Source organism: Rathayibacter sp. AY1D9 (genome assembly GCF_002932395.1).
Taxonomy (GTDB): Bacteria; Actinomycetota; Actinomycetes; order Actinomycetales; family Microbacteriaceae; genus Rathayibacter.
Genome location: NZ_PSVQ01000019.1, coordinates 1 through 55467, shown reverse-complemented (window position 1 = coordinate 55467; position 55467 = coordinate 1). Strand labels below are relative to the sequence as shown.

The following is a 55467-nucleotide window of genomic DNA, read 5'->3' as shown; positions in this document are numbered from 1 at the left end:
CCGCGACGTCGTCAGCCCCGAGCGCCGCCTCGTACGCCAGAACCGCGTCCACCACCCCGTCCGGCAGGTCACCCTCGAGCGTCGTCACCCGCGGGTCAGTCATCGAAGTCGGCCGTCCGGACGCGGGCGTGCACGCCCTTCACCAGGTCGACGACCTGCGAGATGTCGAAGTCGGTCGCCGCGCTGAGGTAGGCGTAGGCGTGAGCCGGGTCCATCCCGTAGCGGGCCGCCAGCAGCGCGATGGCCGCGCGGACGCACTTCTGCACGGCGACGTCCAGGTCCTCGTCCATCCCGGTGGGCACGAGGAACTCGCCGGTCTCCCCCATCGGCCCGAGCAGCTCCCCGAACGCCGCGATCGCCTCGGCACGCGGGACGACCTCCAGGCGCACCCGGACGCGCAGGCTCGCCTCCATCGCCGTCAGCGCCACCTCGCCGTCGCCCTGCGCGAAGTGGGGATCGCCGACGTACGCGAGCGCGCCCGGGACCTGCACGGGAAGGTAGAGGCTGGTTCCGGCGGTCAGCAGTGCGATGTCGATGTTGCCCCCGTGCGCACCGGGCGGCACGGAGTGCGGGCGCTCCTCCCCTGCGACGGCGACGCCCATGATCCCGAGGAACGGCCGGAGCAGGAACCGGGCGGCCCGCTCCCCTCCCGGCACCAGCGGGATGACGCCGCGGAGACCGCCCTGCGCGTCCTCGTCGACGCGCGCGAAGACGCTGAACGGCCCCTCCTGCAGCGGGTACTCGCCCGGCAGCGCCCCGCGGCCGTGCCGGTTCGAGACGACTCCGTACGGCACGCGCGGCTCGGCCTCGAGGAGGGTCATCCGGAGCAGGTCCCCCGGCAGCGCTCCGTGGACGGCGATCGGCCCCGTGACCACGTGCGGCCCGTCCGTCTCGCCGTCGCGGAACGGCCCGTCCGCGGCGAGCGCGACCGCGTCGCGCAGCACCCCCTCCGGAGCGACACCGTGGCGGCCGAAGAAGGCGACCGGATCGCGGCCCTGATCCTCCAGCACGCCCTCGTGGCTGAGCGTGTCGATGACGACCTCGGCCCCCGAGTCGACGGTGAGCACGGGGGCGTCCGCCGCGCACGGCAGGCGCCCCCACAGCACCGAACCCGGCTCGGCCGGCAGGTAGTCCACCCCCGGCGGCACTCCCTCACCGGGCTGCACCGCCCACTCCGTCCACCGCATGCGCGTCCGCCTCCCGCGCGGCCCGTCCGCGCCGTCCGACCCTAACCGCGCCGTGTTTCGAGCATGTGCACGCGTGTGCCACGATTCTCCAGACCCGCCCCCGACGACAGGACTCCCGTGTTCCGACGCCTGCGCACCCGCTCCGAGGGCGCGACCCTCGGCCTGATGCTCGCCCTCACCTTCTCGACCGGCATCATCGACGCCGTCGGGTACCTCGGGCTCGACCGCGTCTTCGCCGGTAACATGACCGGCAACGTCGTCATCCTCGGCATGGCCCTCTCCGGCGCGGCCGACCTGCCCGTGGTCGGCCCCCTGATCGCGCTGGGCGCCTTCATGATCGGCGCCGTGATCGGCGGCCGGGTGCTCCGCCCGGTGAAGAAGGGCTGGACCTCGCGCTCGACCTGGCTCTTCGCGGTGGTCGGCATCCTGCTCGGCGTCCTGGCGATCGTGCTCGCGGTCGTGCCTGAGCACCCCGAGCCGCTCGCATTCACCGTCACCGGCGTACTGGGCGGGGCGATGGGCCTCCAGGCCGCGACCGCTCGCCACCTCGCCGTCAAGGACGTCACGACGGTCGTCGTCACCTCGACGATCACGGGCCTCGCTGCGGACTCCCGCCTGGCGGGTGGTTCCGGTCAGCCGTGGTTCCGCCGCGCGGCGGCGATCGTACTGATCGCCGCGGGTGCCGGAGTCGGCGCGCTCGCCCTGCTGGTCGGACTCTGGCTCGGCCTGGCGATCGCCGCCGTCATCACGCTCGTCGCGACGCTGCTGGGCGAGCTCGTCGTCCACTCCCGGTACGCTCCGGCACCCGCCGACGCCGCCGCCTGAGGCGGCGCCTCCCGGCGCGTCAGCGCGGCAGCTGCTGGCAGTGCGGGCAGAGGTGCGAGGAGCGGTTCATGAACGGCACCCGCACGATCGCCTCGCCGCACCGGGCGCACGGCTTCCCCGTCTGCCCGTAGGCGTGCAGGCTGTGCGAGAAGTAGCCGGAGGCGCCGTTCACGTTCACGTACTGCGCATCGAAGCTGGTGCCGCCCTCGGCCAGCGCCCGCTCGAGCACCGAGCGCACCTCGGCGAAGAGGCGGCGGATGCGCGCCTCGCCGAGCGACGAGCTCGGCCGCTCCGGGTGCAGCTCCGCCGCCCACAGCGACTCGTCCGCGTAGATGTTCCCGATGCCGCTCACGAGCGTCTGGTCGAGCAGCGCCCGCTTGATCCCGCTGCTCCTCCTCGCCAGCGATGCGACGACCGAGCCCAGGTCGAAGGAGGGGTCGAGCGGATCGCGGGCGATGTGCGCGACCTGCGAGGGCACGGCGCGCAGCCAGCCGCCTCCGCGGACCTCCTCGCCCGCGTAGCCGCCCGGCGCTCCGTCCGGGGTCGGCACCAGAGCGTCGACCGCCATCGAGCCGAAGATCCGCTGGTCGACGAAGTGCAGGGCGAGCTCGCCGTGCTCGGGGTGCTCGATCCCGATCCGGATGCGCGCCAGCCGCGGCAGCGCCGCATCCGCCGTGCGCAGCAGCACCTGGCCGCTCATGCCGAGGTGCACCAGCAGCGCCTCGTCGCGGCCCGCGGGCAGCCAGAGGAACTTCCCGCGCCGCACCGCCGCTTCGAGCCGGCGCCCGACGAGCAGGCGCTCGAAGGTCCCGTGCGGATGCACGTGCCGCTTCAGCGAGCGCTCGTCGACGATCTCGACGCCGGTCACCAGCGAGCCGGTGACCGCGGGAGCGAGACCCGCCCGCACCACCTCGACCTCGGGCAGCTCGGGCACGGTCAGTCCGAGACCGCGGGAGCGGCGGGTGCGCCGGGGGCCGCCAGACGCGTCCACGCGTCGAGCGCGGCGGCCATCTCGGCCGCCTTCTTGCTCGTCCCCTCGCCGCGGGCCGTGACGAGTCCGCCGACGATCACGGTGGCGACGAACACCTTGTTGTGGTCGGGGCCGGTGGCGGCGATCTCGTAGCGCGGGGCCGGCGCACCGCGCTCGGCGGCCGCCTCCTGCAAGCTCGTCTTCGGATCCATCGAGACGCCGAAGCGGAGCGGATCGGCCCGCAGAGGGGCGATCAGGCGCAGCACCAGGTCGCGGGCCGCGTCGGGCCCGGTTCCCAGGTAGACGGCGCCGATGATGGCCTCGACGGTGTCGGCGAGGATCGACGCCTTGTCGCGGCCGCCGGTCAGCTCCTCGCCGCGTCCGAGGCGGAGGAACTCGCCCAGGCCGATGCCGCGGGCGATCTCGGCGAGCGCGACGGTCGAGACGAGGCTCGCCCGGCGCTTGGCCAGGTCGCCCTCGCTGAGGGCGGGGTACTCGGTGTAGAGCATGACGGTCACGGCCTGCCCGAGGATCGAGTCGCCGAGGAACTCGAGGCGCTCGTTGTGCGGGATGCCGCCGTGCTCGAAAGCGAACGACCGGTGCGTCAGGGCGAGCTCGAAGAGCTCACCGTCGAGGCTCACGCCGAGCGTGGCCTCCAGACGCGACCGGTCGTCGCTGGAGGGTCGTGCGGAGGTCTGGTTCACCATGGACCGCGGTCCGTTCGTCGAGGGGCGGTGCCCCGCGCCGTGCGGACCAGGAGCGGGATCAGACGTCGGCGACCTTGCGGCCCTTGTACTCGAGGAACAGCGCGGTGCCCGCGGAGTCCTCGACGACCTTGGCGCGGTGGGGAAGGCTGTAGACGACCTTGCCGTTCTCGATGGTCTTGACGAGGGTGGGGACCTCGGCCTTCCACTGCGAACGACGGGCGTGGGTGTTCGCGCGGGACTTCTTCCTCTTGGGAACAGCCATGATTCTCTCTTCTCTACCTCTAGTCGGATTCGGTGCGGGCGGTCGCGCCCTCACCGCTGTCTGCGGAAGCTCCGGGCGCTGCGGCCCCGCCGTCCCCCTCGCTCAACCCTGCGAGCGCGGCCCACCGGGAGTCGCGCGGCGCCTCGGGTTCGGGCGTGGAGGAATCGGCCAGCCGCTCCCCCGTGACGGGGTCGAGGCCCGGACAGTCCGGCCGGCAGACCGGCTGGAACGGCAGCGACAGAACCACCGCATCCCTGACCAGAGGTTCAAGATCCACGTGGTCGTCGTGAACCTCATAGTCGAAAGCTTCGTCAGAAGAGTACGCGAAAAGTTCCTGGAACTCGACATCGACAGGCAGGGAGATGTCGGTCAGGCACCGGCTGCACTCGCCGTCGGCCCTCGCCGACACCTCGACACTGGCCAGGATCCCCTCGTGCACGGACTCGAGCCGGACGTCGAGATCGACGGCCGATCCCTTGCGGACCGCGACGATCCCCTCGCCGAACTGCTCCGGCGCCTCGAGCTCGAGGCGGTGCTCGCGCATCTCGCCCGGCCGCCTCACGAGGTCGCGCACGTTCACGGTGAACGGCGTCTTCTTGAAAATAGTCACGAAGGTCCAGCCTACCCCTCCCGGCCCCCTCCGGGGCCGGGAGGGGGCCGGGAGGAGCCGGGAGGGGCGGAGTCCGGGCTCAGGCGCCGCCGGCCTCCAGCGTCACGTCGATCGGCGCGTAGTCGGCACCGCTCGTGTCCACTCCCTCGTCGGCGAGCTCCGCGAGCGCCTTCTCGATGTACTCGTTCGAGTAGGCGGTGGCGGGCGGGTCCGCGCTGATGATCGTCGCGCCCGTCTCGTTCTCCGTCTCCTTCGCGATGTCGACCGTCTGCTGCCACGCGGCCTCGTCGATCATCCCGACGCCGCTCGTCGAGGGCCAGATCAGCTTGTTGACCTCGTTGGTCATCCAGAGCTGGTGGCTGGTGCCGAGCGTGGATCCGGCCGCGGTGACGATGTCGGCCGCCGCCTGCGGGTCGTCCTTCGCGAAGATCCAGCCCTTGATCGAGGCCTTGATGAAGGCGACCGTCTGCTCGGCGTACGCGTCGTCGTCGGCGAGCCTGCCCGCGTCCGCCCAGATCGCGTCCTGGAGCATCGCGGTCCCGATGTCGTTCCAGCTGATGACGTTCAGGTCGTCCGGCTGGTACAGCTCGCCTGTGGCGGGGTTCACGGTCTCGAGGACCTGGGCGTACTCGTTGTAGGTCATCGCCTGGGCCGCGTCGATGTCGCCCGCGAGGAAGCCGTTCATGTCGAACTGCTGCTGCACCAGCGAGATGTCGTCGAGGGAGACGCCGTCCTTCTGCATGCCGGCGAACAGCTCCCACTCGTTGCCGTAGCCCCAGCTGCCCACGCTCTTCCCGGCGAGGTCGGCGGGCGAGGTGATCCCCTTGTCCTTGAAGGAGATCTGCGTGGTGGCGCTGCGCTCGAAGATCTGCGCGACGTCGGTGATCCCGGCCCCCTGCTCGATCGAGCCGAGGACCTTGGGCACCCAGGAGATGGCGTAGTCCGCGTCGCCCGAGGCGAGCACGTCCTGGGGGACGATGTCGCCGCCTCCCTCGGCGATCGTCACGTCGAGGCCCTCGTCCTCGTAGTAGCCCTGGTCGAGCGCGGCGTAGTACCCGGCGAACTGCGCCTGGGCCACCCACTGCAGCTGCAGGGTGACCGGCGTGAGGCCGCCGGAGCCGGAGTCCGACCCCGGGTCGGAGCCGCCGGAGGCGCTGCAGCCGGTGAGCGCGAGGCCCACGGCCGCGAAGGCGGCGGTCGTCGTCAGGGTGATGCGGGTGCGTCTGGTCACGGGTCCTCCTGGTGCGGTCTGCGGGGTCGCCGGTGCGGCGCGCCCCGTGGTGAGGCGGTGCAGGTGGTGCTGTGGTGCAGGTGGCGCTGATGATGCGGGCGGTGCGGATGGTGCGTCGGGTGGAATCGGGAATCGGGAATCGGGAGGATCGAGGAGGGTGCGGGGACGCGCGGCGCCGCGCTCAGCGCAGCCGGCTGCGGCGCAGCGCGAACGCCTCGAGCGCGGCCGTCACGCAGTAGAACGCGAGGCCGACGAGCACAGCGCCCAGGACGTAGGCGTAGGCGAGCGCGTAGTCGCTGCCCGAGGCCGCCGTCGTGATCGACTTGCCGAGCCCGCCCACGGGTCCGCCGAAGTACTCGGCGACCAGCGCCGAGATCACCGCGAGCGAGGAGGCGATGCGGAGCCCCGTGAAGACGTAGGGCACTGCTCCCGGCAGCGTGATCGTGCGGGCGGTCTGCCAGGGGGTCGCCGCGTAGGCCTTCAGCAGGTCGCGGTGCACCGGAGCGGCCTGCCGCAGCCCGCGCAGCGTCGTCACGTACACCGGCACGAACACGGCGAGCGCCGCGACGAGCTGCCTCGCGGTCTCGGCGTTCGCTCCGAACATCGTGTAGAGCACCGGAGCGAGGGCGACGATCGGCACGACGGCGGCCGCGGCCACGATCGGCGCGACCAGTCCGTCGAAGACCCGCGCGAGCGCCGAGAGCCCGGCGACCACGACCGCCAGCACCGCGCCGACCAGCAGGCCGACCAGCGCGTTGCGGCCGGTCACCGCGCTGCCCTCGGCGACGGAGCCGAGGTTCGCGGCGAACTCCCGTCCAATCGCCAGCGGCGACGGGAGCACGAACGGCTGGATCGCCAGAGCGGTGACCCCGGCCTGCCAGAGCAGGACCGCGGCGATCCCGAGCACGACCGGCGCGACCACGCTCCGCGCCAGCGCGGTCGTGCTCACCGGTTCTCCACTCCGCGCGGCACGGCGGCGGGATCCCCGTGCAGCAGCTCGCGCACGGCGCTCACGTCGCGGAAGAACGCCGTGTCCTCCCTGACCGCCGCGTCGCGCTCGGATGCTCCGGGGAGTCCGACCGGGAGGACGTCGCGGATCCTGCCCGGCCGCGGCGACATCACCACGACGCGGTCCGAGAGGAACACCGCCTCCGGGATCGAGTGGGTGACGAAGACGACGGCGGCGCCGGTCTCGCGCCGGATCCGCAGCAGCTCCGTCTGCATCCGCTCGCGGGTCATCTCGTCGAGCGCCCCGAACGGCTCGTCCATGAGGAGCAGGCGCGGGCTCTCGGCGAGCGCCCGCGCGATGGCGACGCGCTGCTGCATCCCGCCGGAGAGCTGGTCCGGGTAGGAGTCGGCGAAGTCGCCGAGCCCGACCAGCGCCAGCAGCTCGTCGACGCGCGAGCGCCGGGCGGTCGCGGCGATGCCGTGCAGCTCCAGCGGCAGGGCGATGTTCGCCCGGATCGTGCGCCACGGCAGGAGGCCCGCCTGCTGGAACGCGATCCCGTAGTCCTGGTCGAGCCTCGCCTGCCGGGCCGTCTTGCCGAACACGGCGATCGAGCCGGAGTCCGGCTCGTCGAGGTCGGCGATCAGCCGCAGCAGCGTCGACTTGCCGCAGCCGGACGGGCCGATCAGCGAGACGAACTCCCCCGCGGCCACCTCGAGCGAGACGTCCTGGAGCGCCGTGACGCTCGCGGCGCGGGCGGTGGTGAAGGTCCTCGTGACGGAGTCGACGACGACCGCGGATCCTGCAGGGCTCATGCGGGCTGCTCCCCTCGGCGGTACGGACGGAGGAGGGTGCCGAGCAGGGCGACGGCGCCGGCGGCCGCGAGGCCCACCAGCACCGCCCCGAGGATCGGCGCCCAGGGCTTGGCGGGGTCGCCTCCGGCAGCGGAGGCGAACTCGATGATCATTCGGCCGATCCCGCCGCGCAGGCCGATCGAGACCTCGGCGACGATCGTGCCGACGACGGCGCTGACCGCTCCGAGCCGGAGGGCCGGCAGCAGGTAGGGCACGCTCGCCGGGAGCCTCAGGCGCACCAGCGTCTTCCACCAGCCGACGCCGTAGACGTGCATCAGCTCGACCTGGTGGGCCGTCGGCGAGCCGAGCCCGCGGAGCGCCCCGATCGAGACGGGGAAGAACGCGAGGTAGGAGGCGATCAGGGCCACCGACATCCAGTTCTCCCAGGTCACCGGTCCGAGCTCGAGCTGCGACCCCCAGCGCCGCACCAGTGGGGCGATCGCGATCAGGGGCACCGTCTGGCTCAGCACGATCCAGGGCAGCACCGCCGACTCCGCCGTGCGGAACCGCTGCATCAGGAGAGCCAGGAGCAGCCCCACGACCGTGCCGACGACCCAGCCGACCGCGGCGATCCCGAGCGAGAAGGCGCTCGCCCCCACGACGGCCGACCAGAGCGCCGGGGCGTTCCGCGCTCCGGTGACCGGCTCGCCGAGCCGGGCCGCGATCTCCCAGAGGTGGGGCATCGCGATGGCGCTCGTGCGCGGGAGCACCGTGACTCCTCCGACGACCACCCCGGCCTCGGGCCCGAGCGCCTTCCAGCCCTCCCACACCAGCGCGAGCAGGAGCAGCCCGGCGGCGCCGAGCACGAGCCCGCGCGCGAGGGCCGGTCTCATGCGCGGGCCACGATGTGCTCGCGCAGCTCCGGGATGATCCGCTCGCCGTACACGCGCAGCGTCTCCTCCTTGTTGTCGTGCTGGAGGTAGCCCGCGAACTGCGTCACGCCGATGTCGGCGAGCGCCCGGAGCTTCTCGACGTGCTCGTCCGCCGTGCCCAGCACGCAGAAGCGCTCCACTATCTCGTCCGGCACGAAGGCGGTGTGGCTGTTGCCCGCGCGGCCGTGCTCGTTGTAGTCGTAGCCCTCGCGCCCGGCGATGTAGTCCGTCAGCGCCTGCGGCACCGCTCCGGAGGCGCCGTAGCGGCCCACGATGTCGGCCACGTGGTTGCCGACCATCCCGCCGAACCAGCGGCACTGGTCGCGCATGTGCTCCCGGTCGGTGCCGACGTACATCGGCGCCGCGACGCAGAACTGCAGCGACTCGGGATCCCGGCCGGCGTTCGCCGCCGCCTCCTTGACGGCGCCGATCATCCAGCGCGCGATGTCCACGTCGGCCAGCTGCAGGATGAAGCCGTCGCCGACCTCGCCCGCGAGCTTCAGGGCGAGCGGGCCGTAGGCGGCCACCCACATCTCCAGGGACGAGCCCCGGCTCCACGGGAACTGCAGCGTCTGGCCGTTGTACTCGACCGGACGGCTGTTGGCGAGCTCGCGGATGACGTGGATCGACTCCCGCAGCGTCTTGAGCGTCGTCGGAGCTCCTCCAGTCACCCTCACCGCCGAGTCGCCGCGTCCGATCCCGCACACCGTGCGGTTCCCGTACATCTCGTTGAGCGTCGCGTGCAGCGAGGCGATGACCGTCCAGTCGCGCGTGGCGGGGTTGGTGACCATCGGGCCGACCGTGATCCGGTGCGTCCTCTCGAGGATCTGCGAGTAGATCACGTAGGGCTCCTGCCAGAGCAGGTGCGAGTCGAAGGTCCACGCGTAGTCGAAGCCGTGCGTCTCCGCGAGGACGGCGAGCGCGACGGTGCGCGAGGCGGGCGGGTTGGTCTGGAGGACGACTCCGAAGTCCATGGGGTTCCTTCTGCTCGATCAGGTGCTGGCTCGGATCGGGTGCCGGCTCAGATCAGGTACTGGCTCAGACCGCGCGGGATGTACGCCCCGTCGCCCTTCGTGCCGACGTAGGAGCCGTCGTCGACGACGACCCTGCCGCGGGAGATCACCGTGTCGACGTGGCCGTCGATCTCGAAGCCCTCCCAGGCCGAGTAGTCCATGTTCATGTGGTGGCTGCGGCCCTCGCCGATCCCGATCGAGGTGTGCCCGCTCGGGTCGTAGACGACGACGTCGCCGTCGGCCCCGGGCTGGATGACGCCCTTCCTCCCGTACATCCCGAACATCCGCGCCGGGGTGGTCGAGGTGAGCTCGACCCAGCGCGGCAGGGAGATCTGCCCCGACACCACGCCCTGGTACATCAGGTCGATCCGGTGCTCCACCGAGCCGATGCCGTTGGGGATCTTCGAGAAGTCGCCGATCCCCATGTCCTTCTGGCCCTTCATGCAGAAGGGGCAGTGGTCGGTCGAGACCATCTGGATGTCGTTGGTGCGCAGCGACTGCCACATGTGGTGCTGATGCCCCTCCGCCTTCGAGCGCAGCGGCGTGGAGCACACCCACTTCGCGCCCTCGAAGCCCGGAGCGCCGAGCTGCTCCTCGAGCGAGAGGTAGAGGTACTGCGGGCAGGTCTCGCCGAAGACGTTCATGCCGCGGTCGCGGGCCTGGGCGATCTGCTCCACCGCCTGCTTCGCGGAGACGTGCACCACGTACAGCGGCGCGCCGGTGAGGTCGGCGATCATGATCGCCCGGTGCGTCGCCTCCTCCTCCGCCTGCCAGGGGCGAGAGGTGCCGTGGAAGTACGGCGCGGTGTTCCCGGCGGCGAGGGTCTGCTTCACCAGTTCGTCGATGAGGGCGCCGTTCTCGGCGTGCATCATCATCATCGCGCCGTTCTCCGCGCCCTTCTGGAACGCCCGGAGGATCTGCCCGTCGTCCGAGAGGAACACGCCCTTGTAGGCCATGAACAGCTTGAAGCTGGTCACCCCCTCGCGCATCAGCTCGTCCATCGCGACGAGCGAGGAGTCCTGCACGTCCGAGAGGATCTGGTGGAAGCCGTAGTCGATCGCGCAGTTGCCGGCCGCCTTCTCCTGCCACGCCTGGAACCGGTCGACGACGCTCTCGCCCGGGTACTGCACCACGAAGTCGACGATCGACGTCGTGCCGCCCCAGGCCGCGGCGCGCGTGCCGGTCTCGAAGGTGTCCGAGGCGGAGGTGCCGCCGAACGGCATCTCCATGTGCGTGTGCGCGTCGATCCCGCCCGGGATGACGTACTTGCTGCGCGCGTCGATCACCCGGTCGACGTGGGCCGCCAAGTCGAAGCCCAGCAGCGTGGAGCCGGGGGCGAGGACGGCGGCGATGGTCTCGCCGTCGATCAGGACGTCTGCGGCTCCGGTGCCGGTCGCGTTGACGACCGTCCCGCCGGTGATGAGGGTCTTCATCGGTCTTCCCCGTCTCGGTCTGCGGTCACGGCTTCGGGATGCTGGTGTACGACTCCGGCCGGCGGTCCCGGTAGAACTGCCAGTCGTCGCGCATCTCCTGCACCATGTCCATCTCGAGGTCGCGGATCAGGATCTCCTCGGCCTCGCCCGAGCCCCGCTCCCCGACGAACTCCCCCCGCGGATCGATGATCTGGCTGGTGCCGTAGAAGTCGACCGCGAGGTCGCCGTACTCGTTGTCCTCCCGGCCGACGCGGTTGGGCTGCAGCACGAAGTAGCCGTTCGCCACCGCGGCCGCCGGGCCCTCGACCTCCCAGAGGCGGTTCGACAGGCCGGGCTTGGTGGCGTTGGGGTTGAAGACGAGGTGGGCGCCGTTCAGGCCCAGCTCCCGCCAGCCCTCCGGGAAGTGGCGGTCGTAGCAGATGTGGACGCCGACCTTGCCGACGGCGGTGTCGAAGACCGGGTAGCCGAGGTTCCCGGGCCGGAAGTAGAACTTCTCCCAGAAGCGGTCCAGGTGCGGGATGTGGTGCTTGCGGTACTTGCCGAGGATCGTCCCGTCGGCGTCGACCACGACCGCGGTGTTGTAGTAGACGCCGGTCTGCTCCTCCTCGTAGATCGGGAGGATCATCACCACGCCCAGCTCCTTCGCGAGGGCCGCGAAGCGCTGCACGATCGGCCCGTCGGCGGGCTCGGCGTAGCGGTAGTACTTCTTGTCCTGGGTGATGCCGAAGTACGGGCCGTAGAACAGCTCCTGGAAGCAGACGATCTGCGCGCCGTCGGCTGCGGCGTCCCGGGCCATCCGCTCGTGCTTGTCGAGCATCGACTCCTTGTCGCCGGTCCAGGTCGTCTGGGTGATCGCTGCGCGGACGATGGTCATCGGTACCTCCATGCTCGGGCGTCCCTGTCCGGCTCCGGTGTGCTCCGCCGGGCGGGGCGGAGCCGGGGACGTGGACCCACTGTGGTCCCCGCCGGGCCCGAAGGCAATGACGGACCGTCCGGCTCCGGGGACAGGGCTTCATCGTCGGGGTTCGACGTTTCCCCGGTGTTTCCGGCGCGGATCCGCAGCATTAAGGCTCGCCGGGGGAGGAATCCGTCGGTGCCGCTAGCGTGGGCGGATGCGCATCACGATCCTGGCCGGAGGCGTCGGCGGCGCCCGCTTCACCTCGGCGGTCCGCGAGCACCTCCGCGATCTCGAGGCCGCCGGCGGCGAGGCGAGCGAGATCACCGTCGTCGTCAACACCGGCGACGACATGTGGCTCACCGGCCTCAAGGTCTGCCCCGACCTCGACTCGATCACCTACGCGCTCGGCGGAGTGAACGACACGGAGCGCGGCTGGGGGCGGGCCGGCGAGAGCGAGCGGGTCTCGGCCGAGCTCACCGCCTTCGGTGTCGGCTGGCCGTGGTTCACCCTGGGCGACCTCGACCTCGGCACCCACATCGCCCGCAGCTCGATGCTGCGCGACGGCCTCACCCTCTCGGAGGCGACCGCCCGGATCACCGCCCGCTGGCCGCTGGGGGTCCGCCTGCTGCCGATGTCGGACCAGGACGTCGAGACCCACGTCGAGGTCGAGCTCCCCGGCGAGGGCGTGCGGCTCCTCCACTTCGAGGAGTGGTGGGTGCGGCTGCGCGCGTCCGCGCCCGCCCGCCGGTTCGTCCAGCAGGGGGTGGAGAGCGCCCGCCCCGCCCCGGGCGTGCTGGAGGCGATCGCCGACACCGACGCGGTGCTCGTCGCCCCCTCCAATCCCGTCGTCTCGATCGGCACGATCCTCGGCGTCCCCGGGATCGCGGACGCCCTCCGCCGGACCTCCGCACCCGTCGTGGGCGTCTCCCCCGTCATCGGAGGCGCGGTGGTGCGCGGCATGGCCGACGCCTGCCTCGCCGCGATCGGCGTCGAGACCTCCGCCGAGGCCGTCGGCCGGCACTACGGAGCCCGGAGCGGGGGCGGCCTCCTCGACGCCTGGCTCGTCGGCGAGGAGGACGCGGACGCGGTCCCGGCGCTCGAGTCGGCGGGGCTCCGCGCCCGCTCCGTGCCGCTCTGGCTGACCGGCCGGGACACCTCCGTGCGGCTCGCCGCCGACGCTCTCGCCGCCGCGAGGGGCTGAGCGGAGCCTCCTCCCGGGGCCGCGCACCGCGTGTCGCAGCGCGGATGCGGTCACGCCTCCCACGGGGCGCCCCGTTCCCTTGTACGGTCGGAGGCGGACGAACTCCCCGATTCACCCCCGCATCGGATCCGGAGCCACTCGGTCGCGCGCCCGACCGCGTCCTCACCACGTCTCCGAGCCCTGCGGAACCGCGTGCCGTCCCGTCAGGAGGACACCATGGAGCCCAGCTCGAGGATCAGCACCGAGCGGATCGAGCCCGACATCGTGGTGATCCGCCCCGTCGGCCGGCTCGACCTGTCCACGGCGTGGGAGCTCGAAGCGGTCCTCCAGCGCGCGCTCGAGGCGGGAGAGGTCCGCGTGGTCGTCGACCTGGCGGCCGTCGAGTTCCTCGACTCGTCCGGGCTCGGCGTCCTCGTCGCCGGACTCAAGGAGGCGCGGAAGGCGGGCGGCGAGCTGCGCGTGGCCGCCGCCGGCGAGCAGCCCGCCATGGTGCTCGGCCTGTCCAACCTCGACCGCCTGCTCGGGAGCGCCGAGACCGTCGAGGAGGCCTACCGTGCCTGAGCGCTCCTTCGTCGTGCGCACGCCGCCCGAGGACGGCGTCACCGCCGTCCACGAGGCGCTCGAGGAGCTGTGGCTCGAGGAGCCGGGCGTCGCGCCGGTCGACCGGATGTCGTTCGAGACCGCGCTGGTCGAGCTGACCTCGAACATCGTCCAGCACGCCCGGTCGTACCGGCACATCATCTGCCTGGTCGAGATCCGCGTCGACGCGACCGAGCTGCGCGCCTCGCTCAACGACTCCGCCGAGGAGGCGCCCGCCGAGGTCGCCGACCCCCGCGACATGCCGGACGAGTGGGACGAGGCAGGCCGCGGGATCCCGTTCATCCACGCCCTCGTCACCGAGTTCTCCTACCGCCGTGTCGACGGGCAGAACCTCTGGGCACTCGCCCGGACCCGCACGTGAGCGAGCCGACCGAGCGCGCCCGCCTCGCCGCGATCGCCGAGCTCGGGATCGGCCTGAGCACCCCCCAGGAGCGCTTCGACAGGATCACCCGCATCGCCCGCCGGCTCCTGCGCGTCCCCCTCGCCGAGATCAACATCCTCGAGGAGTCGACGCAGTTCACGAAGTCGCCCCAGCGCTCGGCGCGGGCGAGCAGGATGCTGCGCGCCGACTCGATGTGCGACGTCACGGTCCAGCAGGGCGACATCCTCGTCGTCGAGGACGCCACCGCCGATCCGCGGTTCGCCGACCGCGGAGTCGTCACCGGATCCCCTCACGTGCGCTTCTACGCGGGCCGCCCGCTCGTCGTGGGGGACGGCCTCCGCGTCGGCACGATCTGCATCATCGACAGCGAGGTGCGCGGCTTCTCGGAGGAGGAGCGCGAGATCCTCGAGGACCTCGGCCGGTGGGCCGAGCGGGAGCTGCGCGAGATCGCCTTCTCCGGACGCGCGAGCGAGACGCAGGAGCGGCTCCGGCCCCAGCGCCTCGACCTCGGCGAGTGGAGCCTCGACTCGCTGACCACGCCGCTGCACGACGTCGCCGGCGACTACACGGCGTGGCGTCGCAGCGGGGACGACCTCTCCCTCGAGCTGGTCGACGTGATGGGCAAGGGGGTGTCGGCGGCGATCGTCGCCTCCGCGATCCGCTCCGCGTTCCAGGCGCGGCCGGAGCTCCCTCCCGCGGCAGCCGTCGAGGCCGTCAACCGCCAGCTCCTGCCCGATCTGACAGCGACCGGGATGTTCGCGACCGCGCTGATCGCCCGGGTCGACCTCGCGAGCGGCGCCGTCGCGTTCGTGGACAGCGGCCACGGCCTCACCCTCCTGCTGCGCGCCGACGGCACCACGGAGCGGCTCGCCTCCACCGGCGTCCCGCTCGGCATCGCCGCCGACGTCTCCTGGGAGGAGGAGCAGCGCGTGCTCGCCCCCGGCGACGCGCTCTTCTCCTGCAGCGACGGCCTGCTCGACGTCTTCGGCGGGCGCCTCGACGCGCTCGACCGTCTCGCCGAGCTGGTGCGGAGCAACGACGACCCCGCTCTCTTCGAGCGTCTGCATGCTCTCGCAGACGACGCGCACGACGATGTGACAGCGTTGGTGCTGCGGCGCTCCGCAGCGCCCGCCCCCTCCTGATCCTGATCGAAAGGACCTCCCCCATGCCTGGTGCACTCGTCCTCGCCGGCGGCGGCCTCGCCGGAATCGCCTGGGAGCTCGGCGTCCTCCGCGGCCTCGCAGACGCCTCCCCCGAGGCGGCCCGCCTCCTGCTCGATCCGTCGACGACCTTCATCGGCACCTCCGCGGGCTCCGCGGTCGCCGCGCAGCTGAGCACCGGCACCGGCCTCGACGAGTCGTACGAGGCCCAGCTCCAGGAGGAGTCCGCCGAGATCGGAGCGGACGTCGACGGTGAGCGCCTCCAGGCCCTCTTCGCCGCGGCCGTCGAGGGCGCGACCTCGCCCCAGGACGCGCGGCGCCGCATCGGCACCCTCGCGCTCGAGGCCGAGACGCTCCCCGAGGACACCCGCCGGGCCGTCATCTCGGCCCGCGTGGGCGACGCCGACTGGCCCGAGCAGCGTCTGCTCATCACCGCGGTCGACACGGCCACCGGTGAGCTGCGCGTGTTCGACCGCGAGAGCGGTGTCGGCGTCGTCGACGCGATCTCCGCCAGCTGCGCCGTCCCCGGGGTCTGGCCTCCCGTCAGCATCGACGGCGTCCGCTACATGGACGGCGGCGTCCGCTCCGGCAGCAACGCCGACCTCGCCGCGGGAGCCGACTGGGTCCTGATCGTCACTCCGCTGCCCGGAGTCGGCACGCCCGGCGCGGGCCTGATCCCGACCGGCGAGCTCGACGCCCTCGCGGACTCGCGGGTCGAGGTGGTCTACGCCGACGAGGAGTCGGTGCGCGCCTTCGGCCCGAACTCGCTCGACCCGGCCGTCCGCGCCGCCTCCGCCCGCGCCGGACGTGCTCAGGGCGCCCGGCTCGCCTCGCGGATCGCCGCGCTGGTCGGCGCCGAGTAGCCGGTCTCAGCGCCGCACGCTGTAGCGCGTGAAGACCGTGCCGTCGGCGAAGCGGTGCTCCTCGCGCAGGTCGAGGCGCGCATGGAACCCGCACGGGAGGAAGTGGGTCCCGCCGCCCACCGCCACCGGCACCGTGTAGACCTGCACCTCGTCGACGATCCCGGCGAGCAGCGCGTGCCGGGCGAGGGTCGGCCCGCCGATCGAGACGTCGTGGTCGGCGGCGCTGACCTGCGCGGCGACGACGACCGGGTCGAACCCGCCCTCGACGCGGGTGCGGCGGGTCTCGGCCGACTCCAGCGTCGTCGAGTACACGACCTTGTCGGCCGCCCGCCACATCTCCTGGAAGTCGCGGATGAACGCGAACTCCTCCGCCAGTGCCCAGGTCTGCTCCCACGCGCGCATGACCTCGTACATGCGCCGCCCGTACAGGTACGTGCGCACCCGCCCCTCGCGCTCCGTGATGAAGCGGTGCACGGCGGGTCGCGGCTCCGCCCAGGCGAATCCGCCGTCCGCGTCGTTCACGTAGCCGTCGAGCGACGCGATCGAGCTGTAGATGAGCGCGCCCACGTCGGCCTCTCTCCGTGGCCGGCTTCGGGACCGCCCACGGGCGCGACCGTAGGCCTCCCGCCTCCGTCCGGCAATGTCCGCCGGGGCCTCTGGCGCGGATCGACGGGTCGCCGCTGCTCCTGGTGGCGCTCCCGGCGGTCGGCGCCCCCTCCCGGACCGCGTACCGTGGTCGTGCCGCAGGGAGCGGCCGTGAAGGGTTCGGGATGAAGATCAGCCAGCTGCGCCACTTCGTGGCGGTCGCCGAGGAGCTGCACTTCGTGCGCGCCGCCGAGCGCCTCGGCATCTCGCGGCAGAAGCTCGACTCCTCCGTCGCCGCCGTCGAGCTCGACCTCGGCAAGCCGCTCTTCGAGCCCGGTGCCGCCGCCACGACCCTCACCGCGGCCGGGCGGCAGCGCCTCGCCTCGGCCCGCGAGGAGCTCGCCGCGCTCGGCGACGAGCCGGAGGCGGCCCCGAAGTCGGGAGGCAAGGCCAAGGCCTCCAAGGGGACCGGGCGCGCGCCGATCGTCAAGGGCCAGCCGAAGCCCTACAAGCGCCGCCAGTCCCGCTGACGCGCAGTGTCCGATCGGCGGAGGTGGTGGGCCCTACCGGGCTCGAACCGATGACATCCACGGTGTAAACGTGGCGCTCTACCAACTGAGCTAAAGGCCCCCGTCGCGGGCGCACCCGCGGACGATCGACTCGATCCTACGGCAGGCGGAGCGGCCACCTGCGGGCACTAGCCTCGGCACATGACCGCCGACAGCGACTCCCGGGCGAGGCGGCGCGCCGAGAGCCGCTGGCCCGCCTCCGCCGCGATCCTGGTGGCCGTCGCCCTGAACGTGGCCGGCCACAGCGCCGACACCTCGATGGTCCGCCTCGTCGCCGCCGGCATCACGCTCGCGCTGCTCGTGCCGCTGTTCGTCGTCAACCCGCACCGACTCGACAGCGAGACGCGCTGGTCGCGCGGGGTCTCCATCGCCCTGGCGGTCGTGCTCGCCGTGGCGAACCAGGTGAACGTGGTCGCCGTGGTGATCGACCTCGTCGACGGGACGGCCGACGGCCCGCCGCTGCTGCTCACCGCGCTCCAGGTCTGGGTCACCAACGTCGTCGCGTACGCGCTGCTGTTCTGGGAGCTCGACCGCGGCGGTCCGGTCGCCCGCGGAACGCTCCCCCGCACCGAGCTGCCGGCGGCCGACTTCGCCTTCCCGCAGGACACCTACCGCGACACCGCGCCCGAGGTCGCCGCGACCTCCTCCGATCGCGCCGACTGGCGGCCCGGATTCGTCGACTACCTCTCGGTCTCGACGACGAACACCATGGCGTTCAGCCCGACCGACACGATGCCGCTGTCGAGCCGGATGAAGCTCCTGATGATCGCCGAGGCGTTCACCGGATTCGTCCTGCTGGCTCTCGTGATCTCGCGGGCCGTCAACATCCTCAGCTGACGACCGGGGCGGTCCGCCTCCGGAGGGTCAGACGTGCGCGGGGGCGAGCGCGTCGATCGCGGCGCGGTAGGCGTCGATCGAGCGCGCCTCGCCCGGGGCGGTCATGAACGTGTCCCGGATGACGCCGGCCTTGTCGATGAGGAAGGTCGCGCGGGTCGCGTAGCCCTTCGCCTCGGTGAACACGCCGTACTGCTTGGCGACGTCGCCGTGCGGCCAGAAGTCGGAGAGGAGCGTGAAGTCGTAGCCCTGCTTCTCGCCCCAGGCGCGCAGCGTGTGCTTGGAGTCGACCGAGATGCCGATCAGCTCCACGTCGGCGTGCTCGAAGAGGGAGAGGTTCTCGCGCAGCGCGCAGAACTCGCCCGTGCAGGTGCCGGAGAAGGCGAGGGGGAAGAACACCAGGGCGACGTTGCGCCGCCCGTGGAAGTCGCCCAGCTGGATGCGCTCGCCGTACTGGTTCGCGAGTTCGAAGTCGGGAGCCAGGGTCAGCTTCTCGAGAGCCATCGGTCCGATGTCCTTCCGTGCGCACGAGAGTCGCGCGAGCACGAGGGGCAATGCTAGACCCGCTCCGCGCAGACTCCAAGGAACGGCCCGTCTCCCCCGATCACGGGCCGGTCGACGCGTCCCGTCTGGCGCTCTCCTACAGTCGTCGGCGCCCATTCCTCGTGGATCACCACAGTGCGATTCCAGGTTCGGGGCACGGGAATCGCTAGGCTGACGGAGGTGCCCGCGCGCGGCTCGTCATCCGAGCCCCGGATCCGCGGATCCGCACCGCTTCATGAGAGTGATGTCTCGGGCACGATCTGCCCCCAGAGAGAGGTCGAGGGTGACTGTTAACGATCAGGACCCGTATTCCGTCGGTCACGTGGACTCGGACCCCGAGGAAACGTCGGAGTGGAACGAGTCGCTCGATGCGCTCGTCGAGGAGCGGGGCCGGGGTCGCGGGCGCGACGTCATGCTCAGCCTCCTCAAGCGCTCCAAGGAGCTCCACCTCGGCGTGCCGATGGTGCCCACCACGGACTACATCAACACCATCGCGCCCGAGAACGAGCCCGACTTCCCGGGCGACGAGGACGTCGAGCGCCGCTACCGCGCGTGGATCCGCTGGAACGCGGCCATCCTCGTGCACCGCGCGCAGCGTCCCGGCATCGGGGTCGGCGGCCACATCTCGACGTACGCGTCGAGCGCCTCGCTGTACGAGGTCGGCTTCAACCACTTCTTCCGCGGCCAGGACCACCCGGGCGGCGGCGACCAGATCTTCATCCAGGGCCACGCCTCCCCCGGCCCGTACGCGCGCGCCTTCCTCGAGGGACGCCTGAGCGAGCACCAGCTCGACGGATTCCGCCAGGAGAAGTCGCACCGGGGCGGCGGGCTCTCCAGCTACCCGCACCCGCGGCTCATGCCGGAGTTCTGGCAGTTCCCGACCGTGTCGATGGGCCTCGGCCCGATCAACGCCATCTACCAGGCGCAGGCGAACAAGTACCTCACCAACCGCGGCATCAAGGACGCCTCCGACCAGCAGGTCTGGGCGTTCCTCGGCGACGGCGAGATGGACGAGGTCGAGTCGCGCGGTCAGCTCCAGGTCGCCGCGAACGACGGCCTCGACAACCTGAACTTCATCGTCAACTGCAACCTCCAGCGCCTCGACGGACCCGTCCGCGGCAACGGCAAGATCGTGCAGGAGCTCGAGTCGTACTTCCGCGGCGCGGGCTGGAACGTCATCAAGCTCATCTGGGGCCGCGAGTGGGACGACCTGCTCGCCCGCGACACCGAGGGCGCGCTGCTCGACCTGATGAACAAGACGCCCGACGGCGACTTCCAGACCTACAAGACGGAGGACGGCGCCTACGTCCGCGAGAACTTCTTCGGCCGCGACCCGCGCGCCAAGAAGCTCGTCGAGGGCTACTCCGACGAGCAGATCTGGGGCCTGCGCCGAGGCGGCCACGACTACCGCAAGATCTACGCGGCCATGAAGGCCGCGACGGAGCACAAGGGCCAGCCCACCGTCATCCTCGCCCACACCATCAAGGGCTACGGTCTCGGCCGCAGCTTCGAGGGCCGCAACGCGACCCACCAGATGAAGAAGATGACGCTGGACAACCTCAAGTCGTTCCGCGACACCATGCGCATCCCGATCACGGACGCGCAGCTAGAGGAGAACCCCTACCTGCCGCCGTACTACCACCCCGGTCAGAACGACGAGGCGATCGAGTACCTGCAGGAGCGCCGCCGCGCGCTCGGCGGCTACCTCCCCGAGCGCCGCTCGAAGTACACGCAGCTGAACCTTCCCGAGGACTCGGCCTACGCGGTCGGCAAGAAGGGCTCCGGGACGCAGGAGATCGCCACCACCATGGCGTTCGTCCGCATCCTGAAGGACATCCTCCGCTCGAAGGACTTCGGCAACCGCGTCGTCCCGATCATCCCGGACGAGGCGCGCACCTTCGGCATGGACGCGTTCTTCCCGAACGCGAAGATCTACAACCCGCGCGGCCAGCACTACACGTCGGTCGACCGCGAGCTCCTCCTGGCCTACAAGGAGAGCCCGCAGGGCCAGATCCTCCACGTCGGCATCAACGAGGCGGGCGCCCTCGCGGCGTTCACCGCGATCGGCACCTCGTACTCGACGCAGGGCGAGCCGCTCATCCCGGTCTACGTCTTCTACTCGATGTTCGGGTTCCAGCGCACGGGCGACGCGATCTGGGCGGCCGGCGACATGATGTCGCGCGGCTTCATGATCGGCGCCACCGCGGGACGCACCACGCTGACCGGCGAGGGCCTCCAGCACGCGGACGGGCACTCCCCGATCCTCGCGGCGACCAACCCCGCCGTCGTGAGCTACGACCCGGCCTACGGGTACGAGATCGCGCACATCGTGCAGTCCGGACTCGAGCGCATGTACGGCGGGAAGCACACCGACCCGAACGTCATGTACTACATCACGGTCTACAACGAGCCGATCGTGCAGCCGAAGGAGCCGGAGGACGTCGACGTCGAGGGCATCGTCCGCGGCATCCACCGCATCTCCTGGGGCCAGTGGGACGGGCCGAAGGCCCAGCTCCTCGCCTCGGGCGTCGCGGTGCCGTGGGCGATCGAGGCGCAGAAGCTCCTCGCCGAGGACTGGGGCGTCTCGGCGGACGTCTGGTCGGTCACCTCGTGGAACGAGCTGCGCCGCGACGGCATCAAGGCCGAGCAGCACAACTTCCTCCACCCCGAGGACGCCGAGCAGGTGCCGTACGTGACGCAGAAGCTGGCCGACGCGAAGGGCCCCTTCGTCGCCGTCTCGGACTTCTCGCACCAGGTCCCCGACCAGCTGCGCCAGTTCATCCCGGGCGACTTCGCGACGCTCGGCGCGGACGACTTCGGCTTCTCGGACACCCGTGCGGCGGCGCGGCGCTACTTCCAGATCGACGGCCCCTCGGTCGTCGTGCGGACGCTGCAGCTGCTCGCCAAGCGCGGCGAGGTCGACCCCTCGCTCGCCGTCCAGGCGATCGAGAAGTACCGCCTCCTCGACGTCAACGCCGGCACCACCGGCAACGCGGGCGGCGAGAGCTGACGGACGAGTCCGTGCTCTCGCAGGAACCCGCACCGTCGAGTGCGCGGGGTCCTGCTCCTGCGGCGGAGCGTCCGGCCACCCGGCCGGGCGCTCCCCGCACGAAGGAGCAGACCCTCGCCTGGCTGCGCACCCTCGCCGGTGAGCTCTCGACGCAGACGATCAAGCGACTCGAGGACACGCTGCCCTGGTACGGCAGCATGCCCCCCGGTCGGCGCTCGGCGGTCGGCCTCGTCGCCCAGGCCGGCATCACCTCGTTCATCTCGTGGTTCGACGACCCGTCGGCCACGCCGTGGATCGCGGCGGACGTGTTCGGAGCCGCTCCCCGCGAGCTGCTGCGCTCCGTCTCGCTGACGCAGACGCTGCAGCTGATCAAGGTGACGGTCGAGGTCGTCGAGGACCGGATCAAGAACGGCGGGGAGGACCTCCGCGAGGCGATCCTCCTCTACTCGCGTGAGATCGCCTTCGCCGCGGCCGACGTCTACGCGCGCGCCGCCGAGGCCCGAGGTCTCTGGGACGCGCGCCTGGAAGCGCTGGTCGTCGACTCGATCCTCACGGGCGAGGCCGACGACGAGCTGCCCAGCCGGATCGCCGCCCTCGGCTGGCACGGCCACGGCGAGGTCGCCGTCCTGGTGGGCACCGCTCCCAAGATGCTCGACGTCGACCAGCTGCGCCGCACGGCCCGGCACATGGACGCCGACGTGCTGATCGGCGTGCAGGGCAGCCGGCTCGTCCTGGTCATCGGCCGCGCCGAGCCGAGCGAGAACGCCACGGAGGAGACCGGCCCGCCGGTCGCGTTCCTCGAGATCGCGGAGGCGCTCGAGCCCGGCTTCGGGACCGGCCACCTCGTCCTCGGCCACGAGGTGCCGACCCTGGTCGAGGCGTCCCGCAGCGCCCGCGCGGCCCTCGCAGGGTTCGCGGTCGCCCGCTCCTGGCGGAACGCGCCGCGACCGGTCAACGCCGACGACCTCCTTCCCGAGCGCGCCCTCGCCGGCGACCCGCTCGCCCGCCAGAGCCTCATCACGCAGATCTACCGGCCCCTGCAGAAGCACTCGACCGAGCTTCTGACCACGCTGTGGGCCTACCTCGACAACGGCCGCTCCCTCGAGGCGACCGCCCGCGAGCTGTTCGTGCACCCGAACACGGTGCGCTACCGCCTCAAGCGGGTCGCCGAGGTGATCGGCTGGGACGCGACGGGCGCCCGCGAGGCGCTCATCCTCCAGTCCGCCCTCATCCTCGGCTCCATGAGCGACCCGGACGGCGCCGTCCGCCGGAAGCCGTCCCGACGCTGAGGCCCTCCGCTCGCCGAACCCCTCCCGCCCCTGAACACTTGTAGACCCGCGACAAGCTCTTTGTGCTTTGTCAGTGGCTCCACGCGCCGCACGTGCGAGCGCAGATCGGAAGACTGAATACCGTGATCGTCGTCGTCGCCCCGGGTCAGGGCTCCCAGACCCCCGGATTCCTCGCCCCCTGGCTAGAGATCCCCTCCGTGGCCGAGCAGGTCGCCGCGCACTCGGAGGCGGTCGGCATCGACCTCGCCGCGCACGGCACCGTCTCGGACGCGGACACCATCCGCGACACCGCGGTCGCCCAGCCCCTGATCGTCTCCGCGGGACTCGTGAGCCTCGCCGCCCTCCTCGAGGGCGGACGGCGCGAGCGCATCGCGGGCATCGCCGGCCACTCCGTCGGCGAGATCACCGCGGCCGCCGGAGCCGGGGTCCTCACCGAGGCCGACGCGCTGGTGTTCGTCCGCGAGCGCGCCCGTGCCATGGCCGCTGCGGCCGCCGCCGAGCCGACCGCGATGAGCGCGGTCCTCGGCGGCGACGAGCAGGCCCTGATCGCCCGTCTCGACGAGCTCGGCCTCGAGCCGGCCAACTACAACGGCGGCGGGCAGATCGTCGTCGCCGGCGCGGTCGACGCGCTCGAGGCACTCAAGGCGGAGCCGCTCCGCGGGACCCGCGTGATCCCCCTGCAGGTGGCCGGCGCCTTCCACACCCGCTACATGGCGCCCGCCCGCGACTCCCTCGCCGGCGTCGCCGCCGGGCTGACCCCCTCCGACCCGACGCTCCGGCTCTGGACGAACCGCGACGGGTCGGTCGTCGACTCCGGTGCCGCGTTCCTCGAGCTGCTCGTCGGCCAGGTCGCCTCCCCCGTCCGCTGGGACCTCTGCATGGCGGCCTTCGCCGACGCGGGCGTCACCGGGATCATCGAGCTGGCACCCGCCGGCGCGCTGGTCGGCCTCGCCAAGCGCGGCCTCAAGGGCGTGCCGAGCATCGCCATCACGACCCCCGACGACGTGGACGCCGCCCGCGCCTTCCTCGACGAGCACGCCGCCTAGCAGGAGAGACCCCATGACGACCCCTTCCCTCACCCAGTCCAGCGGCAGCGCGTACACCCGGATCCTCGGCATCGGCGCGGCACGCGGCGACCTCGTCGTCCCGAACGACGACCTGATCGAGCCGATCAACTCCTCCGACGAGTGGATCCGCCAGCGCACCGGCATCATCGAGCGCCGCCGCGCCTCCGCCGACATCCACGCGGTCGACCTCGCGACCACCGCCTCCCTCGAGGCGATCGAGAAGGCGGGCATCCGCCCGGACCAGATCGGCGTCGTGCTCGTCTCCACGATCAGCAACACCGTGCAGACCCCGTCGCTGGCCGCGCTCCTCGCGGACCGCATCGGCGCGAACCCCGCCCCGGCGTACGACATCTCGGCCGCCTGCGCCGGCTACACCTACGGCATCGCCCAGGCCGACTCCTTCATCCGCTCCGGCCTGGCCGAGTACGTGCTCGTCGTCGGAGCCGAGAAGCTGTCCGAGCTGGTCAAGTCGACCGACCGCAGCATCTCCTTCCTCCTGGGCGACGGCGCGGGCGCCGCGGTCGTCGGCCCCAGCGACACCGCCGGCATCTCGAAGACCGTGTGGGGATCCGACGGCTCCAAGTGGGACACCGTCGGCATGGACAACCCGCTCGCGGCCTACCGCGACGGCACCGCCGAATGGCCCACCCTCCGCCAGGACGGCCCGTCGGTCTTCCGCTGGGCGGTCTGGGAGATGGCCAAGGTCGCCAAGCAGGCGCTCGCGGAGGCGGGCGTCCAGCCCGAGGACCTCGCCGCGTTCATCCCCCACCAGGCGAACATGCGCATCATCGACGAGCTCGCGAAGCAGCTGAAGCTCCCCGAGACCGTCGCTATCGGCCGCGACATCGAGACCACCGGCAACACCTCCGCCGCGTCGATCCCGCTCGCCACCCACCGCCTGCTCGAGGAGCACCCGGAGCTGCACGGCGGACTCGCGCTGCAGATCGGCTTCGGCGCCGGACTGGTGTTCGGCGCGCAGGTCGTGGTGCTCCCGTGACCGGCGCGACCCCACCCCTAAACTGACCTACGGTCACTGACGAACACCCGAAGAACCCCCAAGGAGAGAACCATGGCACTGTCCAACGAAGAAGTCCTCGCCGGCCTGGCCGAGCTTGTCAACGACGAGACGGGCATCGCCACCGACTCCGTCGAGATGGACAAGTCGTTCACCGACGACCTCGACATCGACTCCATCTCGATGATGACCATCGTCGTCAACGCCGAGGAGAAGTTCGACGTGAAGATCCCCGACGACGAGGTCAAGAACCTCAAGACGGTCGGCGACGCGGTCCGCTTCATCGTCAAGGCGTCCGAGTAGTCGTCGCCCGCGCACCCCGTCCTCGTGGCGGACACCCCGGCCGGCGATCGTCGGCCGGGGTGAGCCCGGCACCCACCCACACGGAACAGAGAAGCTCGTCATGACCAAGAAGATCGTCGTCACCGGAATCGGTGCCAGCACTCCCCTCGGCGGGACCGCCCGGGAGTCCTGGAACGCACTCCTCGCCGGCGAATCAGGCGTCCGCTCCCTCGAGCAGGACTGGGTCGCCCAGTACGACATCCCGGTCACCTTCGCCGCCCAGGCCAAGGTCCGCCCGGAGGAGGTGCTCTCCCGCCCGGAGGCGAAGCGCCTCGACCCCTCCAGCCAGTTCGCGCTCATCTCGGCCCGCGAGGCCTGGGCCGACTCCGGCATCACCGACGTCGACCCGCTCCGCGTGGGCGTCGACTACTCGACCGGCATCGGCGGCCTCTGGACCCTCGTCGACGCGTGGGACACCCTCCGCGAGCGCGGTCCCCGCCGGGTCCTCCCGATGACCATCCCGATGCTCATGCCCAACGCGGCCGCCGCCGCGATCAGCATGGCCATCCCCTCCCGCGCCTACGCCCGCACCGACGTGTCGGCCTGCGCCTCCAGCACCGAGGCCCTCGCGAACGCCTACGAGCACATGCAGCTCGGCCTCGCCGACGTGGTCGTCGCCGGCGGCACGGAGTCGGTCGTCCACCCGCTCCCGATCGCCGCCTTCGCGTCGATGCAGGCCCTCTCGCGCCGCAACGACGACCCGGCGACCGCCTCGCGCCCCTACGACGTCTCCCGCGACGGCTTTGTCCTCGGAGAAGGCGCCGCGACACTCATCCTCGAGACCGAGGAGCACGCCCTCGCCCGCGGAGCCCGCATCTACGCGGAGCTCGCCGGCGGCGCCGTCACCAGCGACTCGTACCACATCACGGCGCCGGACCCCGAGGGCTCCGCCGCCGCCCGCGCCATGATCGGCGCCCTAGAGCAGGCCGGAGCCGCGCTCACCGACGTCACCCACGTCAACGCTCACGCGACGAGCACCCCGGTCGGCGACATCGCCGAGTACCGCGCCCTGCTGCGCGTCTTCGGCGACCACCTCCCGAACATCGCCGTCTCCGCGACCAAGGCGTCCACCGGCCACCTCCTCGGCGGCACCGGCGCGCTCGAGGCCATCTTCACCGTGCTCGCCCTCCACGAGCGCACCGCACCCCCCACCATCAACCTCTTCGAGCAGGACCCCCAGATCCCCCTCGACGTCGTCACCAGCCCCCGCGCCCTCGGCGACGGACCGCTGGTCGCCATCTCGAACTCGTTCGGGTTCGGGGGGCACAATGCTGTTGCCGCTTTCCGGACGGTGTAGCGGGGCGTAGCCCCGCTCCACCGTGCGGAAAGCGGGCTGCGCCGCTCCTTGCGCGGCGCAGGCGCGTCCGCTGGGGAGGGGGGCGGGGTTTCCGAGGGCCGGTGCGGTGCGGCGACGGTGATCCGCTGGAACGCGGATCCCCGGATACGCCTCGTGCCGCGAGGGATCTGCGCCGCCGTCTGGTGCGGGCTGGTGAGCACGCCGTGCTGGTGGGGAGCGCGGGCTTCGCCGCGGCTCGGGTCGGATGCTCGGATCAACGAAGCTGTCCGGGTGGGAGCGCGGGCTTCGCCGCGACTCGGGTCGGACGCTCGGATCAGGGCGGCTGCGCTCGTGGGGAGCGTGCGCCACGCCACGCCACGACTCGAGCCGTCGGCGTCGTGCGCAACAGAGGTGCGGGCGGCTCCGCGAGTCTTCCGACGCCCTCCGCCGGAACGCGGTGCTCCGCCGACCGTCTGGTCGACGTGCGCAGCGAGCGGCAACCGTGAGGCGACGGCGCGACTTCGAGGCGGGCCTCTGCCGGAACAGGGGTCCGCTGGCCGCCTGGTTCATGGAGGCGGGAGCGAGCGGCCCCCGCGAGGCGTATCCGCCGATCCGCGTGCCAGCGGATCGGCGTCGCCGGACGCAAGCCGCTCCACGGAACCCGACCACCCGACCGAGCCGACTGCGCGACGCCGCGCGAGGAGCGGCGTCGAACGAACTCAGCCGACCCCGTGCATCCAGACGACGGGGGCGAAGTCGCCGCCGTAGCGGAAGGGCTCGAGCTCGTCCTCCCAGGCCTGGCCGAGGGCGAGGCGCAGCTCGCGGTGCAGCTCGATGGGGTCGGCGCCGGCGAGCTCCATGGCGGAGCGGATGCGGTCCTCGGGCACGACGGTGTTGCCCGCGCTGTCGGTCTGGGCGTAGAAGATGCCGAGCTCGGGAGTGTGCATCCAGCGGCCTCCGTCGACGCCGGGCGAGGGCTCCTCGGTGACCTCGTAGCGGACGTCGGCCCAGCCGCGGAGAGCGGACGCGATGACGGCACCGGTTCCGACCGGGCCCTCCCAGGCGAACTCGGCGCGCAGGGTGCTGCGGAGCACGGGCTGCTCGATCCAGGCGAAGTTCACGGCACGACCAAGGGCGCGACCTGTCCCCCACTCGAGGTGGGGGCAGAGCGCGCGGGGGGCGGAGTGCACGAAGAGCACACCCCGAGTCTGCTGCGCCACCATGGTGTCCTCCGTTCGTCCCGGTGCGTCTTCCCCAACGACCCGGACCACGGAACACTCTGCGGTGCGCCTTCTTCGATTATGACGGTGGACGTGCCACCACGCCCGATCATGCAGGAGCGGCGGACCTCCGTCAAGGCGGCTCGCCGCGCCTGCTCGACCGGCCGTGGGCGGCTCCTGCCTATACTCGGGTCGTCCGCGCCGCCGGACGCCGCACACCGCCAGACGCCCGCCGGGAGGAGCACCGTGTCCGTCCGCGACGGCCTGCTCGCCCTGCTCACGCTCGGCCCCGCCTACGGCCTCCAGCTGCACGCCGAGCTCCTCGACCGTGCCGCGCACCGGCCCCGGGTCAACGTCGGCCAGATCTACTCGACGCTCGAGCGCCTGCGCGAGCGGGGCCTCGTCGTCTCGGCCGGGTCCACCGACGACGGCCTCCCCCTGCACGCGCTCACCGGCGAGGGCCGCGCGGAGGCGGCCGCCTGGCTGACGGGTGGCGGAGCGTCCCCGGAGGAGGACTGGGACGACGTCCTCGACCGGGTGCTGCTGGCCTCGAGCCTGTCCGGCGCCGACCTCGCCGCCGTCCTCGACGCGTACGAGAGCTCGCTGCCCGCCACCGCCGACGAGCAGGCGGAGGAGGAGGACGCGCACCCGCAGCGCCGCCTCGCCGCGATCGCCGCCCGCGTGCGGGAGGAGGCCCTGCGGCGCCTCCTCGAGGCGGCCCGCGACGAGCTCACGGGCGACGGGCCGGGACGGGGCGTCCGCGGATACGCTCTCGAGCGTCCCCGCCGGGGCCGTCGAGCCTCGAGCTAGGACGAGACAGGCGCGGGTGCCGTCGCCTAGGGTGGTTCGCATGTCCCGCACCCCCCTCGGTCTCCGCGTCCCCTCCCGGGCGCGCCGGCGCCTCGTCGCCGCCGGAGCGGGCACGGTCCTCGTCCTGTGCGCCGCCCTCGCCGCCCCGCTCTCCGCGTCCGCCGCCTACGACCCGTCCGACTACCCCTCGTGGTCCGATGTCGAGGCCGCGAAGTCGAGCGAGAGCGCCACCGCCGCCGAGGTCGACCGCATCACCGCCTTCCTCGCCGACCTGCGCGACCAGGCCGCCGCCCTCACCGACGCCGCCATCAGCCGGGCCGCCGAGGCGGACGCCGCGCAGAGCGCTCTCGACGAGGCGACCCAGCGCGTGAGCGCCCTGGAGGAGCGCGCCTCCGCCGCCCGCTCGGACGCCGACGCAGCGAAGGAGCAGGCCGGCCGTCTCGCCGCGCAGCTCTACCGCAACGGCGGGACCGATGCGACGCTCAACCTCCTCATCGGCGGCGACGAGTCGAGCGAGCTGCTCTACCGCCTCGGCACCATGACGCAGCTCACCCAGCAGACCAGCCGGCTCCAGACCGCGGCGCAGTCGACCGAGAACCAGGCCGTCTCCCTCGCCGCTCAGGCCGAGCAGGCCCGGGGCGAGCGCGTCTCCCTCGCCACCGCCGCGGCCGACGCGCTCTCGGTCGCCCGCTCCGCTCAGGCCGAGGCCGACGCCAAGGTCGCCGACCAGGAGAAGTACAGCCAGGAGCTCTACACCCAGCTCGCCTCGCTCAAGAACACCACCGCCGAGATCGAGCGGGAGTACGCCGACGGCCAGGACGCGAAGTCGGCGTTCGAGGAGCAGCAGCGCCTCTCCCGCCTCGCCGCCGAGGCCGAGGCCGCCCGCCAGCGCGCCGCGTCGGCTCCCGCCGCGGCCGCGGCTCCGGCAGCGCCCTCCAACAGTGGAGGCGGCGGAGGCGGCCCGGTCGAGCTCGGCGACGACGACCCGACCGGCGCGCGCAACAGCTCCGCCAAGACCATCGCCGCCCTCGGCACCTACGCCGGACGCACGGACGGCCTCTCCCCCGCGCAGGCCCAGGCCTACGCCCGGACCGCCGTCGGCCGCTTCGGCTGGGGCGCCGACCAGGTCGACCGGTGCCTCATCCCGCTGTGGAACGGCGAGTCGGGATGGCGCTGGAACGCGCTGAACCGCTCCTCCGGCGCCTACGGCATCCCGCAGGCCCTCCCGGCGAGCAAGATGGCCAACTCGGGAGCCGACTACCAGACGAACGCGGCGACGCAGGTCGACTGGGGCCTCTCGTACATCAAGAGCGCCTACGGCTCGCCCTGCAACGCGTGGTCGAGCTGGAACAACCGCTCGCCGCACTGGTACTGATCCCGCGTCTCACTTCGCCTGGTCGTAGGAGTCGACGACGGCGACGGTGACCGGGAAGTCGACCTCGCCCACTCCGAAGAGCGAGCGTCCGGCGCGCACCGCCGCCTCGCGGACGATCGCGGCGACCCGCTCGCCGACGTCGGCGGGAGCGTGCACGATCACCTCGTCGTGCAGGAAGTAGACGAGGTGCGCCCGGCCGACCGCGCCGCCCTCGGCGCGCAGTCGCGCCCGCAGCTCGCCCATCCAGCAGAGCGCCCACTCGGCCGCGGTCCCCTGCACCACGAAGTTGCGGGTGAAGCGTCCCCACTCGCGCGCTCGCGCCGCATCGGCCGAGAGCCCCTCGGGGCCGGGAGGCGAGCTGCGCCCGAGCCACGTCGAGACGCTCTCGCCGCGCTCCCCCGCCCGAGCCGCCGCCTCGACGTGCGCGACCGAGCGCGGGTAGGCACGGGCGAGCCTCGGGAGCAGCCGTCCGGCCTCCCCGCTCGTCGCCCCGTACATCGCCCCCAGCATCGCGACCTTCGCCCTCGGCCGGTCGGGGACCACGCCGGCGTCGACGATGCCCTGGTAGAGGTCGCGGCCCCGCCCGGCGGCGGCCATGGCCGAGTCGCCCGAGAGCGCGGCGAGGATGCGCGGCTCGAGCTGCGCGGCATCCGCGACCACGAGGCTCCAGCCCGGATCCGCGGTGACCGCGGCGCGGATCTGCCGCGGCAGCTGCAGCGCCCCTCCGCCCGAGGTCGCCCAGCGGCCGGTGACGACGCCGCCCACCACGTACTCCGGCCGGAACCGTCCGTCGCGCACCCACGCGTCGAGCCATGCCCAGCCGTTGGCGGTGAGCAGCCGGGAGAGCTTCTTGTACTCCAGGAGGGGCGGCACCGCGGGATGCTCGAGGGACTGCAGCTCCCAGGAGCGCGTCGACTCGACCGGCAGCCCCGCGCGCCGCAGCGCCTTGAGGAGCTCGGCCGGCGAGTCGGGGTTGAGCTCGGGCGCGCCGAGCTCGTCGCGCAGACGGACGGCCAGCGCCTCCAGCAGGGCCGGGCGGCCGCCGAAGAGCGGGCGGGGGCCGAGCATCCCGGTGAGCACCCGGTCGTGCACATCGGCGCGCCACGGCAGCCCCGCGTGGGCGATCTCGCGAGCGATCAGGGCGCCGACGGACTCGGCGGCGAGCAGCAGGCGGAGCCGGCCGGCCTCGGCGGCGCCGGAGAGCGCCTCCTCCTGCCGGGCCAGCTCGAGGACGGGGTCGAGCTCGTCGGAGCCGCCCGCCGCCTCCTCGAATCCGATCAGCGTGTCCTGCGCGGCGGGAGCCGCGGCTCCCGCGTCCCACGGGTCGAGGGGCGAGCGCGCGAGAGCCGATGCGGCGGCGGAGACCGAGCGGCGGAGGATCGCGCGGGCCAGCCGGAGGTCGTGGCACCGGGCGACGACCACGCCGGCCGACAGCAGTGCGGGGTACCAGCGCGCGGTGTCGTCCCAGACCCAGCGCGGGCGCTCCGGCTCCCGCTCCCGGACGAACGCCGCCAGCTCGGCCGGGCCCCGGCCGCTCCCGGCCTCGGCGACGCCGACGGGGTCGACCGCCCGCCACGCCCCCGTGGGGCCGCCGACGAGTGCGAGGAGCATCGGGCCATTCTCCCCCGTGGCGGACACGGAGGCCGCCGTCGCGGGGACGGCCGGGCCCCCTCTCGCTGAAGGAGTCACGGCGACGGCCGCGAGGGCGGGTAGCCGGGGAAGGGCTTCTCCTGCGCTGTCGGCGGCTGATGGGCCCACAGGGCGGCCGCGATGGTGTCCATCGAGCGGGAGTAGCCCACGAGCGTCCGCCTCTCCGGCTCCGCCGCCCAGGTCACCGCGCGGAACCAGGTCTCGCGGTACGGGCCGGTCTCGATGCGGCGCACCAGGCCGATCCGGCCGGTGCGCAGGGCGTCGACCATCACCCACTCGTCCTGCCCGCTGCTGCGCAGCATCTGGAGCGGACTCCACTCGATCATCGCGCCTCCCACCGGTCGATCCGCGGCCGTGGCGAGCACGAGCGCCGCGGCGTACACTCGCAGACTATCGAACACATGTTCGAACGGCCAACCGGGTCCGGCGAGTGAACGGGAGCACGACGATGGCGGTGATCGACGAGACGGCGCTGGTCTCGACCGACGGCGAGGGAGTGCCGATCGCGCTCGAGTGGCGGGGCGGGAGCTACCGGGTGACCGACCGGCCGACGGTGTGGACCTGCACGAGCGAGTGGTGGGCGCCCCTCGAGGGGTTCCCGCCGACGTTCGGGCGCACACCGGTGAGCATCGGCGGCTGGCGCTTCCAGGCGACGGACCTCGCGACCGGCGGCGCGTTCGTGCTCGACGTGGTCGCGTCGACGGAGCCGCAGTGGAGCGTGGTGCGGATCTACGAGTAGTGCCGGCGCGAGGCCGGCCGGGCGGCTACTTGTCGGCCGACCAGGGCGCCCGCGTCATGGCGATGAGAGCCGCGACTCCGGAGACGAGGCCGACACCGGCGATGGCGGACACGACGAGCCAGAGAACGAGTTCCATGCCACCAGTCTACCGAGCCCCGGAGCGGATCCTCTCCTCCCCGCTTCCATCCCCCGGCTGTGGAATAGCCTGGGCAGAGTGACCGACGCCCCCACCCGCGCGAGTGTCGGACTGCGCTCGGAGCGCGGCCCGATCCTGCTGTCCCTGATGATCTCGACCGCTCTGGTCGCCCTCGACGCCACGATCCTCTCGACGGCCGTGCCGTCCATCGTCGCCGACCTGGGGGGCTTCGAGCAGTTCCCCTGGCTGTTCTCGATCTACCTGCTGGCCCAGGCCGTCTCGGTCCCCCTCTACGGCAAGCTCGCCGACGTGATCGGGCGCAAGCCCATCATGCTGATCGGCATCGCCCTGTTCCTGGTCGGCTCGCTCCTGTGCGGCCTCGCCTGGAGCATGCCCGCGCTGATCGCGTTCCGAGCCCTGCAGGGCCTGGGGGCCGGAGCGATCCAGCCGATGGGCATCACCATCGCCGGCGACATCTACACGGTCGCCGAGCGTGCGAAGACCCAGGGCTACCTCGCGAGCGTCTGGGGCATCTCCTCGGTCGTCGGGCCGACCCTCGGCGGCGTGCTCTCGGACCTGGGCGCCTGGCGCGGCATCTTCCTCGTCAACATCCCCCTGTGCCTCCTGGCGGCGTTCCTCCTGATCCGCAGCTTCCGCGAGACCACGCGGGGCGAGAAGCAGCGGATCGACGTGGCGGGCGCCTCCGTGCTCGCCGTGGGCACCGCGCTGCTCATCCTCGGGCTGCTCGAGGGCGGCAGCGCCTGGCCGTGGCTCTCCCCCGCCGGAGTCGGCGTGTTCGTCGTCTCGGCCCTCGCGTTCGCAGGCTTCGTCGCGATCGAGCGGCGAGCTGCCGCCCCGGTGCTCCCCCTCTGGGTCCTCACGCGGCGCGTGCTGATCTCGACCAGCCTGGTCTCGGTGACCGTCGGCGCGATCACGCTCGGCGTCACCTCGTACTTCCCGACCTTCGCGCAGGGCGTGCTCGGCAGCTCCGCCCTCGGCGCGGGCTTCGCCGTCGCGGCGATGACGCTCGGCTGGCCGGTCGCGGCGAGCCTGTCGGGCCGGCTCTACCTGCGCATCGGCTTCCGCAACACGGGCTTCCTCGGAGCGGGGCTCGTCGTGATCGGCACGGCGCTGACCATCCTGCTCGGCGCCTCCTCGACGCTGTGGGAGATCGCCGGCTTCTGCGTGCTGATCGGCGCCGGCATGGGGCTCGTGGCGACTCCGACGCTGATCCGGGCGCAGTCGAGCGTCGACTGGAACGAGCGCGGAGTGGTCTCCTCGACCAACTTCTTCGCCCGCAACATCGGCAGCGCCGTCGCCGTGGCCGTGTTCGGCGCGATCGTGAACGCGAAGGCGGGCGGCGGCGTCCCCGCACCGGCGGACCTCGCCGAGGGCACCCGCTTCGTCTGCATCGCGCTCACGGTCCTCGCCGTGGGCATGCTCGCCGCGGTCTGGGCGATGCCGAAGGAGGGGCGCACCGCGCCCGGAGAGGATCGGGCGGCGGAGGCCGAGCCCGACGCGGCCCGGCCGGACGCGGCCCAGCCCTAGCCGTCAGGCGGCGCCGTCGGTTCTCGTCGTCAGCCGGAGCGGCGCGCCGCGGCCGTCGCTCGCAGGCGGTCGCGGTGGGTGCGGCGCACCCGGTGCGTCCAGCGCTGCAGGGACGACCCCATCCCGGGGTGCCGCGCCAGCGTGTGCAGAGCGCGGTCGAACCGGCGGAGCATGTCGGCGAAGGCGCCGAAGGGGCGGGCCGAGATGCCGACCTCGAGGTGGCGGTCGAGCACGATCCGGTGCCGGAGTCCCAGGTGCACGCTGATCTCGACGTCGTCGTGCACGTAGGCGTCGTGCCGGTGCATCTCCTCCGCGATCTCCTCCCACGCCGACCGGCGGACGGCGCAGTTGGAGCCGAAGAGCGGCCAGTTGGCCAGCGCCGACCCCATCAGCACGAAGTAGGCGTCCATGTAGGCGACCCGCGCGATCACCCGGGCGATCGGGCCGAGCTCGTCGAAGCGTCCGGGACCGGTCACCGCTCCGACCTCGGGATCGGCGAAGTGGCCGGCCAGGCGCGCCAGCCAGTCGGGTCCCGGGCGGGAGTCGGCGTCGAGCCGTGCGAGGACGTCGCCGTGCGCCTCGTCGAAGCCGTGCGCCGTGCTCGCCGGGATCCCGGCTCCGTCGTGCCGCACCACCCGCGCGCCCGCCGCTCGCGCGACGGCGGCGCTGTCGTCGGTGCTCCCGTCGTCGACGACGACGATCTCGAACGGAGCGAGCGTCTGCTCGCGGAGGAGCTCGAGCAGCTGCTCGAGGTGGCGGGCGTCGTCCTTCACGGGGACGACGACCGAGATGCGCCGGTGATCCATCCGCCCAGTCAACGCGATCGGGGCGCTCAGCGGGGACACCGCCACGCGTCTCGCGCGAGCCCGGACCTGTCAACCGGCTCCCGAGCGCGCCGGATCCGCTGATGGGATCGACCCGTGTCCGCCGGATCGGCGGCCCGATCGAGACAGGAGACGACATGACCCAGGGACCTCGAGACTTCCAGCCCACCCGTGCACTGGTGACCGCTTCTGACTCCGGCATCGGCCGGGCGACCGCGGTGGCACTGGCCGAGGCGGGCATGGACGTCGGCATCACCTGGCACAGCGACGAGGAGGGCGCGCAGGGCACGGCGGAGGAGGTGCGCTCCCTCGGCCGGCGCGCCGAGATCGCGCGCCTCGACACGACGGATCTGGAGGGCGCGGGCGACGTGATCGACGACCTCGCGGATCGACTGGGCGGGCTCGACGTCGCCGTCAGCAATGCGGGCGGAGGCGGAGGCGAGCCCTTCCTCGAGCAGAGCCTCGACAGCTGGCGCTCGACCGTCGCCCTGAACCTCGACGGAGCGTTCGTCTGCCTCCAGCGCGCCGCGCGGCGCATGGCGGCCCAGGGCACGGGCGGCAGGATCATCGCGGTCACCAGTGTCCACGAGCACCAGCCGCGGGTCGGCTCCGTCGCCTACACCGCTGCTAAGCACGGGCTGGGCGGCCTGCTGAAGGTGGCCGCACTCGAGCTCGGCTCCCTCGGCATCACCGTCAACGCCGTCGCCCCCGGGGAGATCGCGACGCCGATGAACGACGCCGAGGATGTGGACCCCGTCACGATCGACCGCCCCGGCATCCCCCTCGGCCGCCCCGGCGACGCCCGCGAGATCGCGGCGGTGGTCGCCTTCCTGGCCTCTCCCGCCGCCTCCTACATCACCGGATCCTCGTACGTCGTGGACGGCGGGATGCTGCAGATGGGGCCGCAGGCCGGCTCCCACCTCCGGCAGGACGACTGGCGCGAGGCCTGAGCCGCCGACCACGGCGCCCGCCCGCCGGGTACTCTCGAAGAGGTGCTCCGGCGGGCGGGGCGCCTGCTCCGGGATGTAGGTGACGCACGTGTGGTTCCGGCGTCGACGCAGGTTCAAGATGGAGCCGTACGACCCCGATGAGAACCCGTCGCGCGAGCCCGCCTCCGTCGAGGAGGCCGCCGAGGAGGGCCTGATGCTCGCGCAGTACGCGAGCCGGATGGCCGTGAAGAACCGTGTGCTGATGGACGGCCTCGGTGCTGACGTCCCCTTCGACTCGGGCCGCTACTCCGTCGTCGCCGCGGAGGAGCTCGAGAAGCTGGCGCGCGAGTCCGAGGCAGCCGCCGAGCGCCTGCGCGGCATCGCCGCCGACGTGACCTCGGTGGGCGGCCGCTCCGACCACGTGCACGACTACCGCTCGGCCGACGTCGACAACCTCGACCACCGCGAGCGGCTCTCGCTCCTGGTCGCCGACTCCCTCCACAGGCGGGCGCAGGACGAGGAGTACCTCGCGACGCTCGTCGACGACGCCCGTCAGGACGCGTGGCGCGAGCTCGCGCAGTCGATCGAGGAGACCCTCGACCGCACCTCGCGGATCGACCCGGACGACGAGGAGTACCGCCGCGACCGCTCGGTGCGGATGGCGCTCGTGGTCGTCGACGACCTGGTCAAGCTGGCGGAGGAGCGCGGCGTCAGCCTCGAGGACTGACGGGCTCGTCGTGGGACGCCGGGACGGGGCTCAGGCCCAGCCGGCGCGGAACGACTCGGTCGCCTCGGCGGAGCGCTCCCGGACCGACTCCAGCAGCTCCTCCATGGTGGAGCTGCGGAGGAACGCGAGGCGGTCGAGCTCGGTGACCGGTGCGACGCCGGCGAGCTGCCAAGCGTGCGCGGCCGGATCCTCGGCGAGCTCGACGACCGCGCCGTAGCGCTGCTCGACGAACTCGCTCGCGACCGCCAGTGCCGTGCGGACCGCCGACTCCGCCGCAGCCAGCGCGGGGGCGTGCTTCTCGTCCCACTCCAGATCGGGCAGCAGGCGGACCTCGGCGCGCGGGTACGGGTCGTCCTCGTACCAGCGGACGACCTCGAAGCGCTCCTCTCCCACGGAGTCGAGCGTGACGAACGACTCCGCCCCGTCGATGTTCAGGATGCGCGCGCGGGCGCCGACCGCGAACCGCTGGTCGCCGCCGCCCACCTCCTGGCCGCGCTCGATGAGCACGACGCCGAACGCGAGGGTCTCGTCCTCGAGGACGTCGCCGAGCATCCGCAGGTACCGCGGCTCGAACAGCCGGAGCGGGAGCGGCATGTGCGGCAGGAGCACGGAGCCGAGCGGGAACATCGGAAGATCAGGCACAGGATCAGGCAATCACGTCGAGCGGGGAGCGGCCAGTACGGGCGCGGCGCGTCGGGACGTGCTAGCGCATCGCGCCACCGTGTCGTCCGCTCGCGGATGCTCGCCACGCCCCGGACGATCTCCGACGGCCCGGACCCACCCGCGAGGCGCCCACTCAGACTGGGAGCATGGATCTCGCTGACCTCCGCGCCGTCGTCCGCGCGGACCTGGCCGCCAAGGGCCACGCCTCCGACCGGCTCACCGTCCTCGTCCTCCGACTCGGGCAGTACTCGAGCTCTCGGAGGACCCGGCTCCCCCTCCACCTCGTCTACCGCCTGGTCGATCTCGTCTGGACCCGCATGATCGTCGGAGCCGAGCTGCCGCCGGCCGCTCAGGTCGGGCCCGGCCTGCGGCTCCCCCACTGGGGCCGCGGCGTGATCCTGCACCCGCGCACGGTCATCGGGAGGAACGCGTTCATCTACCACGGCGTCACCATCGGCGAGTCGAAGGGTCGGACGCCCGTCATCGGCGACGACGTCTACATCGGCGCCCGCGCGACGATCGTCGGGGACGTGACCGTCGGCGACCGTGTGCGGGTCGGAGCCGGCGCCGTCGTTGTCCGCGACGTCGCATCCGACTCGTCCGCGGTCGGCGTGCCGGCGAGGACCGCGTCGGCGCCGTCCTGAGGCACGGCCCGTCGGCCTGACGGGGCCGGACCGTCCGCTCCGACGAGAACGACATCAGGTGGAGGTCCGACCCGGCGCTGGAGACGAGGAACCACCGCGGGTGGAGCGGAGTAGGGCGTACGGGACTTGAACCCGTGACCGACGGATTATGAGTCCGCTGCTCTGACCGGCTGAGCTAACGCCCCGCGGCGGCCGTCCGAGCGGCCGTCAGGTGGCGGCGGGTGCGGACGCTGCGTCGGAGGCCGGATCGGCCACCGGCTCCCCACGATACAGGCTCTCGAAGGTGCTGATCGTGCGGTTGATGTCGTGCGCGGCGACGATTTGGAGGGAGGCGCGCTTCATCGCCTCGAGGTCCTCCTGGTCGGCCGTGAGCACGGCGGTGAGGCGGTCGGCGAGGGCCTCGGCGCTGCCCGGCGCGAAGAGGTAGCCGTTCTCGCCGTCGTGGACGAGGTGCGGGAGGGCCATCGCGTCGGCGGCGACGACGGGGAGGGCCGAGGCCATCGCCTCCATCGTCGCGATGCTCTGCAGCTCGGCGATGGACGGCATGGCGAACACGGTGGCGCGCGTGTACGCCTCCTTGAGCTCGGCATCCGAGACGTAGCCGGTGAAGCGCACGCGGTCGGCGATGCCGAGGGTCGCGGCGAGCTGCTGGAGGTTGCGCATCTGGTCGCCGCCGCCGACGATCTCGAGCTTCGCGTCGAGCGCCGGATCGAGCAGGGCGACGGCGCGGAGCAGAACGTCGATGTGCTTCTCGCCGGTCACGCGGCCGACGAAGAGGATCGAGTCGCCGGCGCGGGCCGAGAAGTCGGGCGTGTAGTTGTCGGCGTCGATGCCGCAGGAGATGGCGTGGACGCCCCGGAGGCCCGTGTACTTCTCGAGGAACTGCGCGGCCTTGCGGGTCGGCGTGGTGACCGCCTCCGCCCGGCCGAAGGTGCGGCGCGCGGCCCGCCACGCCATTGCCACGGCCTTGGCCTGCACGGCCTTCGGCAGGAGGGTGAACTCGAGCATGTTCTCGGGCATGAAGTGGTTCGTGCCGACGATGCGGATGCCGCGCTTGGCCGCCTCGATCCCGAGGCCGCGGCCGACGATGATGTGCGACTGGAAGTGCACGACGTCGGGCTTCACCTCGTCGAGGATGCGCGCGCTGTTCTGCCGGATGCGCCACGGCATCGCGAAGCGCAGCCAGTCGTGCGGGTACCAGCGCCAGCTGTAGAGCCGGTGCACGATGATCCGTTGGCCCTCGTGCGTCTCGACCCGGGTGCCGCTCCAGCCGTCGGCCGAGGGGGCGACGACGTGGACCTCGTGGCCGCGCTGCGCGAGACCGGCGGCGAGGCGCTCGGCGAACTTCGCGGCTCCGTTCACGTCGGGAGCGAAGGTGTCGCAGCCGATCACGACCGTCAGCGGTCGGGAGTCGGGCGATCCCGGTCGGGACGCGTCGCGGGGATCTGACACGGGAGGTCCTATCGGTGTCGTGCCGCTCGGGGAGAGAAGGGAGCGATCGGCGGAGGTCGGTCGGTTTCGTGGCTCTCGGCGCGGACCCATTGTAGGCAGAGGAGTCCTCACCACTCGGGATCCCGCGCCGTCAGCGCGCCTGCGGGTGGTGCTTGGCGAGGAGGAAGACGCCGTAGATGGCGACGGCACCGGCCGCGATGAAGAGCGGGATCGCCCACGGGGCCGCGTACTGCGCCTCTCCGAGCACGACGATGCCGATCGCGACGGCGACCAGCGGGTCGATGACGGTGAGGCCCGCCACGACGAGGTCCGGCGGGCCGGAGGAGTAGGCGTTCTGAACGAAGTACCCGCCGAGCGCGGTCGCGGCCAGGAGCGCCACGATGCAGACCACCGTCAGCGCGTCGAACTCGCCGTACTTGATGCGGTTGAGCACGACCTTCGCGAGAGTCGCGACGAAGCCGTAGACCACTCCGGCGCCCACGATGTAGAAGATCGCCTTCGCTCCGCGGCGGAAGACGCGGAAGGCGACGACGAAGACCGTGAGCACCACGGCGAGGATCACGAGGATCGTGATGAGCTCGGGCGTCTGGATGGACTTGTCGACCGCGTTGAACGCCGCTACGAGGACGAACGTGCCGACGCCTCCGACGCAGAGCACGATCGCCCGGATCGACGCCGCGTTCAGGCGCACCCGGCTGACCCGCGCGTTGACGACCGCGGTGATCACGAGCGCCACCGCTCCGAGCGGCTGCACCACGATGAGCGGGGAGAAGCCGAGGCTCGTCAGCTGGAAGACGATCGCGAGACCCAGGAGCAGGGTGCCGATCACCCACGAGGGGCGCGAGAGCAGCGCGACCAGCTGGCCGCCGCTGAGCCCGGAGGAGCCGGAGCGCTTCGAGAACCGCTCCACCTTCGCCACTCCCCGGTGCTGGAACTGCGCGCCGAGGGAGAGGAACACCGCGCCCACGAGAGCGATCGGGATGCCGATGAACTTCGCCGGGTCGTTGAGGAGTTCGGCGAGATCGGCGGGCATGGGGTCGACCCTACCCAGAACGCCTCCGGGAGTCCTCCGACGCACGGGTGAGGGGCTGAGCCCAGCGGATGATCCTCGCGGACCCGGTCGGCGGCCCCGCGGTACCCTGTCCCCCATGGCCGTCCTCCCCATCCGCATCGCCGGCGACCCCGTCCTGCACTCCCCCGCCGCCCCCGTCACCGAGTTCGACGATGCGCTGCGCACCCTCGTCGCCGACATGTTCGAGACGATGGACACCGCCCCCGGAGTCGGCCTCGCCGGCCCGCAGGTCGGCGTCCCGCTGCGCCTGTTCGTCTACGACTACGCCGACGACGACGGCACCCCCCGCCGCGGCGTCGCGATCAACCCCGAGCTGTTCGTCACGCCGACCCCGCTCGGCGAGGCGGACGAGGACACGGAGTCGGAGGGGTGCCTCTCCTTCCCCGGCGAGCGCTTCCCGCTCCGCCGCTCCGAGCGGGCGATCCTCCGCGCGGTCGACCTCGAGCAGGAGCCGTTCGAGATCGTCGCGGACGGCTGGTTCGCGCGCGTGTTCCAGCACGAGTTCGACCACCTCGACGGCGTGCTCTACATCGACCGCCTCGAGCACGACTACCACAAGCCGGTCGCGAAGATCACCCGCAAGCGCGGCTGGGGCGGCCCCGGCGTCTCGTGGCTGCCCGGCGTGGAGCACCTCGAGGACTGACTCAGGCCAGGTCGACCCCGTGCACGCCGTTGTGGTGGCGGATCGCGGGGAACGAGGCGGTGACGCTCCGGCCGACGCCGGGCGTCCGCTTCTCGGTCACGTCGCCGCCGAAGAGGGCGGCCCGCTCGCGCAGCTCGGCGAGCGCGGGGCTGTCGATGCGCTCGGTGAGCGAGCGCAGGTCCGCCTCGAGAGCGCTGGCGTCCTGCTCCGCCGCGCCGTGCTGCTCGCGGTCGTCGTCGACCTCCACCCGGAGGCCCGTGGTCGTCCATCGGGAGCTGATGCGGACCTCGGTCCCCGCGCCGCCGGTCTCCAGCGCCGAGTCGAAGGCGTACTCGAGCACCCGGAGCACGGCCACCTCGGCGCCGTCCTGCAGCGGGAACGGCTCGCCGAACGACTCCTCGCGGACGCTCAGGCCTCGCTCGCGGGCGCCCTCGATCAGGGGGACGGAGCCGCCGGTGCGCGGCAGCTCCCCCGGATCGACGGAGGCGACGGTCGCGATGCGGCGCAGCTGCGCCAGCGAGGCCTCGGCCGCCCGCACGGCACGCTGCGCCGACCGCGCGGCTGCGGCGGGGTCGCGGTCGATCGTGAGCCGGACGCTCTCGGCCTCCTCGACGACGTGCGCGGCGCTGCGGACCGCGAGCTGCTCGAGCTCGCCGACGATGCGGAGCCTCGCCTCCTGCTCGCCGACCGCCAGCTCGAGGCGGACGACGCGCGCCGCCTCCTCCGCACGGCTCTCGGCGGCACGGCGCTCGGCGCCGACGGCGCGGCGCCACAGCACGACGACCGCGACCAGGGCGATCAGGGCGAGGACGAGGACGACTTCGAGCACGACGGCCTCCGGGGGGACGGGACGGGTTCGGCACAGGAGCGCCGGAGAGAGATCGTACCCGCGCCGCGGACAGCGGACCTGAGGCCGCGGAGGGGGTTGCGGAGCCGTACTCAGCCGTCGGAGCGCACGGAGCGGGTGACGGTGAAGCGGCGGTCGCGCGCCACCACCGTGGTCGGCCCGACCGCACGGCGCAGCTCGGCCGGATGCGCGAGGTGGGAGTTGAAGACCGTCCACAGCACGCCTCCGGGGCGCAGCACGCGGCCGGCCGCGCGCAGCATGCGCCGGGCGACGAGGTCGGTGACGGCTCCGTCGGAGTGGAACGGCGGATTGCAGAGCACGACGTCGACGGACGACGCCTCCAGCGTCGAGGCGTTGTCGTCGCGGAGGACGCGGACGGCGAGCCCATTGGCCGCCGCGGTCGCCCGGGCGGACTCGACCGCGGCACGCGAGGTGTCCGTCGCGGTCACGGCGAGGTCGGGGCGGGCCCGGGCCACCACGGCGGCGAGCACGCCGGTTCCGCAGCCGAGGTCGAGTGCGGTGCCCGCGGGGAGGGAGTCGAGATCGAGGGCGGCGAGGAGGGCGCGGGTGCCGAGGTCCAGTCGTGCACCTGCGAAGGCTCCCGGCAGTGCGACGACCTCGAGGTCGAGCTCGTCCAGACGGCGCCGCTCGGGCCCTGGCGCGGGCGGCTGGTCGGGGAGCGCGCCGCTCGCGAGCAGGGCGCGCGACTTCTGCCGGGCGAGGGAGACGTCGATCCGCTCGTAGCGCACGGCGAGCACGTCGTTCATCGTGCGGGTCATGTGCTTGATGCGGCCGGCGCCGATCAGGGTCGCCGCCGGGTTCGCGAGTGCGGTCCCGGCCGCGACGGCGGCCAGGGCGTCGAGCGAGCGCGGCAGGCGCAGGAGCACCGCGTCGGCGTCGCGGACGGCCTCCGCGACGGAGTCGACGATCTCGATCGGCGCGAGATCGACGCCCGACCCCCGCACCGTCTCGAGGTTCTGCGAGAGAGCGCGCTCGGCGGTGATCGAGTCCTGCACGACGCGTACGGCACGGCCGTCGGCGGCGAGGCCGAGGCTCAGTGCCCCGTAGGCGTCCCCGATCACGGCGAGGCGGCCGCGATCGGCGGCGAGGTCGAGCAGCAGACGGTCACTGGCGTCGACGGCGACGAGATCCGGCGCCTCGACGTCGGGGCGGCGGCGCAAGAGAGCGAGCACGTCCTCGCGCATCGCCCCTCCGATCGTCGGTCCGAGCGGGTGGGCCCTCGAGGGCGACCGCTCGCGGGCACGAAAAAAGGGCCCGAGAGTGGAGTCCCGGACCCTTCGCTCCCCGACTTGGACTCGAACCAAGAACCTACCGGTTAACAGCCGATTGCTCTGCCAATTGAGCTATCGAGGATCATCCGACCACCCGGAGGCGATCAGCGCGGTACTACTTTAGCAAACTCTCCGCGAACGCAAAATCGGGCGCGCACTCAGTAGCCGGAGCCCGGGTCGACGCGGCCGACGAACGGCCCGCCGGCGGCACAGGCGGCCACGTTGGCGCGCACGCGCTCGGCCAGGAGCGGCGCGGTGATCTCGGGGGTGTCCGCGCTGTGGGGCGTGATCAGGCACCGGGGCTCGCTCCAGAGCGGATGCCCGTCCGGCAGCGGCTCGGGGTCCGTCACGTCGAGCGCGGCGCCCGCGAGACGGCCTTCGGCGAGGGCCGCGACGAGCGCGTCCGTGTCGACGAGGCTCCCCCGGGCGACGTTGACGAGCACGGCGTGGGCGGGGAGCCGCGCGAGCAGACCCGCGTCGACCATCCGCTCCGTGCCCGCGGTGGCGGCGGCGGCAAGGACCAGCACGTCGGCGTCCGCCGCGGCCTCGGCGAGCCGCGACGCCGGCAGGGTGCGGGCCGCGCCCTCCACCGGCTCGTCTCCGCGGCGGACGATCGTCACCCGGCTGTCGAAGACGGCGAGCAGCCGCAGGAGCTCGCGAGCGATCCCTCCTGCTCCGACGATCACCACGGAGGCGCGGTGCAGCGTGACCGCCTTCTTCGGCCCCCACGACTCGGCGCGCGCCCGCTCCGGCAGCGAGCGCAGGAGGGCGAGCACCAGCGCGAGCGCGTGCTCGGCCACCGGCTCCGCGTAGGCGCCCTTGGCGCTGGTCCAGACGATGTCCGCGCGGGACGCGGCGAGCACGGGCGCGAAGACGTCGACGCCGGCCCAGGGCAGCTGCACCCAGCGGATCGACGGGTGCTCCTCCAGCACCGCGGCCAGCTCGTCCGTGCGGCCGTAGGACAGCCAGAGCAGCGCGTCCGGACTCCCGTCGAGTCCGACGACCACTCCCCCGCCCGACTCGACCGCCTCGGCGAACACCGGCTTCGGCCGCGGGAGCACCGCGACGCGCGGGACGGTCACTGGTCGGCCGCCTCGACGCGCTGCGCTCGGGAGGCGTCGAAGCGCTCGTACTCGGCGAAGGCCGCTCCGAGCTCGCGCACGTAGGGGTGCCGGGCCTCGATCAGCACGTCCAGCAGCGGCCCGTACGCGACGACCTCGCCGCCGACGAGCACTGCGATCCGGTCGGTCGCCCGGCTCAGCACGTCGATGTCGTGGCTGACCACGACGGCCGCGAATCCCTCCCGGCGCCGCAGGTCGGCGAGGAGGTCGACGATCGACTCGCGCACCGTCGCGTCGATGCCCGAGGTCGGCTCGTCGGCGATCAGCACCTTCGGCCCGAGCACGAGCGAGCGGGCCACGGCCACGCGCTGGCGCTGGCCGCTGGAGAGCTCGTAGGGGTAGCGGTCGAGCAGGAACAGCGGCAGGTGCACGGAGTCGAGCAGCGTCGCCACCCGCACCGCCGCGGCCTTCGGGTCGTAGTGGCGGTCGCGGAGGAAGATCGGCTCGGCGATCAGCTCCGAGACGGTCAGCTCGGGGCGGAGGGCCGCACCGGCGTCCTGCGCGAGATGCGCGACGTCGACGGTGAAGCGCTTGAGCTCGCGGGCGGGGAGCGAGCGGAGGCGGTGCCCCGCGACCGTCGCGTCCCCTCCGATGATCACCGGACGCGTGCGGCCGCCGTCGCGCCCCAGGCCGTCGCCGCCGAGCACGCGCGCGAGCGTGGACTTGCCCGAGCCGCTGCCGCCGAGGATCCCGAGCACCTCCCCCGGCTCCACGCGGAGGCTCACTCCCCGCAGCGCCGTCCACCGGCGGCTGATGCCGCGCGGCGGGTACTCGACGCTGAGGTCGTCGACGACGATGGGGGCCGGATCCTCGGCGGTCCGGCTCACGCCCGGCGCTCCGCCTCGACGATGCTGCGCAGGAGCTCGCGCCTCGAGGCCTGCTCGACCGGGTCGGGCACGGGCAGGGACGCGAGCAGGCGCTGCGTGTAGGGGTGCTTCGGCGCAGCGAGCACCTCCGCCCCCGTCCCCTCCTCGACCAGCTCGCCGCGGTAGAGCACCGCGATGCGGTCGGCGAGCAGGTCGACCACGGCGAGGTCGTGGCTGATGAACAGGGAGGCGAAGCCGAACTCGCGCTGCAGCTGGGCGAACAGCTCGAGCACGCGGGCCTGCACCGACACGTCGAGCGCCGAGGTGGGCTCGTCGGCGATCAGCAGCTTCGGCTCGAGGGCGAGGGCCCGGGCGAGGCTGGCGCGCTGGCGCTGGCCGCCGGAGAGCTCGTGCGGGTAGCGGTCGCCGTAGGAGCGGGGCAGCTGCACCGCCTCCAGGAGCTCGTCGACGCGCGAGCGCGCCCCGGCGGCGTCGCCGGCCCGCCCGTGCACGATCAGCGGCTCGGCCACGCACTCCGCGATGGTGAGCAGCGGGTTGAAGCTCGACGCCGGATCCTGGAACACGAAGCCGATGTCGCCGCGGACCGGCCGGAAGGCGCGCTCGCGGATGCCGCGCATCTCCTTGCCGAGGACCTTCAGCGACCCGCCGGTCACCGGCGTCAGACCCGCGATGGCGCGCCCGATGGTGGTCTTGCCCGAGCCGCTCTCGCCGACGAGGCCCAGCACCTCGCCCGCGCGGATGCGCAGCGAGACGCCGTCGACCGCGACGAAGCCGGGACGGCCGAGCCTGCCGGGGTACTGGATCCGCAGGCCCTCGGCGGCGACGAGCGTCTCGGCCTCGGGGGCCTCGGCGCGCTCGACGGCGCGGACGCGGGCGCGCTCGACGCCCTGGCCCACGTGCGGGACGGCGGCGAGGAGCTTCCTCGTGTACTCGGCCTTCGGCGCCGAGAACAGCTCGGAGACCGTCGCCTCCTCGACCAGCTCGCCCTGGTACATCACGGCGACGCGGTCGGCCAGATCGGCGACGACGCCCATGTTGTGGGTGATCAGCACGATCGAGGTGCCGAACTCGTCGCGGCACCGGCGGAGCAGGTCGAGGATCTCGGCCTGCACGGTCACGTCGAGCGCGGTGGTCGGCTCGTCCGCGACGATCAGACCGGGATCCAGGACCAGCGCCATCGCGATGACCACGCGCTGCTTCTGGCCGCCCGAGAACTGGTGCGGGTAGTAGTCGACCCGCTTCTCCGGCTCCGGGATGCCGACGGTGCGGAGGACGTCGATCGCGCGCCTGCGGGCCTCCTTCTTCGAGACGGAGCCGTGGGCGCGCAGTCCCTCCGCGATCTGCCAGCCCACCGTGAAGACCGGGTTGAGGGCGGTGCCCGGCTCCTGGAAGACCATGGCGACGTCGGTGCCGCGCAGCTCCCGGAGGCGGGCCTTGGGCACGGAGACGACGTCGGTCGCCGCGCTGCCGTCCTTCTTCGAGAGCAGGACCACTCCGGAGGCGGTGGCCGTCTCGGGCAGGAGGCCGAGGATGGTCTTCGCGGTCACGGTCTTGCCGCTGCCGGACTCGCCGACGATCGCCAGGACCTCGCCGCGCTCGACGCGCAGGCTCACCCCGGCGACGGCGCGGACGGCGCCGCGGTCGCTCGCGAACGCGACCTCGAGGTCGGTGATGTCCACGATCGGACGCGCTGAGGCGTCCCGGACGATGCGCTGGTCGCTCATCGCGTCTCCTCCACTCCGGCGACGGGGTCGTGCCCCGGCGTCTCCAGGCCGTCGGCGGCGAGGACGCCGCCCGGCACGACGGACGTCGCGGCGACGTCGCCGGCACCGGCGGCCACCGCGCGCCGACCGCGCAGGCGCGGGTCGGCGAGGTCGTTCAGGCTCTCGCCCACGAGGGTGATGCCCAGCACCACGAGCACGATCGCCAGGCCCGGGAAGACCGAGGTCCACCAGATGCCGCTCGTGACGTCCGACAGCGCCTTGTTGAGGTCGTAGCCCCACTCCGCGGCCGACGTCGGCTCGATGCCGAAGCCGAGGAAGCCCAGGCCAGCGAGGGTCAGGATCGCCTCGGAGGAGTTCAGTGTGAAGATCAGCGGCAGCGTGCGCGTCGCGTTCCGCAGGACGTGGCGGAACATGATCCGCGGCGTCGACGCTCCGATGACCTTCGCCGACTCGACGAAGGCGTCGCCCTTGATCCGCACGGTCTCGGCCCGGATCACGCGGAAGTACTGCGGAATGTAGACCACGGTGATCGAGACCGCCGCGGCGAAGATGCCGGCCCAGAGGTTCGACTGCCCGCCGGAGATGACGATCGACATCACGATCGCCAGCAGCAGGGTCGGGAACGCGTAGATCGCGTCGCAGATCACGACGAGCACGCGGTCGAGCCAGCCGCCGAGGTAGCCGGAGACGAGGCCGAGGAAGACGCCGAGGAAGATCGACAGGACCACGGCGACGACGATCACGAGGAACGCGGTCTGCGCTCCCCAGATCACTCGCGAGAGGACGTCGTAGCCGCCCACGGTGGTGCCGAGCAGATGCTCCGCGCTCGGCGGCTCCTGCGCGCCGAACGACTCGCCGCCCGAGCGCAGCTGCGAGTATCCGTAGGGCGCGATGAGGGGCGCGAACAGGGCCACCAGCAGGAACGCGCCGGTGATGATCAGGCCGGTGACGAGCATCCCCCGCTGGAGGCCGACGCTCTGCCGGAGCTGGTGGACGACTGGCAGACGGTCGACGAGACGACGGCGCGGACGCGCCGGGGAGGTGGTGCTCATGCTCAGTACCTCACTCGCGGGTCGATGAGCGCCGCGATGACGTCGACGATGAAGTTGGTCAGCGCCACGATGACGGCGAGCAGGGCGACGATGCCCTGCACGGCCACGAAGTCGCGGGCCTGGAGGTACTCGGCGAGCTGGAAGCCGAGGCCCTTCCACTCGAAGGTGGTCTCGGTGAGGACGGCGCCGCCGAGCAGCAGGGCGATCTGCAGGCCGATCACGGTGATGATCGGGATGAGCGCGGGCCGGTAGGCGTGGGTGCGGACGAGCCGGAACTCGCTGACGCCGCGCGAGCGCGCCGCATCCACGTAATCGGTGCCGAGCGTGCCGATCACGTTGGTGCGCACCAGGCGCAGGAAGATGCCCGCGGTGAGCAGTCCCAGTGCGACGGCGGGGAGCACCGCGTGCGAGAGCACGTCCGAGATCGCGGCCGGGTCGCCGGTCTGGATCGCGTCGATCAGGTAGATGCCGGTCTTGTTCTCGAGGAACTGGAGCGAGAGCTCGGTGCTCGTCGAGGCGCGCCCGGCGACGGGGAACCACTTCAGCCAGACGGAGAACACCAGCTTCAGCAGCAGGCCCGCGAAGAACACCGGAGTCGCGTAGCAGAGGATCGCGAAGATGCGCAGCACCGCGTCGGGGGTGCGGTCGCGGTGGTAGGCGGCGAGCATCCCGAGCGGGATGCCGACCAGGAACGCCACGATCAGGGCGTAGAAGGCGAGCTCGACCGTCGCGGCGCCGTAGGTGAGGAGCACCTCGGTCACGGGGCGGTTGTCGCTCAGAGTGGTGCCGAAGTCGCCGGTCAGCAGCTTGCCGAGGTACTCGAGGTACTGCACGATCAGCGGCCGGTCGTAGCCGGCGGCGGCCACACGCTCGGCGAGCTGGTCCGCGGTCAGGCGGCCGCCGAGGGCCGCCGTGATCGGGTCGCCCGTGGAGCGCATGAGGAGGAACACCAGCGTCACGAGGATGAAGACGGTGGGGATGATGAGCAGGAAGCGGACGAGCAGGTAGCGCCCGAGTCCGCCCCCGGAGCCGCGCGGTCGCCGGGTGGGCGCCGTCGCCGCAGCCGTCGTGGCTGTCGTCACGTGATGCCTTTCGTGGAGAACGGCCGGCGCCTCCTGTCGGGGAGGCGCCGGCCGCGAGGGGGGTGGATCAGCCATTGCTGAGTGCCGCGTAGCGGAACTTGAACGAGGCGTCGAGGGTGTCCTCGGCTCCGCTCACGGTGCTGCCGACGACCGCGACCTGCGAGCCCTGCAGGTAGGGGACGGTCGAGAGCTGCGCCGCGACCTTCTCCTGGATCTGCTCGATCAGCGCGGTGCGCGCGTCGGCGTCGGTGGTCGAGACCTGCTGTGCGATCAGGCTCTGCACCTCGGCGTCGTCGAAGTGGTTCGCGAGGAAGTTCTCCTTGATGAAGAACGGCGAGAGGTAGTTGTCGGCGTCGGAGTAGTCGGGGAACCAGCCGAGCTGGTAGGCCGGGTAGACGTCGCTCGAGCGGTCCTTCGAGTACTGCACCCACTCCGTGGTCTGCAGGTTCACGGTGAAGAGGCCGGTCGACTCCAGCTGGTCCTTGATCAGCGCGTACTCGTCGCCCGAGGACGGACCGTAGTGGTCGTTCGAGTACTGCAGGTTCAGGGTGACCGGAGCGGTGACGCCGGCGGCCTCGAGGGTCGCCTTCGCCTTGTCGGCGTCGGGCGCGCCGTTGCCGTCGCCGTAGAGCGACTTGAGCGGCTCGACCGCGCCGGTCAGGCCTGCGGGGACGTAGGAGTAGAGGGGGGTGTAGGTGCCCTTGTAGACCTGGTCGGCGATCTCGTCGCGGTCGATCAGGTCGGCGACGGCCTGGCGCACGGCGAGGGCCTTGGCGATGTCGGCCTCACCGGTGGTCGCGCCGAAGGGCTGGGTGTCGAAGTTGAAGACGATGTAGCGGATCTCGCCGCCGGGGCCGTCCACGACCTTGACCGTGTCGTTGCCGCGGAGGTCGTCGATGTCCGTCGCCGAGAGGCTGCGGAACGCGACGTCGATGTTCCCCTCCTGGATGTCCAGCTTGAGGTTGGACGAGTCCGCGTAGTACTTGACGTTGACGGTGTCCGTCTTCGCCTCGCCGAGAACGCCCTGGTAGTCCGGGTACGCCTTGTACTGGATGAGGTTGTTCACGTCGTAGTTCGCGATCGTGTACTGGCCGGCGAAGGCGTCGCCCGAGACGATGTCGGCGTCCGCGGTCAGCTCGTCGGCCGAGAAGACCTCCTCGTCCACGATCGGGCCGGCGGGGCTCGAGAGGATCTGGGGGAAGGTCTGGTCGTTCTCGGACTTGAGCGTGAAGACCACGGTCGTGTCGTCCGGAGCCGCGACGCTGTCGAGGTTCGCCAGGAGCGAGGACGGGCCGTTCTCAGCCGCGATGCCGACCTGGCGGTCGAAGGAGAACTTCACGTCGGAGGAGGTGAGGTCGTGGCCGTTGGCCCACTTCAGTCCCTCCTTCAACTTCACGGTGTACTCCGTGGGAGCGGTGAACTCCGCCGACTCGGCGATGTCGGGCTCGACGTCCGGGCTGCCGTAGGGGGTGTTCATCAGGAACGGGAACACCTGGTTCATCACGGCGAACGAGCCGTTGTCGTAGGAGCCCGCGGGGTCGAGCGTCGTGATCTTGTCGGTGGTGCCGATGGTCAGGGCCCCTCCGGCGCTGCCGCCGGACGAGTCGTTCCCGCCGGCGGCGCAGCCCGTCAGCACGAGCGCGACCGCGGCGAAGCCTGCGGCGGCGGCCAGTGCGCGGGTGCCGCGAGTGGATGCGGAATTCATCTCCGTCTGCCTCTTCCTGTCAAGGATGGGATGCGGGCGCGCTCCGGGCGCGCGGACTCTCGGCACACAGATCTCCTGTGGGCTGTGGCGTCACGACACTGGACGCCCGCATTGCTGTTCCTCATAGGTAACACAGTTGGAAGCGCTCTCCGAACCGGCACGGGCGTGCGGCCGATTTCTTCACACGACCGCAACACGCTCACTCCGTGCGCAGCGCCCGCTTCTCGCGCTCGAGCTCGACCAGGCGCACCTGCACCGCGCGCGCCATCACCGGATCGGCGGACGCGCGCTGGAGCGCCCCGCGCAGCTCGGCGATCTCGCGGAGCAGGTCGCGCTCGATGAGCGAGATCGCCACGTCGCGGGAGTAGCGGGCGAGCCCCTCCTCGTCGGCGGCCGGGATCGGCGCCACCGCGAGCTGGCGCACCAGCGAGGCGAAGGGGCCGGGGACGTCGTCGGTGACGTGCTCGACCCAGTCGCGGTCCTCCGCCCGCTCGAGGTTCGCGACCACGGCGTCGCGGACCACGCGGAGGGTCTCGTTGGTGACCGCCGCGTGCGCCGCCCTGGCCAGGAGCTCCGGACCCATCGCCTGCGGAAGCTGGAGCATCGCCATCAGCGCCTCGCGCTCGATGCGCGTGACGACGTCGACGGGGAGGTCGGCGATGCGCGCGCCGAGGGGCGCCTCGGCCGCGGACGATTCGCCGCCGCCCCGCCCGCCCTGCTGGTCGCGGCCCTCGGGTCCGGAGGAGCGGGGCCGGGATCCGGCGGAGCGCACGGCGGAGTTGACCTCGGCCATGTCCAGGCCGAGCATCCGGGCGAGCTCGCGGGAGTAGCCGGGCCGCAGCGCCGGGTCGCGGATCTCGGCGACGACCGGGGCGGCCGCGCGCAGGGCCGCGATCCGGCCCTCGACCGTCTCGAGGTCGTAGCGGTCCAGCAGCTGCCGGATCACGAACTCGAACATCGGCTTCTTGTCGTCGATGAGGCGGCGGACGGCGTCGTCTCCGCGGTTCAGGCGGAGGTCGCAGGGGTCCAGGCCCTCGGGCGCGACGGCGACGAAGGTCTGCGCGGCGAAGCGGTGCTCCTCCTGGAACGCGCGCATCGCCGCCTTCTGGCCCGCCGCGTCGGGGTCGAAGGTGAAGACGACCTCGCCGACGCCGCTGTCGTCGCCCAGCACCCGGCGCAGCACCTTGATGTGGTCGACGCCGAAGGAGGTGCCGCAGGTGGCGACCGCGGTGGTGACGCCGGCGAGGTGGCAGGCCATGACGTCCGTGTAGCCCTCGACGACGACCACCCGGTGCCCGCGGGAGATGTCCCGCTTGGCGAGGTCGAGCCCGTAGAGCACCTGGGACTTGTGGTAGACGGGCGTTTCGGGGGTGTTGAGGTACTTGGGGCCCTTGTCCTCCTCGAGGAGGCGGCGGGCGCCGAAGCCGACGGTCTGGCCGGTCACGTCGCGGATCGGCCAGACGAGGCGGCCGCGGAAGCGGTCGTAGACGCCGCCGCGGTTGTTGCTGCTGACCAGGCCGGCCGTGGTCAGCTCCTCCTCCGAGAAGCCGCGGCGCTTGAGCGCGGTGGTGAGACCGTCCCAGCCGTCGGGCGCGAAGCCGACGCCGAAGCGGTCGGCGGCGGCGCGGTCGAAGCCCCGCTCGCCGAGGAAGCGCCGGCCGACGTCGGCGCCCGGGGTCGCGAGCTGCTCGCGGAAGTACTCCTCCGCGGCGTCGTTCGCGGCGAGGAGGCGCGCTCGCCCGCCGGTCTCGGGCGCGCGGCCGTCGCCGTCCTCGTACTGCAGCGGGAAGCCGATCCGCCCGGCGAGGCGCTCGACGGTCTCGCTGAACGAGCTGTGGTCCATCTTCATGACGAAGCTGTAGACGTCGCCCGACTCCTGACAGCCGAAGCAGTGGTAGAAGCCGGCCTGCGGGCGGACGTGGAAGCTGGGGCTGCGCTCGTCGTGGAAGGGGCAGAGGCCCTTCAGCGAGCCGACGCCGGCCGACTTCAGCGTGACGTACTCGCCGATCACGTCGCCGATGTTCACCCGCGCCTTGACCTCCTCGACATCTGACTGTCGGATCCGAGGCATGGGGTCCATCGTATCGGCCGCCGGGGCCGCCGAGCCGGGGTGGGGAGAACTGCACCAGGGCGGCGCGGATCACCCCGGAGACCTGTGATCGGCCCCGCACCCCGAGATCAGGGTCATCCCTGATCCGCACCCGCCCGCCGTCTCCGAGAATCGACCCATGCCCCCTGCCGCCTCCCGCCCGCCTCTCCTGCGTGCTCTGCTCGTCGCCCTGCTCGGCGGTCTCGTCCTGGGCGGGCTCACCAGCCTGCTGCAGGGCTCCCTCCCGCCGTCGGTGAGCTCGTTCGCCAACTCTTCCGGGGGCTGGTCCATGCTCGTGTTCGCGCTCGTGCGCCTCGGCGGCGCCCGACCGGCGGCGGCGACCGCTCTCGGCCTGCTGAGCTTCTGGGCGCTGCTCGAGGGCTACGACCTGGTGACCGCGGCGCGCGGCTTCGGCTACTCGCCTCCCTTCACGGACGTCTTCTGGCTGCTCGCCGTCCCCGCCGGGCCGATCCTGGGCGCCGCCGCCGCACTCACCCTCTACGGCTCGAGGACGTGGCGCGTCCTGGCTGTCGCGCCGCTCTCGGGCGTGCTGATCGGCGAGGGCGTCTGGGCGCTGGGCGCGGTCGCCGACACCACGAGTCCGGTGTACTGGTGGCTCCAGATCGTCCTGGGCGCGGGCTTCCTCGTCCTGGCCGTCGTGCAGAGGAGGCCGCGCGCACTCGTCTCGCTCGCGGCGCTCGGCGTCACCGCGGCGGCCGCTGTCGCCTTCTTCGTCGTCTACTCCGCGCTGTGAACCGTTCGAGAGGGTCGTCGCTGACCCTCCGCGCACTCGCGGGTTCCGCCCTCCTCCTGGCCCTCGCAGGGTGCACCACCACGGCGGACACCCCGGTCGCGCCGCCGTCGTCCGCCTCGGTGCCGTCGTCGGTGTCCTCCGCCACCCCTCCTCCGATCGACGTCTCCGCCGAGCTGGCCGCGCTCGAGAACGAGTTCGACGCCCGGATCGGCGTCAGCGCCGTCGACACCGGCTCGGGCCGCCGGGTCCATCACCGGGCCGACGAGCGCTTCGGCTTCGCCTCGAGCCTCAAAGCCCTCGCCGCAGCGGAGTTCCTGCGCACCGTCCCCGCCGCCGAGCGGGACGAGGTGGTCACCTGGACCGTCGCCGACGTCGAGGCGGCGGGCTACTCCCCCGTCACGGAGGAGAGCACCGCCACCGGCCTGCCGCTGTCGCAGCTCGCCGAGGCGGCCGTCCGCCGGAGCGACAACACAGCGCTGAATCTCGTCCTCCGGCGCCTCGGCGGACCCTCCGCCCTCGACCGTGGACTCGAGGCTCTCGGCGACACCACCACCGAGGTGGTGAACGAGGAGCCCGCTCTGAACACGATCGAGCCCGGCAGCATCGACGACACCACCACCCCGGCCGCGTTCACGGCGGACCTCGCCGCGGTCGCCACAGGTGACGTGCTGTCCGCGGAGGACCGGGCGCTCCTGCTCGACTGGATGAGCGGCAACGCGACCGGCGACACTCTCGTCCGGGCGGGCGCTCCGGCCGGCTGGAGCGTCGCGGACAAGTCCGGGGGCGCCGGCGGGATCCGCAACGACGTCGCCGTGGTGACGCCTCCCAGGCGGGACGCGGTCGTGCTGTCGATCCTCTCGACGCGCAACGACCCCGAGGCGGACTACGACGACGCGCTGGTCGCCCGCGCCGCGGCCGTCGTGCTGGGAGCCCTGCGGTAGCGTCCGCCCGGCGTCAGCAGTGCCGGTTCACGTAGCCCGGTGCGCCACGGGGGACGACGTCGCGGTCGCGGAGGGTGACCGAGATGCTCCGGCCCTGCGCGGCGCAGGCCTCGGAGTAGGCGGACCGGCCGTTGTCGGTGTACTCGATCTCGTAGACCTGGCGCCCGTAGACGTCCGTGTACGCCGCGCACTCGTCGTAGACCTGGCACTCCTCGACGACGGCGAAGTCGAAGCCGACCGTCCTCTTCCCGGCAGCGGCGAGATCGGCTCCGTTCTTCTGGCCGATCGCCAGGCCGGAGCGGTGAGCGCGCGCCGTCAGGAGGGTGGCGAACGCCAGCGCCTGCGACTTCGTCAGCCTCCCGCCCGAGCGGGTGTAGCTGTCCAGATTGTCGGCCTCGACGGCGTCGAAGCCGTCCTCGGCGCATCCGTCGATCCAGGCGCCGACGATCGCGAGCAGAGCGGTCCGCTTCGCGGAGGTCGAGACGTCGAAGAGGTACTCGTCCGGCCAGCCCGGATCGGCGAGGGGCTTCCCGTCCGCTCGCCTCACCAGGAGCTCGGGGTGCCGCTTCGCGAAGGCGGCGCTCTCGCCGGGCTGGGTCTGGAAGGCGTTCACGTAGCAGATGCTGTAGCGGCCGGCGGCGGGCGCGTCCGTGCGGTCGCGGTCGACGATGGTGACGCTCGACGCCGGAGCGTAGGCGCCTCCCAGCTGGTAGTCGAGGACGCCGTTCGCGGGAGGGAGCAGCGGTGCCGCCGAGGCCGCGGCGGGCTGGACCAGCAGCAGCCCCGCGACGACCAGGGCGAGGAGGCCGAGACGGGGCCGACGCGGCCTCATCCGGGAGCTCCCGGCGTGCGCCCTGCGGCTCGCACGCCCGTGGCCGCCGGCAGCGCGCCGAGTGCGAGCTCGCCGATGACCGCGATGCGGTCCGCCGGTGCTCCGTCGCGGGCCTGCGTCGACATCCCGCTGAGCACGGCGACGACGAAGGCGGCGACGGATCCGGAGTCCGTCCCCGGCGGCACGTCGCCCTCCTCGATCCCGCGCTCGACTCGTGCGGCGACG

56 protein-coding genes, 3 tRNA genes and 1 pseudogene (1 of these 60 only partly in view) are annotated in these 55467 nt (G+C 72.4%); 24 read left to right on the top strand and 36 right to left on the bottom strand.

The window, feature by feature from the left end; all coding sequences use genetic code 11:
* Both C5C50_RS09785 and C5C50_RS09780 read right to left on the bottom strand, forming a co-directional pair.
* Positions 1 to 103 carry the start of an AtzH-like domain-containing protein gene (locus tag C5C50_RS09785; RefSeq protein WP_104273348.1) on the bottom strand. It extends 1409 nt beyond the left edge of the window, so only the first 103 of its 1512 coding nucleotides appear in the window; the start codon lies at positions 101 to 103; its stop codon lies beyond the left edge, outside the window.
* Complete coding sequence (locus C5C50_RS09780) at positions 96 to 1187, bottom strand: acetamidase/formamidase family protein (RefSeq protein WP_104273347.1); 1092 nt, start codon at positions 1185 to 1187, stop codon at positions 96 to 98. The genes C5C50_RS09785 and C5C50_RS09780 overlap by 8 nt, the downstream gene beginning before the upstream one ends.
* A 117-nt stretch (positions 1188 to 1304) precedes the next feature.
* Between C5C50_RS09780 and C5C50_RS09775 the strand changes: the two genes are divergently transcribed.
* The gene (locus C5C50_RS09775) at positions 1305 to 2012 is read left to right on the top strand and encodes a YoaK family protein (RefSeq protein ID WP_308470741.1); all 708 of its coding nucleotides are present in this window, start codon (positions 1305 to 1307) and stop codon (positions 2010 to 2012) included.
* A 19-nt stretch (positions 2013 to 2031) separates the two neighbouring features.
* On the opposite strand, the gene mutM is transcribed toward C5C50_RS09775, so the two are convergent.
* From mutM to C5C50_RS09720, 11 genes are all read right to left on the bottom strand, one after another.
* Positions 2032 to 2946, bottom strand: coding sequence for a bifunctional DNA-formamidopyrimidine glycosylase/DNA-(apurinic or apyrimidinic site) lyase (mutM, locus tag C5C50_RS09770; RefSeq protein WP_104239601.1), 915 nt, complete (start codon positions 2944 to 2946; stop codon positions 2032 to 2034).
* A 2-nt stretch (positions 2947 to 2948) separates the two neighbouring features.
* A complete protein-coding gene (rnc, locus tag C5C50_RS09765) occupies positions 2949 to 3689 on the bottom strand; it encodes a ribonuclease III (RefSeq protein WP_104250952.1) in 741 nt (246 codons plus the stop codon).
* A 58-nt stretch (positions 3690 to 3747) separates the two neighbouring features.
* Positions 3748 to 3951: a 50S ribosomal protein L32 gene (rpmF, locus tag C5C50_RS09760; RefSeq protein ID WP_104223482.1), complete on the bottom strand. Its 204-nt coding sequence runs from the start codon at positions 3949 to 3951 to the stop codon at positions 3748 to 3750.
* Between the two features lie 19 nt (positions 3952 to 3970).
* Complete coding sequence (locus C5C50_RS09755) at positions 3971 to 4561, bottom strand: DUF177 domain-containing protein (protein WP_104273346.1); 591 nt, start codon at positions 4559 to 4561, stop codon at positions 3971 to 3973.
* A 79-nt stretch (positions 4562 to 4640) separates the two neighbouring features.
* A complete protein-coding gene (locus C5C50_RS09750) occupies positions 4641 to 5792 on the bottom strand; it encodes an ABC transporter substrate-binding protein (RefSeq protein ID WP_258067723.1) in 1152 nt (383 codons plus the stop codon).
* Positions 5793 to 5973: 181 nt separating this feature from the next.
* Complete coding sequence (locus C5C50_RS09745) at positions 5974 to 6741, bottom strand: ABC transporter permease (RefSeq protein ID WP_104273345.1); 768 nt, start codon at positions 6739 to 6741, stop codon at positions 5974 to 5976.
* On the bottom strand, positions 6738 to 7553 hold the full coding sequence (locus C5C50_RS09740; protein ID WP_104273344.1) for an ABC transporter ATP-binding protein: 816 nt from the start codon (positions 7551 to 7553) through the stop codon (positions 6738 to 6740). The genes C5C50_RS09745 and C5C50_RS09740 overlap by 4 nt, the downstream gene beginning before the upstream one ends.
* The gene (locus C5C50_RS09735) at positions 7550 to 8425 is read right to left on the bottom strand and encodes an ABC transporter permease (protein WP_104273343.1); all 876 of its coding nucleotides are present in this window, start codon (positions 8423 to 8425) and stop codon (positions 7550 to 7552) included. Before C5C50_RS09735 ends, C5C50_RS09740 begins: the two co-directional genes overlap by 4 nt.
* Positions 8422 to 9438 (bottom strand): TIGR03842 family LLM class F420-dependent oxidoreductase, encoded by a 1017-nt coding sequence (locus C5C50_RS09730; RefSeq protein ID WP_104269252.1) that lies wholly within the window; start codon positions 9436 to 9438, stop codon positions 8422 to 8424. The genes C5C50_RS09735 and C5C50_RS09730 overlap by 4 nt, the downstream gene beginning before the upstream one ends.
* Before the next feature lie 47 nt (positions 9439 to 9485).
* Positions 9486 to 10910: a dihydropyrimidinase gene (gene hydA / locus C5C50_RS09725; RefSeq protein WP_104273342.1), complete on the bottom strand. Its 1425-nt coding sequence runs from the start codon at positions 10908 to 10910 to the stop codon at positions 9486 to 9488.
* Positions 10911 to 10935: 25 nt separating this feature from the next.
* Positions 10936 to 11784, bottom strand: coding sequence for a nitrilase-related carbon-nitrogen hydrolase (locus C5C50_RS09720; RefSeq protein ID WP_104238196.1), 849 nt, complete (start codon positions 11782 to 11784; stop codon positions 10936 to 10938).
* A gap of 238 nt (positions 11785 to 12022) precedes the next feature.
* On the opposite strand from C5C50_RS09720, the gene cofD reads away from it, so the two are divergent.
* The 5 genes from cofD (at position 12023) to C5C50_RS09695 (ending at position 16014) form a co-directional block, all read left to right on the top strand.
* On the top strand, positions 12023 to 13009 hold the full coding sequence (gene cofD / locus C5C50_RS09715; protein WP_104260989.1) for a 2-phospho-L-lactate transferase: 987 nt from the start codon (positions 12023 to 12025) through the stop codon (positions 13007 to 13009).
* A gap of 216 nt (positions 13010 to 13225) precedes the next feature.
* On the top strand, positions 13226 to 13570 hold the full coding sequence (locus C5C50_RS09710) for an STAS domain-containing protein (RefSeq protein ID WP_104223474.1): 345 nt from the start codon (positions 13226 to 13228) through the stop codon (positions 13568 to 13570).
* The gene (locus C5C50_RS09705; RefSeq protein ID WP_104223473.1) at positions 13563 to 13970 is read left to right on the top strand and encodes an ATP-binding protein; all 408 of its coding nucleotides are present in this window, start codon (positions 13563 to 13565) and stop codon (positions 13968 to 13970) included. Before C5C50_RS09710 ends, C5C50_RS09705 begins: the two co-directional genes overlap by 8 nt.
* Positions 13967 to 15133, top strand: a complete 1167-nt coding sequence (locus C5C50_RS09700) for a PP2C family protein-serine/threonine phosphatase (RefSeq protein WP_181127411.1) — start codon at positions 13967 to 13969, stop codon at positions 15131 to 15133. Before C5C50_RS09705 ends, C5C50_RS09700 begins: the two co-directional genes overlap by 4 nt.
* A gap of 23 nt (positions 15134 to 15156) precedes the next feature.
* Positions 15157 to 16014, top strand: coding sequence for a patatin-like phospholipase family protein (locus tag C5C50_RS09695; RefSeq protein ID WP_104273341.1), 858 nt, complete (start codon positions 15157 to 15159; stop codon positions 16012 to 16014).
* A gap of 6 nt (positions 16015 to 16020) precedes the next feature.
* Here the strand turns inward: C5C50_RS09695 and C5C50_RS09690 are convergent, their stop codons facing one another.
* Entirely contained in the window at positions 16021 to 16581 is a 561-nt protein-coding gene (locus C5C50_RS09690) for a dihydrofolate reductase family protein (RefSeq protein ID WP_104226668.1), read from the bottom strand.
* 203 nt (positions 16582 to 16784) lie between these two features.
* On the opposite strand from C5C50_RS09690, the gene C5C50_RS09685 reads away from it, so the two are divergent.
* Entirely contained in the window at positions 16785 to 17129 is a 345-nt protein-coding gene (locus C5C50_RS09685) for a LysR family transcriptional regulator (RefSeq protein ID WP_104223469.1), read from the top strand.
* A 24-nt stretch (positions 17130 to 17153) separates the two neighbouring features.
* On the opposite strand, the gene C5C50_RS09680 is transcribed toward C5C50_RS09685, so the two are convergent.
* A tRNA-Val gene (locus C5C50_RS09680) sits at positions 17154 to 17229 on the bottom strand.
* 80 nt (positions 17230 to 17309) lie between these two features.
* On the opposite strand from C5C50_RS09680, the gene C5C50_RS09675 reads away from it, so the two are divergent.
* Positions 17310 to 18005: a hypothetical protein gene (locus C5C50_RS09675; RefSeq protein ID WP_104273340.1), complete on the top strand. Its 696-nt coding sequence runs from the start codon at positions 17310 to 17312 to the stop codon at positions 18003 to 18005.
* A 27-nt stretch (positions 18006 to 18032) separates the two neighbouring features.
* Here the strand turns inward: C5C50_RS09675 and C5C50_RS09670 are convergent, their stop codons facing one another.
* A complete protein-coding gene (locus C5C50_RS09670) occupies positions 18033 to 18506 on the bottom strand; it encodes a peroxiredoxin (protein ID WP_104223507.1) in 474 nt (157 codons plus the stop codon).
* A 322-nt stretch (positions 18507 to 18828) separates the two neighbouring features.
* Here C5C50_RS09670 and aceE point away from each other — a divergent pair, with 322 nt between their 5' ends.
* From aceE to C5C50_RS09640, 6 genes are all read left to right on the top strand, one after another.
* Positions 18829 to 21555, top strand: a complete 2727-nt coding sequence (gene aceE, locus C5C50_RS09665; protein ID WP_104223467.1) for a pyruvate dehydrogenase (acetyl-transferring), homodimeric type — start codon at positions 18829 to 18831, stop codon at positions 21553 to 21555.
* A gap of 122 nt (positions 21556 to 21677) precedes the next feature.
* Positions 21678 to 22844: a CdaR family transcriptional regulator gene (locus C5C50_RS09660; protein ID WP_181027189.1), complete on the top strand. Its 1167-nt coding sequence runs from the start codon at positions 21678 to 21680 to the stop codon at positions 22842 to 22844.
* Between the two features lie 122 nt (positions 22845 to 22966).
* Positions 22967 to 23890 carry an ACP S-malonyltransferase gene (locus tag C5C50_RS09655; RefSeq protein ID WP_104226672.1) on the top strand — a complete coding sequence of 308 codons (924 nt, stop codon included), beginning with the start codon at positions 22967 to 22969 and terminating at the stop codon, positions 23888 to 23890.
* A 13-nt stretch (positions 23891 to 23903) separates the two neighbouring features.
* A complete protein-coding gene (locus C5C50_RS09650) occupies positions 23904 to 24908 on the top strand; it encodes a beta-ketoacyl-ACP synthase III (RefSeq protein ID WP_104223464.1) in 1005 nt (334 codons plus the stop codon).
* A gap of 72 nt (positions 24909 to 24980) precedes the next feature.
* Positions 24981 to 25229 (top strand): acyl carrier protein, encoded by a 249-nt coding sequence (locus C5C50_RS09645; RefSeq protein WP_104223463.1) that lies wholly within the window; start codon positions 24981 to 24983, stop codon positions 25227 to 25229.
* Positions 25230 to 25329: 100 nt separating this feature from the next.
* Entirely contained in the window at positions 25330 to 26565 is a 1236-nt protein-coding gene (locus C5C50_RS09640; protein WP_104226673.1) for a beta-ketoacyl synthase, read from the top strand.
* Between the two features lie 698 nt (positions 26566 to 27263).
* Here C5C50_RS09640 and C5C50_RS09635 read toward each other — a convergent pair.
* Complete coding sequence (locus tag C5C50_RS09635; protein ID WP_104226674.1) at positions 27264 to 27767, bottom strand: DUF3145 domain-containing protein; 504 nt, start codon at positions 27765 to 27767, stop codon at positions 27264 to 27266.
* Between the two features lie 243 nt (positions 27768 to 28010).
* Here C5C50_RS09635 and C5C50_RS09630 point away from each other — a divergent pair, with 243 nt between their 5' ends.
* Positions 28011 to 28574, top strand: coding sequence for a PadR family transcriptional regulator (locus C5C50_RS09630; protein ID WP_181129978.1), 564 nt, complete (start codon positions 28011 to 28013; stop codon positions 28572 to 28574).
* Between the two features lie 40 nt (positions 28575 to 28614).
* Positions 28615 to 29949: a hypothetical protein gene (locus tag C5C50_RS09625; RefSeq protein WP_104269256.1), complete on the top strand. Its 1335-nt coding sequence runs from the start codon at positions 28615 to 28617 to the stop codon at positions 29947 to 29949.
* A gap of 9 nt (positions 29950 to 29958) precedes the next feature.
* On the opposite strand, the gene C5C50_RS09620 is transcribed toward C5C50_RS09625, so the two are convergent.
* Positions 29959 to 31560: a bifunctional 3'-5' exonuclease/DNA polymerase gene (locus C5C50_RS09620; protein ID WP_104226676.1), complete on the bottom strand. Its 1602-nt coding sequence runs from the start codon at positions 31558 to 31560 to the stop codon at positions 29959 to 29961.
* Positions 31561 to 31634: 74 nt separating this feature from the next.
* Complete coding sequence (locus tag C5C50_RS09615) at positions 31635 to 31925, bottom strand: hypothetical protein (protein WP_146076962.1); 291 nt, start codon at positions 31923 to 31925, stop codon at positions 31635 to 31637.
* Positions 31926 to 32053: 128 nt separating this feature from the next.
* On the opposite strand from C5C50_RS09615, the gene C5C50_RS09610 reads away from it, so the two are divergent.
* The gene (locus tag C5C50_RS09610) at positions 32054 to 32338 is read left to right on the top strand and encodes a hypothetical protein (protein WP_146076961.1); all 285 of its coding nucleotides are present in this window, start codon (positions 32054 to 32056) and stop codon (positions 32336 to 32338) included.
* 283 nt (positions 32339 to 32621) lie between these two features.
* Positions 32622 to 34022, top strand: a complete 1401-nt coding sequence (locus tag C5C50_RS09605; RefSeq protein WP_104263019.1) for an MDR family MFS transporter — start codon at positions 32622 to 32624, stop codon at positions 34020 to 34022.
* Positions 34023 to 34051: 29 nt separating this feature from the next.
* Here C5C50_RS09605 and C5C50_RS09600 read toward each other — a convergent pair whose 3' ends face one another.
* Complete coding sequence (locus C5C50_RS09600; protein WP_104223456.1) at positions 34052 to 34828, bottom strand: glycosyltransferase family 2 protein; 777 nt, start codon at positions 34826 to 34828, stop codon at positions 34052 to 34054.
* A gap of 155 nt (positions 34829 to 34983) precedes the next feature.
* On the opposite strand from C5C50_RS09600, the gene C5C50_RS09595 reads away from it, so the two are divergent.
* Both C5C50_RS09595 and C5C50_RS09590 read left to right on the top strand, forming a co-directional pair.
* Positions 34984 to 35796: an SDR family oxidoreductase gene (locus tag C5C50_RS09595; protein WP_104273352.1), complete on the top strand. Its 813-nt coding sequence runs from the start codon at positions 34984 to 34986 to the stop codon at positions 35794 to 35796.
* A gap of 118 nt (positions 35797 to 35914) precedes the next feature.
* A complete protein-coding gene (locus C5C50_RS09590) occupies positions 35915 to 36502 on the top strand; it encodes a hypothetical protein (RefSeq protein WP_104223455.1) in 588 nt (195 codons plus the stop codon).
* Positions 36503 to 36532: 30 nt separating this feature from the next.
* On the opposite strand, the gene C5C50_RS09585 is transcribed toward C5C50_RS09590, so the two are convergent.
* On the bottom strand, positions 36533 to 37144 hold the full coding sequence (locus C5C50_RS09585; RefSeq protein WP_244229436.1) for an LON peptidase substrate-binding domain-containing protein: 612 nt from the start codon (positions 37142 to 37144) through the stop codon (positions 36533 to 36535).
* A gap of 167 nt (positions 37145 to 37311) precedes the next feature.
* Between C5C50_RS09585 and C5C50_RS09580 the strand changes: the two genes are divergently transcribed.
* Positions 37312 to 37809 (top strand): DapH/DapD/GlmU-related protein, encoded by a 498-nt coding sequence (locus tag C5C50_RS09580; RefSeq protein WP_104247517.1) that lies wholly within the window; start codon positions 37312 to 37314, stop codon positions 37807 to 37809.
* A 111-nt stretch (positions 37810 to 37920) separates the two neighbouring features.
* On the opposite strand, the gene C5C50_RS09575 is transcribed toward C5C50_RS09580, so the two are convergent.
* From C5C50_RS09575 to C5C50_RS09565, 3 genes are all read right to left on the bottom strand, one after another.
* A tRNA-Ile gene (locus C5C50_RS09575) sits at positions 37921 to 37994 on the bottom strand.
* Between the two features lie 22 nt (positions 37995 to 38016).
* Positions 38017 to 39261, bottom strand: a complete 1245-nt coding sequence (locus C5C50_RS09570; RefSeq protein ID WP_258063521.1) for a glycosyltransferase — start codon at positions 39259 to 39261, stop codon at positions 38017 to 38019.
* A gap of 130 nt (positions 39262 to 39391) precedes the next feature.
* On the bottom strand, positions 39392 to 40294 hold the full coding sequence (locus C5C50_RS09565; protein WP_104273337.1) for a DMT family transporter: 903 nt from the start codon (positions 40292 to 40294) through the stop codon (positions 39392 to 39394).
* Between the two features lie 115 nt (positions 40295 to 40409).
* Here C5C50_RS09565 and def point away from each other — a divergent pair, with 115 nt between their 5' ends.
* A complete protein-coding gene (gene def, locus C5C50_RS09560; RefSeq protein WP_104223450.1) occupies positions 40410 to 40976 on the top strand; it encodes a peptide deformylase in 567 nt (188 codons plus the stop codon).
* Position 40977: 1 nt separating this feature from the next.
* Here the strand turns inward: def and C5C50_RS09555 are convergent, their stop codons facing one another.
* The 10 genes from C5C50_RS09555 to dnaG form a co-directional block, all read right to left on the bottom strand.
* Positions 40978 to 41805, bottom strand: a complete 828-nt coding sequence (locus tag C5C50_RS09555; RefSeq protein WP_104223449.1) for a hypothetical protein — start codon at positions 41803 to 41805, stop codon at positions 40978 to 40980.
* A 110-nt stretch (positions 41806 to 41915) separates the two neighbouring features.
* Positions 41916 to 43028 carry a class I SAM-dependent methyltransferase gene (locus tag C5C50_RS09550; RefSeq protein ID WP_104273336.1) on the bottom strand — a complete coding sequence of 371 codons (1113 nt, stop codon included), beginning with the start codon at positions 43026 to 43028 and terminating at the stop codon, positions 41916 to 41918.
* A 96-nt stretch (positions 43029 to 43124) separates the two neighbouring features.
* Positions 43125 to 43197 (bottom strand) — tRNA-Asn (locus tag C5C50_RS09545).
* A gap of 76 nt (positions 43198 to 43273) precedes the next feature.
* Positions 43274 to 44197, bottom strand: a complete 924-nt coding sequence (locus C5C50_RS09540) for an NAD(P)-dependent oxidoreductase (protein ID WP_258067722.1) — start codon at positions 44195 to 44197, stop codon at positions 43274 to 43276.
* A complete protein-coding gene (locus C5C50_RS09535) occupies positions 44194 to 45063 on the bottom strand; it encodes an ATP-binding cassette domain-containing protein (protein ID WP_104273335.1) in 870 nt (289 codons plus the stop codon). Before C5C50_RS09535 ends, C5C50_RS09540 begins: the two co-directional genes overlap by 4 nt.
* Entirely contained in the window at positions 45060 to 46787 is a 1728-nt protein-coding gene (locus C5C50_RS09530; RefSeq protein ID WP_104273334.1) for an ABC transporter ATP-binding protein, read from the bottom strand. Before C5C50_RS09530 ends, C5C50_RS09535 begins: the two co-directional genes overlap by 4 nt.
* Complete coding sequence (locus tag C5C50_RS09525; RefSeq protein WP_104226685.1) at positions 46784 to 47839, bottom strand: ABC transporter permease; 1056 nt, start codon at positions 47837 to 47839, stop codon at positions 46784 to 46786. The genes C5C50_RS09530 and C5C50_RS09525 overlap by 4 nt, the downstream gene beginning before the upstream one ends.
* A gap of 2 nt (positions 47840 to 47841) precedes the next feature.
* Entirely contained in the window at positions 47842 to 48996 is a 1155-nt protein-coding gene (locus tag C5C50_RS09520) for an ABC transporter permease (RefSeq protein ID WP_104273333.1), read from the bottom strand.
* A complete protein-coding gene (locus tag C5C50_RS09515; protein WP_104273332.1) occupies positions 48989 to 50626 on the bottom strand; it encodes an ABC transporter substrate-binding protein in 1638 nt (545 codons plus the stop codon). The genes C5C50_RS09520 and C5C50_RS09515 overlap by 8 nt, the downstream gene beginning before the upstream one ends.
* A 199-nt stretch (positions 50627 to 50825) precedes the next feature.
* Positions 50826 to 52697 carry a DNA primase gene (gene dnaG / locus C5C50_RS09510; protein WP_104273331.1) on the bottom strand — a complete coding sequence of 624 codons (1872 nt, stop codon included), beginning with the start codon at positions 52695 to 52697 and terminating at the stop codon, positions 50826 to 50828.
* Positions 52698 to 52854: 157 nt separating this feature from the next.
* Between dnaG and C5C50_RS09505 the strand changes: the two genes are divergently transcribed.
* Together C5C50_RS09505 and bla are read left to right on the top strand one after the other, a co-directional pair.
* Entirely contained in the window at positions 52855 to 53469 is a 615-nt protein-coding gene (locus C5C50_RS09505; protein WP_181133912.1) for a DUF6518 family protein, read from the top strand.
* Positions 53466 to 54410, top strand: coding sequence for a class A beta-lactamase (gene bla / locus C5C50_RS09500; protein ID WP_258066975.1), 945 nt, complete (start codon positions 53466 to 53468; stop codon positions 54408 to 54410). Before C5C50_RS09505 ends, bla begins: the two co-directional genes overlap by 4 nt.
* Positions 54411 to 54423: 13 nt before the next feature.
* On the opposite strand, the gene C5C50_RS09495 is transcribed toward bla, so the two are convergent.
* Both C5C50_RS09495 and C5C50_RS09490 read right to left on the bottom strand, forming a co-directional pair.
* Positions 54424 to 55242: an endo alpha-1,4 polygalactosaminidase gene (locus C5C50_RS09495; protein WP_104273330.1), complete on the bottom strand. Its 819-nt coding sequence runs from the start codon at positions 55240 to 55242 to the stop codon at positions 54424 to 54426.
* Positions 55239 to 55467 (bottom strand): annotated as a pseudogene (locus C5C50_RS09490) (hypothetical protein); the annotation flags it as partial. The gene C5C50_RS09495 and the pseudogene C5C50_RS09490, both read right to left, overlap by 4 nt.

Bases quoted from the DNA above. Each gene is read 5' to 3' on its own strand.
- C5C50_RS09780 (WP_104273347.1), bottom strand. From the start codon at position 1,187: ATGCGGTGGACGGAGTGGGCGGTGCAGCCCGGTGAGGGAGTGCCGCCG.
- rnc (WP_104250952.1), bottom strand. From the start codon at position 3,689: ATGGTGAACCAGACCTCCGCACGACCCTCCAGCGACGACCGGTCGCGT.
- rpmF (WP_104223482.1), bottom strand. From the start codon at position 3,951: ATGGCTGTTCCCAAGAGGAAGAAGTCCCGCGCGAACACCCACGCCCGT.
- C5C50_RS09740 (WP_104273344.1), bottom strand. From the start codon at position 7,553: ATGAGCCCTGCAGGATCCGCGGTCGTCGTCGACTCCGTCACGAGGACC.
- C5C50_RS09735 (WP_104273343.1), bottom strand. From the start codon at position 8,425: ATGAGACCGGCCCTCGCGCGCGGGCTCGTGCTCGGCGCCGCCGGGCTG.
- C5C50_RS09730 (WP_104269252.1), bottom strand. From the start codon at position 9,438: ATGGACTTCGGAGTCGTCCTCCAGACCAACCCGCCCGCCTCGCGCACC.
- hydA (WP_104273342.1), bottom strand. From the start codon at position 10,910: ATGAAGACCCTCATCACCGGCGGGACGGTCGTCAACGCGACCGGCACC.
- C5C50_RS09720 (WP_104238196.1), bottom strand. From the start codon at position 11,784: ATGACCATCGTCCGCGCAGCGATCACCCAGACGACCTGGACCGGCGAC.
- cofD (WP_104260989.1), top strand. From the start codon at position 12,023: ATGCGCATCACGATCCTGGCCGGAGGCGTCGGCGGCGCCCGCTTCACC.
- C5C50_RS09710 (WP_104223474.1), top strand. From the start codon at position 13,226: ATGGAGCCCAGCTCGAGGATCAGCACCGAGCGGATCGAGCCCGACATC.
- C5C50_RS09695 (WP_104273341.1), top strand. From the start codon at position 15,157: ATGCCTGGTGCACTCGTCCTCGCCGGCGGCGGCCTCGCCGGAATCGCC.
- C5C50_RS09685 (WP_104223469.1), top strand. From the start codon at position 16,785: ATGAAGATCAGCCAGCTGCGCCACTTCGTGGCGGTCGCCGAGGAGCTG.
- C5C50_RS09675 (WP_104273340.1), top strand. From the start codon at position 17,310: ATGACCGCCGACAGCGACTCCCGGGCGAGGCGGCGCGCCGAGAGCCGC.
- C5C50_RS09670 (WP_104223507.1), bottom strand. From the start codon at position 18,506: ATGGCTCTCGAGAAGCTGACCCTGGCTCCCGACTTCGAACTCGCGAAC.
- C5C50_RS09650 (WP_104223464.1), top strand. From the start codon at position 23,904: ATGACGACCCCTTCCCTCACCCAGTCCAGCGGCAGCGCGTACACCCGG.
- C5C50_RS09645 (WP_104223463.1), top strand. From the start codon at position 24,981: ATGGCACTGTCCAACGAAGAAGTCCTCGCCGGCCTGGCCGAGCTTGTC.
- C5C50_RS09640 (WP_104226673.1), top strand. From the start codon at position 25,330: ATGACCAAGAAGATCGTCGTCACCGGAATCGGTGCCAGCACTCCCCTC.
- C5C50_RS09635 (WP_104226674.1), bottom strand. From the start codon at position 27,767: ATGGTGGCGCAGCAGACTCGGGGTGTGCTCTTCGTGCACTCCGCCCCC.
- C5C50_RS09625 (WP_104269256.1), top strand. From the start codon at position 28,615: ATGTCCCGCACCCCCCTCGGTCTCCGCGTCCCCTCCCGGGCGCGCCGG.
- C5C50_RS09620 (WP_104226676.1), bottom strand. From the start codon at position 31,560: ATGCTCCTCGCACTCGTCGGCGGCCCCACGGGGGCGTGGCGGGCGGTC.
- C5C50_RS09615 (WP_146076962.1), bottom strand. From the start codon at position 31,925: ATGATCGAGTGGAGTCCGCTCCAGATGCTGCGCAGCAGCGGGCAGGAC.
- C5C50_RS09605 (WP_104263019.1), top strand. From the start codon at position 32,622: ATGATCTCGACCGCTCTGGTCGCCCTCGACGCCACGATCCTCTCGACG.
- C5C50_RS09600 (WP_104223456.1), bottom strand. From the start codon at position 34,828: ATGGATCACCGGCGCATCTCGGTCGTCGTCCCCGTGAAGGACGACGCC.
- C5C50_RS09595 (WP_104273352.1), top strand. From the start codon at position 34,984: ATGACCCAGGGACCTCGAGACTTCCAGCCCACCCGTGCACTGGTGACC.
- C5C50_RS09590 (WP_104223455.1), top strand. From the start codon at position 35,915: ATGGAGCCGTACGACCCCGATGAGAACCCGTCGCGCGAGCCCGCCTCC.
- C5C50_RS09580 (WP_104247517.1), top strand. From the start codon at position 37,312: ATGGATCTCGCTGACCTCCGCGCCGTCGTCCGCGCGGACCTGGCCGCC.
- C5C50_RS09565 (WP_104273337.1), bottom strand. From the start codon at position 40,294: ATGCCCGCCGATCTCGCCGAACTCCTCAACGACCCGGCGAAGTTCATC.
- def (WP_104223450.1), top strand. From the start codon at position 40,410: ATGGCCGTCCTCCCCATCCGCATCGCCGGCGACCCCGTCCTGCACTCC.
- C5C50_RS09550 (WP_104273336.1), bottom strand. From the start codon at position 43,028: ATGCGCGAGGACGTGCTCGCTCTCTTGCGCCGCCGCCCCGACGTCGAG.
- C5C50_RS09530 (WP_104273334.1), bottom strand. From the start codon at position 46,787: ATGAGCGACCAGCGCATCGTCCGGGACGCCTCAGCGCGTCCGATCGTG.
- C5C50_RS09525 (WP_104226685.1), bottom strand. From the start codon at position 47,839: ATGAGCACCACCTCCCCGGCGCGTCCGCGCCGTCGTCTCGTCGACCGT.
- C5C50_RS09520 (WP_104273333.1), bottom strand. From the start codon at position 48,996: ATGGCTGATCCACCCCCCTCGCGGCCGGCGCCTCCCCGACAGGAGGCG.
- C5C50_RS09515 (WP_104273332.1), bottom strand. From the start codon at position 50,626: ATGAATTCCGCATCCACTCGCGGCACCCGCGCACTGGCCGCCGCCGCA.
- dnaG (WP_104273331.1), bottom strand. From the start codon at position 52,697: ATGCCTCGGATCCGACAGTCAGATGTCGAGGAGGTCAAGGCGCGGGTG.
- C5C50_RS09505 (WP_181133912.1), top strand. From the start codon at position 52,855: ATGCCCCCTGCCGCCTCCCGCCCGCCTCTCCTGCGTGCTCTGCTCGTC.
- C5C50_RS09495 (WP_104273330.1), bottom strand. From the start codon at position 55,242: ATGAGGCCGCGTCGGCCCCGTCTCGGCCTCCTCGCCCTGGTCGTCGCG.